This is a genomic window from Streptomyces sp. NPDC029138, from assembly GCF_055564375.1.
Genome location: NZ_JBVHWM010000031.1, coordinates 57548 through 101130 on the forward strand (window position 1 = coordinate 57548; position 43583 = coordinate 101130).

Consider the following 43583-nt stretch of genomic DNA (forward strand, 5'->3'; position numbering starts at 1 on the left):
GTAGAACGCGTCGATCGGGATGAGGCGGGTGCCCCGGGCCGCCGACGCCACCTCGACCTCGGCGCCTGCCGCGAGGAGGGCGGGGTGGGCGTCGCCGGCGGGCGAGGCCGTGCCGAGGTTGCCGCCGACGCCGCCGCGGTTGCGGATCTGCGGGGAGGCGACCGTGTGCGAGGCGAGCGCGAGGCCCGGCAGCTCGGCACGGAGATTCTCCATGATCGTGGTGTACGGGACGGAGGCACCCAGCCGTACGGTGTCCTCGCCGACCTCCCACTCGTAGAGGTCGCCGACGCGGCCCAGGTCGAGGAGGTACTCGGGCCGGCGGTGGTCGAAGTTGATCTCGACCATCACATCGGTGCCACCCGCAATCGGCACAGCGGTGGGGTGCTCGGCCTTCGCGGCGAGCGCCTCCTCCCAGCTGGCGGGGCGAAGGAAGTCCATGACCGGCTCTCTTCTTCGTCTCGTGGGTCGTACAGATTGAGCCAATCCGTGTGCGGCGGGCCCGGCTCGTTCATGTGCTGTTAACGCGGAGTGGACTCAGTACACCGCCCTGTGCTCCGACGGGGTCAGTCACCGAAACCATGAAGGAGTTCGCTGGCCAGGGCGAGCATCTTGTAGATTCGTATGAACGGAGGACATCGCTAACCTCTCCGTTTTCCTGGGGAAACGCGGGTAACGGCACGGCGACCCCGGGTCCCGGCCGGTGCGGCCCCTCACCGGACCACTTCCCGGCGCTCCTCCAAGATCCATCGTAGGTTTCGAGACAAAGAACGGCGGCGACGAGATGCGGCTGCGCGCACTGCTGGACACCGACGCGCTGGGCCTGCGGCTGCTCGGCGGCGAGGACGAGCTGGACCGCGCGGTGCGCGGGGTCATGACCACCGACCTGCGCGACCCGAGCCGCTACCTCTCCGGCGGCGAGCTGGTGCTCACCGGCCTGGCCTGGCGCCGGGACGCCGCCGACTCCGAGCCCTTCGTCCGCATCCTGGTGCAGGCCGGGGTGGCCGCCCTCGCGGCCGGTGAGGCCGAGCTGGGCGATGTGCCGGACGACCTGGTGCTGGCCTGCGCCAAGCACCGGCTGCCACTGTTCGCGGTGCACGAGTCGGTGGCGTTCGCCACGATCACCGAGCATGTGGTCCGGCAGGTCTCCGGCGAGCGCGCCGGGGACCTGGCGGCCGTCGTGGACCGGCACCGCCGGATGATGACCTCGGGCCCGGCGGGCGGCGGCCCGGACGTCGTCCTGGACCTGCTCGGCTCCGACCTCGACCTGCGCGCCTGGGTGCTCTCCCCCACCGGCCGGCTGATCGCCGGCTCCAAGGTGGCGGGCCCGGCGCTGCCCGCCGAGAGCTGCGCCCGGCTCGCCGCCGAGCACCTGGCGGCCACCCGCACCGGCCGCCGTGGCCCGCACCGCGTCCAGCTGCACGGCATCACGTACTCCCTCTTCCCGATCCGCTCCTCCGGCCGCTCCCCGCAGGCCTCCCGCGATGTCCGCGAGACGGTCCTGTCGGACTGGCTGCTGGCCGTGGAGGCGGACGCCGGCGACTGGCCCGGGGAGCGGCTGGACCTGCTCCAGGGCGTCACCCAGCTGATCGCCGTCGAGCGGGACCGCCGAGACGCGGCCCGCACGGTCCGCCGCCGGCTCGCCCAGGAGGTGCTGGAGCTGGTGCAGACGGGCGCCGCGCCCGCCGAGATCGCCGCCCGCCTGAGGGTGGCGGCCCCGGTGCTGCTGCCCGGGCTCGGGGCGGCCCCGCACTGGCAGGTCGTGGTGGCCCGGGTGGAATGGGAGGACGGCGAGGTCGAGGGCGGCCCGGTCGCCCAGACCCTGCTGGAGGAAGTGCTGGTCGACCCGCTGGCGACCGGCCCCGAGCCCTCGGACCGCATCGCCGTCGCGCACACCGGCGACGAGGCGATCGCCCTGGTCCCGCTGCCCGCCGTCGCCGCCGAGCACGACGGCTCGGAGACCGGCCTGCTCGCCGACGCCCTGCTGCGGTCGGTACGCGAGCCGCTGTCTGCGGGCCTGGACGACGACGGCCGGCTCACCCTCGGGGTCAGCGCGGCCGTGCACTCGGCGGAGGGCCTGCGCGGCGCCCTGGAGGAGGCCCGGCACGCCCGCCGGGTCGCCGCCGCCCGCTCCGGCCGGGTCTGCGCGGCCGGCCACCAGGAACTGGCCAGCCACGTCCTGCTGCTCCCGTTCGTCCCCGACGACGTCCGCCGCGCCTTCACCGCCCGGCTGCTGGACCCGCTGAAGGACTACGACCGCCGGCACCGGGCCGAGCTGATCCCGACCCTGGAGGCGTTCCTCGACTCCGACGGCTCCTGGACCCGCTGCGCCACCCGCCTCCACCTGCACGTCAACACGCTGCGCTACCGGGTCGGCCGGATCGAGCAGTTGACGGGACGGGACCTGTCCCGCCTGGAGGACAAGCTGGACTTCTTCCTGGCCCTGCGCATGAGCTGAGGTCATCGGGGGCGTGCGGCGGCCAAACCCGGTCACGCCCACGCCCCACTACTTTGTGAAATCTTTCACCCACCCTCTTGGCCGGGCCCCGCGATTGGTGCTGGAATGCCGCCACCACTCAACAGCTCGATGGCGTGCTCGGGGAGGGCAACGTGGCGCATACCGCCATGTCTGGTAACGGAACCACCGGTGACGATCCGCTCCAGACCGCGGTATGGCGGTTGCGCAGCCGGGCCTGCTGGGCCGACGCGGCGGCCCTGCTGCCCGCCGACCGTCCCGACCCGGCGTTGCAGCGGGCCGCCCTGCTGGCCGAACGGTGCCTGTACACCGAGCGGGGCTGGGAGGAGGCGGAGGACGCGCTGCGGACGGCGGAGGCGGTGGCGCACAGCGACGAGGAGCGGGGGGCCGCCGCGTGCGAGCGGGGCTACCTGGCGTACGCCGCCACGCTGCTCGGCGTGCGCGACCGGGCCGACGAGGCGCGGGCCGCGCTGGGCCGGGCGGCGGCGCTGATCCCGCCGGGTGCCCCGGGGCGGGCCCTGCTGGACTTCCGGCGCGGGCTGGTGGCCCAGAACCTGGCCGGCGCCCCGCAGGCGGCCCGCGCCGCGTTCCGCCGCGCGCACGCTGCCGCCACGGCCAACGCCGACCCGTTGTTGCTGTCCTTCACCTGGCGCCACCTGGCGGGACTCGCGCTGCGGGACGGCGAGTTGGCGGAAGCGCGGCACGGCTTCGCCGAATCCCTCCGCATCCGGGAGGAGTTGGGCTATCTGGTGGGCACGGCGCCCGCGCTGGTCTCCCTGGCGGACACGGAGGAGGAACCGGAGGCCTCCCGACTGCGCGAGGAGGCCCGCCGCCTGTTCCGCCTGCTCGGTGGCGTGCCGACGTGGCTGGCGCAACAGCTGGCACCGCCTGCGCCGGGGGCGGCGACGGCGTAGGGACCGACGGTCAGTTGTCGACTGCGGGCCGGTGGGGCTTGCTCGCGCAGTTCCCCGCGCCCCTTTCGGGGCACGTCAGCCGCACCCCCCAAGGGGCGCTGCGACCAACCACGAGGAAACCCGCGCCCGGCGCACGACCCGTACCCCGACGGCGCCGACCCGTCAGTGCTCAGCTCGCGCCGGAGAAGTGCCCCCCGACCAGCCCCCGCACTCCGTCCACGTCCCCCACGGCCAACGCGTCCAGCAGAGCCACATGCTCCGCCGCGTCGGCGACCAGCTCGGCCCGCCCCCGCCGCACCGGGGGCCACTGCGACCGCCGGTGCAGGTCCTCGGAGATCCGGACCAGCTGCTCGTTGCCCGACAGGGCGAGCAGCGCCCGGTGGAAGGCCCGGTCGGACTCCGCGTACGTCGCCGGACAGCCGGCTGCGGCCACCCGTACCGTCTCCTCCGCGAGCGGCCGCAGCTCGGCCCACCGCTCGGCGGGCACCGTACGCGCGAGCCGCAGCATCACCGGCACCTCGATGAGCGCGCGCACCTCCGCCAGCTCGGCCAGCTCCCGCGCGCCCCGCTCGACCACCCGGAAGCCACGGTTGGGCACGACCTCGACGGCGCCCTCCAGCGCGAGCTGCTGCATGGCCTCCCGCACGGGCGTGGCCGAGACGCCGAAGCGTTCCCCGAGCACCGGCGCCGAGTAGACCTCGCCCGGCTTCAGGTCGCCGGTGACCAGCGCCGTGCGCAGCGCGTCCAGGATCTGCCCGCGCACCGAGGAGCGCTGCACCGCGGCCCGTGGCTCCGGGACCGGCCGCTCGGCGTGGGTGTGCTCGCCGCGCGCCGCGCCCGGCACCGCGGCGTCCCGCTCCCGGCCCGGGTAGGCGCCGGCGGCCGGCCGCTGCCGCTGCTGAGCGGGCACCCGGGCGGCGGCCGGCGTGTCCGGGGAGCCCTGCACGCCCTGCTTCACGGCTCCTCCTGGCGGCTTGTCGGCACTTGGGGTCATTAACGATGGGTTGTCGCTTGTCCGTCAAGCACCTTAGGCGCACCGGGCGACAGTTCAAACTCCGACAACTCCGGGTAAGGTAAGGCTTACCTGCGCAGCCCAGTCCGCCAACACGGACGCGTCCAAGGATCGGTGGTCCCGCCATGCCCGCTGCGGCCTCGCCGCTCACCGCCGCGTACGACCGCCTCGCCGCGGCCTTCCCGGGCCTGACCGTGACCGAGCTGGGCCCGGACGACCCGGCGCCGACGGGCGCGGGCTGGATCGGCGCCGCCGGGCTCGCGGCGGGCGGCGCGGAGCTGGACGCCTTCCTCGCCTGGGACGCGGACCAGGTGGTGCGGGACTACGGCCGCCGAGCCCGCCCGGACGTCGTCGCGAGCTTCGGCCTGCACCGCTACGCCTGGCCCGCCTGCCTGCTGGTCACCGTCCCGTGGTTCCTGCACCGCCGGGTGCCCCGGCTGCCCGTGACCCACGTCTGGTACGACCGCACGGCCGGCCGGATGGCCGTGCGCCACCCCGTCCCCGTCGCCTGTCTGCCGGGCGACCCCGCCGCCGCGCTGCCCGGCACGGTCGTCGTAGCGGACGAGGAGGCGCTGCGGACCGAGGTGCGGGCGGCCGTGGCCGAGCACCTGGAGCCGGTGCTCGGCTCCTTCGGGCCCCGGATGCGGCGGCGCGGGCGCGCGCTGTGGGGCATGGCGACCGACGAGGTCGTGGAAGGGCTGTGGTACGTCGCCCAGCTGTTCGGCGAGCGGGAGGCGGCGCGGGCCGTGCGGGAGCTGGAGCTGCTGCTGCCGGGGGCGACCGTGCCGTACGCCGGTGCCGCCGGGTTCCGGACGCTGACCGGGCCGGACGGCGCGCCGCTGCGCACCCGGGACCGGGCGAGCTGCTGCATGTTCTACACCGTTCGCCCGGAGGACACCTGCGCGACCTGTCCGCGCACCTGCGACAGCGAGCGGATCGCCAAACTCACTGCGCCCGCAGCGGCTTGAGGGTCGGTCAGGGCGGGAGCACGCCCCTGTGTCCACTAGGATCACCGGCACAGGACCGCCCGACCACGGACCGGTTCACGGACAGGTGATTCACAACTTCCTCACCTGTCGCGGGAACTTTCCGAGGAACCACCCGTACGGGTAGTCTTATTCGAACTCAACTCCCGCCCCTCAAGCGGCAGTTCGAGCAGAACGCCGCCCCGGGCATCCCCTTGCACCTTATTGGCGGCCTCTTGCCCCGAAACCCCCTGAGGGCCGCCGGGAGTGGGCCACTATGGCGGGCGTTACGCCCTATCCCCATGCAAGGGACCCTCTGATGAGACTGACCGACATATCGCTGAACTGGTTGCTTCCGGGCGCCGTACTGCTCCTGGGCATGCTGGCGGCGGTGGCGGTGCTCGCGCGCGGCAAGCGCTCCTCCGGGGAGAACGCGAGCGCGGACGACTCGTGGGAGCGCAGCGAGGAGCGCCGCAGGCGCAAGGAGGCCATCTACGGCACGGCCTCCTACGTGCTCCTGTTCTGCTGTGCGGCGGTGGCGGCGGCCCTGTCCTTCCACGGCCTCGTCGGCTTCGGCGAACAGAACCTCGGGCTGACCGACGGCTGGCAGTACCTGGTGCCGTTCGGCCTGGACGGCGCGGCGATGTTCTGCTCCGTCCTCGCGGTCCGCGAGGCCAGCCACGGTGACGCGGCCCTCGGCTCCCGGATACTCGTCTGGCTGTTCGCCGCGGCCGCGGCCTGGTTCAACTGGGTGCACGCACCGCGCGGCGTGGGTCACGCCGGTGCTCCGCAGTTCTTCTCCGGCATGTCGCTGTCGGCGGCGGTGCTGTTCGACCGGGCGCTGAAGCAGACCCGCCGGGCCGCGCTGCGCGAGCAGGGCCTGGTGCCGCGTCCGCTGCCGCAGATCCGGATCGTCCGCTGGGTGCGGGCGCCCCGCGAGACCTACAGGGCGTGGTCGCTGATGCTCCTGGAGGGCGTGCGCAGCCTCGACGAGGCCGTCGAGGAGGTCCGCGAGGACAAGCGGCAGAAGGACGAGACCCGGCAGCGGCGGCGCGACCAGCAGCGTGTGGAGCGCGCCCAGCTGAAGGCGATCAGCCGGGGCCACCGCGGCTTCGTCGGCCGGGGCGCCGGCCGGCAGGTCGAGGTGCAGGCCGTGGAGCGCGGCCCGGCCCCCGCGACAGCGGAGCCTGCCATATCGACCGCGGAACAACTGCCCGTCCGCGCTCGGCCCTCCCTTCAGCGGGTCCCCAGCGGGAGTGAGCCGGTGACCGTCGACCTCACCGCCGAGGACGACACCATGGCCCTGCCGCGCCTGGACTCCCTGGAGCGCAAGCTCAAGGACCTGGAGCAGCAGTTCGGCTGACAGCCGCCCGCGGTCCGGTGTGACCGCGGAAAGGGGGGGGGGGGGGGGGGGGGGGGGGGGGGGAGGGGGGGGGGGGGGGGGGGGGTGGCGCCGGCCGCGCAGATGGGGGTCGGCCGGGCCAGCCTCTAATTGTGTGGGGCGACAGCGAAGGGGTGGGGGGTCCCCCCCCCCCCCCCCCCCCCCCCCGTCCCGTTGCGCCGTGCCTCACGCCGCCTCGGCGCCGAGTTCGAACCACACCGACTTGCCCACCCCGTGCGGGCGTACGCCCCAGGCGTCCGCGAGGGACTGCACCAGCACCAGGCCCCGCCCGTGGGTGTCGTCGTCCGTGTCCGGGGCGTGCGGCTCGGGTCTGCGGGCCACGAAGTCCCGTACCTCCACGCGCAGTCCGCCGGGGTCCACGACGGCCGTGAGGACGGCGTCGTCGTCGGTGTGGACGAGCGCGTTGGTGACGAGTTCGCTGGTGAGCAGTTCGGCTATCTCCGAGCGGCCCGGTTTTCCCCAGTGCCGCAGCAGTTCGCGCAGCTCCCGGCGGGCCTCCGGCACCGCCCTGAGGTCCGCCCGGCCCAGTCTGCGCCTCAGCCGCCGCGCGTGTTCCGTGATGGTGTCGGTCTCTTCCCCCGTTGTCGCCGAGAAGGCCCCTACCGTCACGGGACCGCCTCCTCGCGCCTGCCTCTTCATGACCCCCGCCCGCACGCCGCCGGTCCCTGCCCCTCCTGGTCGAACACGTTCACGGGGGATGCTTGCCCAGCGGGCTCCGGGGCAGTCCTGACGCGTGCCCGATGACCGGTGGTTCGGCCATGTCCGTACCCCGCGAGGTCCGGCCACCGGACTCCGCCGCGGCCGGGCCTCGCGGTCACCGGATGCTTCCGGCCGCCACGGACGCCCCGGGACACCGGTCCGGCCGCCTCCGGCACCGGCTGCCGTCATATCGTCACGCCACGTGAAACTGGCCGAAATCATGTCCTCAAGGCCGCGGTACGTTGCGCAGGTTGGACCGGGCCATCTGGAGCATCCGGCCGACCCCGCCGTCCAGCACGATCTTGGAGGCGGACAGCGCGAACCCGGTGACCATCTCGGCGCTGATCTTCGGCGGGATGGACAGGGCGTTGGGGTCGGTGACGATGTCCACCAGGGCCGGACCCTTGTGCTTGAAGGCGTCCTTGAGCGCCCCGGCGAGCTGCTTGGGCTTCTCCACCCGCACCCCGTGCGCGCCGCAGGCCCGGGCGACGGCGGCGAAGTCGGGGTTGGTGTTGGTGGTGCCGTACGAGGGCAGTCCGGCGACCAGCATCTCCAGCTCGACCATGCCGAGCGAGGAGTTGTTGAACAACACCACCTTGACCGGCAGGTCGTACTGCACGAGCGTCAGGAAGTCGCCCATCAGCATGGAGAATCCGCCGTCCCCGGCCATGGCGACCACCTGCCGGCGCCGGTCGGTGAACTGGGCGCCGATCGCCATCGGCAGCGCGTTCGCCATCGACCCGTGCGAGAAGGAACCGATGATCCGGCGGCGGCCGTTGGGCGAGACGTACCGGGCGGCCCAGACGTTGCACATCCCGGTGTCGACCGTGAACACGGCGTCCTCGTCGGCGACTTCGTCGAGTACGGCGGCCACGTACTCGGGGTGGATCGGGATGTGCTTGTCGACCTTCCGGGTGTACGCCTTGACCACGCCCTCCAGCGCGTCGGCGTGCTTCTTCAGCATCCGGTCGAGGAAGCGCCGGTCCGTCTTCTCCTTCACGCGCGGGATCAGGCAGCGCAGCGTCTCGCGGACGTCGCCCCACACGGCGAGGTCGAGCCGGGAGCGGCGGCCGAGCACCTCGGGCCGTACGTCGACCTGCGCGATCCGCACGTCGTCCGGCAGGAACGCGTGGTACGGGAAGTCGGTGCCGAGCAGGATCAGCAGATCGCACTCGTGAGTGGCCTCGTAGGCGGCGCCGTAGCCGAGCAGTCCGCTCATGCCGACGTCGTACGGGTTGTCGTACTGGATGAACTCCTTGCCGCGCAGCGCGTGCCCGACCGGCGACTTGATCTTCCCGGCGAACTCCATCACGTCGGCGTGGGCGCCGGCCGTGCCGCTGCCGCAGAACAGGGTGACCCTGCCGGCCGCGTCGATCATCTCCGCGAGCGCGTCGATCTCGGCGTCACCGGGCCGCACGGTGGGCCGGGAGGTGACGAGCGCGCTCTGCGCGGCCTTCTCCGGGGCCGGTTCGGCGGCGATGTCACCGGGCAGGGCCACCACGCTCACCCCGCTCCGGCCGACCGCGTGCTGGATGGCGGTCTGCAACAGCCGGGGCATCTGCTTCCGGCTGGAGATCAGCTCGCAGTAGTGGCTGCACTCCTGGAACAGCCGTTCCGGGTGGGTCTCCTGGAAGTAGCCGAGGCCGATCTCGCTCGACGGGATGTGCGAGGCGAGGGCGAGGACCGGGGCCATCGAGCGGTGGGCGTCGTACAGGCCGTTGATCAGGTGCAGGTTGCCCGGGCCGCAGGAGCCGGCGCAGGCGGCCAGCTTCCCGGTGATCTGGGCCTCGGCGCCGGCCGCGAAGGCGGCGGACTCCTCGTGGCGTACGTGGATCCAGTCGATGGCGGCGTTGCGGCGGACGGCGTCCACGACCGGGTTGAGGCTGTCGCCGACGACGCCGTACAGGCGCCGCACTCCGGCGCGGACGAGGATGTCGACGAACTGCTCGGCGACGTTCTGTTTGGCCATGGCGCGCGTCAGCCCCTTCGCTGTCCCGGGATACGGCCCTCCCGTTCCATCAATCCACAGGGGCGGTGGTTACGCCTCCCACACGGCCGCCGCCGTACGGTCGTCGGCGTAGCCCTTCACCCGCACCTGGGCGTCGGCGAGGAAGGCGGCGAGACCCGGCGGGGTGCGGCCGGACCAGCGGCGGGCCAGGTAGGCGCAGAGGGCGGGCTCGTCGCGCAGCGGGTCGGCGAGGCCCGCCGTGCACATCACGAGCGCGTCACCCGGGCGGGCTACCGAGGCCCGGAACCGGAACGGCTCGCGGGGCGGCTCCGGGGCGGGCTCCGCGGGCTCGAACGGGCTCGGCGGGGCCGGGAGGCCGAGGTCCATCGTCAGCCGGTCGCCCTCGGGCGTCCGCTCCGGCGGCGAGCCGACGCCGACGACGGGGGCACCGGTGCCGCCCTCGGGCGCCACCTGCGGCTCGATGTCCTGCCAGACGCCGTCCCGCAGCCGGAACAGCCCGCCGTCACCGACGCCGAAGAACACGCGGGTACGGCAGTCCGGGTCGGCGGGCAGCAGCAGACAGCGCAGGCTCGCCGTGTACTCCTCGGGGTCCAGGCCCTGTTCGGCGGCGCTCGCGCGGAGCCTGCCGAGACTGCGGTCGGTCAGCCGGTGCAGACCCGACTTCAGGTCGCCGCGCCGGGCCGCGCGGATGTCCTCCACCAGCCGCTGGTGGCTGCGGCCCACGGCCCGCCCGATCCACCGGCACACCTCGGCCGCCGCCAGGTGGGCGCCCGGCGCGGAACGGGCACCGGTGGCCATCGCCACCAGGACCAGCGCCTGCTCGCCCGTGCCGAACCGCGCGGTGAGCAGCGAGTCCCGGCGCGGCTCGCCCCGGTACCGGGCCGAGTCCCCGCGCAGCGACACGGCCCGCAGCGTGCAGGCGCCGTACCGGGCGCCGTCCAGCACGGTGTCCGCGACCAGTTCCCCGAGCCCGTCCGGCTCGGCGAGCGGCAGCGCGGTGGGCTCGGGGTCGTAGGTGGGGGGACCGGAGCCGACGTAGTCGATGGAGTCGATGGAGTCGATGGAGGGGGGCGGGGCGGGCGGAGTGCTCTCGGGTGGTGGAGTGCTCTCGGTGGGCGGAGCGAACTCGGCGGGGAGGGCCAGGTCGGTGGGGAGGACGGGGTCTGCCGGTGGCGGCGGTGCGGTCCGCTGGGTCGGCACCGGCGCTTTCGCGGGTGGCGGTTCCGGGGGTGCCGGATCACCCGGTCCCGGATCAGCCGATCTCTCATCAGCCGGTGCCGGATCAGCCGGTGCCGGATCCATCGATGCCGCATCAACCGATGGGGCCTCAACCGGTCCGGCATCACCCGGCGCGGCCCGATCCGCCGGTCCGGGCTCCACCGTGTCCGTCGGCCGTCCCCCCACCGCGTTCCGCGCCGAGGCGAAGCGGTCGTCCAGGGAATCGGGCGCTGCCGTGGGACCCGTGTCCTCGGTGGAGTCGTCGTACAGCTGCCCCCACCAGTCGTCGTCGTGACGGGCGGGGCTTCCCCCCTGCTGGCTCATGCCCCTGATTGTCCACCGCACGGGCGGTGGGAAAACGGGGCATCGGGAAAATCCGCCGCATCGCCCCCGTCGACGGGCGTGTCGAGTGAGCGGGTGAACTGCCGTACGAGAAAAGGTTGGTGGCCACCGGGCGGCCCCACCCCCCACGGGAGGACCGCCCGGCGACGTCCGACCCCACCTTGGCAGAGTCACCACCGGTACGGCGATGATGTCTGATGGCGGGTTTGCGCCGTGGCCGGTTTCCGCCACGCCGCTCCGCTTCCGTTGGTGTGTGCGCAGGGGAGGGACGCGGGGCGATGCTGGCAGCGATAGGGCTGGACGAGACGCACGAGGCGGCGTACCGGGCGCTGGTGTCCGTGGGCGCGGCCGACGTGACCGATCTGGCGCGGCGCCTGACGCTGGCCGAGCACGACACCGAGCGGACGCTGCGCCGGCTGGAGCGGCAGGGTCTCGCGGCCCAGTCCTCGGCGCGGCCGGGCCGCTGGGTGGCGGCTCCGCCCGGGGTGGCGCTGGGCGCGCTGCTCACCCAGCAGCGGCACGAGCTGGAGAGGGCGGAGCTGGCGGCGGCGCTGCTCGCTGAGGAGTACCGGGCGGCGGCGGCCGAACCGGCGGTGCACGACCTGGTGGAGGTGGTGACCGGCGCTTCGGCGGTCGCCCAGCGGTTCCTCCAGCTCCAGCTGGGGGCGGCCGAGGAGGTGTGCGCGCTGGTGACCGGCAACCCGGTGGTCGTGTCCGGCATGGAGAACGACGCGGAGGAGCAGGCGGCCGGGCGCGGGGTGCGGTACCGGGTGGTGGTGGAGCGGGCGGTGCTGGACCTGCCGCACGGGCTGACCGAGCTGACGGCGGCGCTGGGCCGCGACGAGCGGGTCCGGGTGGTGGACCGGGTGCCGACGAAGCTGGTCGTGGCCGACCGGTCGCTGGCGATGGTGCCGCTGACGTCGAGGACGGCGGAGCCCGCCGCGCTGGTGGTGCACGCCAGCGGGCTGCTGGAGCTGCTCGCCGGGCTGTTCGAGTCGGTGTGGCGGGAGGCGCTGCCACTGCGGCTCGGCGCCGCCGGGGTGACCGAGGACCGGCCGGACGGCCCGGACGCCACCGACCTGGAGGTGCTGTCGCTGCTGCTGGCGGGGCTGACCGACGCGAGCGTGGCCAAACAGCTGGACCTTGGCCTGCGGACCGTGCAGCGCCGGGTACGACGCCTGATGGAACTGGCCGGGGTGACGACCCGACTCCAACTGGGCTGGCACGCCCGGGAACGCGGCTGGGTGACCCGGGAAAACCCCAGCTGACCACCCGCCGCCGGCCGAATCCCACCGGTGCCGCCGCAGACGCCCTGATCGGCCCGCGGTTTCTCCCCCGGCCCGGCAGGCCGGCCGGACGGGAGTGCGGGAGCTTTGCCGGCCGGCCGTTCACCTGGCTGGTGATCGCGGGCGCGTGGCTGGGCGCGGTGGTGTGCGGGTGACCGGGACGGTGGCGTGCGCCCGGCCGGTCGGGGCGGACCCGAGCGGTCCCCGGGTCAGCACGCGGTGGACCGTGTCGGCCACGGCGGCCATGCCCGCGTCGTTGAAGTGCAGGTGGTCGCCGGGGTCGTAGGCGGGCAGGATGCGGCCGGGGTCGTCCGGGTCCCGGACGGTCGCGTCCGCGTCGGCGACCGCGTCGAAGGCGCCGCCGTCCCGGATGAAGGCGTTCACCCGCTGCCGTACCGCCTCCCGGGCGGCGGTCCAGGCGGGATGGCCGCCGTACGGGGTGAGGGTGACGCCGACGACCCGGACCCCGCGGGCGTGGGCGCGGGCCACCACGGTGCGGTACGCGTCCGCGAAGGCGGCGGCGTCGCTCGCCTCCGGGGACCCCTTGATGTCGTTGATGCCCTCGAAGACGACCAGGACCCGCACCCCGGCCCGGTCCAGCGCGTCCGCGTCCAGGCGGGCGAGGGCGCTCGGTCCGGTGCCGTCGCGCAGCAGGCGGTTGCCGGCGATGCCCGCGTTGAGGACGCCGAGCCGCTGGTCGCGCAGCCGCTGGGCGAGCCGGTCGGGCCAGCGGCGGTTGGTGTCGGGGGTGGAGCCGTTGCCGTCGGTGAGCGAGTCCCCGAACGCGACGACACTGCCGTCGGCGGGCCCGCGGACGTCGACGCCGGTGACGTAGTACCAGCGGCTGGTGGTCGCCGTGTACGCGGTGCCGTCCTCGTCGGCGGCCCGGCCGGCGCCGGCCGGGGACACGTAGCTGGTCTGGAGGGCGGTGCGGTGATAGGTGGCGGGCCCGGAGTTCTCCGGCGTGTACACGGTGACGAGCAGGTCGGCGCCGGCCGGTACGCGCAGCGGCACCGCATCGGTGACCGCGTCCGCGCCGGCCGGGACGGTCACCTCCGTGGCGCTGCGGAAGGTGGCGGTGCGCAGCGTGCCGGGTACGGCCTCGGGGCCGGCCGCCCGGCTCAGCGCGACGGTGACCGCGCCGAGCCGCAGGGGTGTGGTGCCGAGCCGGTTGCTGAGCCGGACGCGCACGGCGGTGCCGCCGACGCTGAGGTGGACGACGTTGCGGACGGCGGCGCCGGGCAGCGCGTCGGCGGTACCGGAGGGCGCGGTCTCCCAGCTGCCGGTCCAGGACAGCGGGGCGGGTTCGGCGACGGCCGGTGCCGTCAGGCCCGGCAGCAGCGCCGGGAGGAGGACCGCGAGGACCCGTACGACCCTGGCCATGTGTGCCCGCCCTTCCCCGGGGCCCGTCGGGGGCTTCCCCGGCCCGTCGGAGGCGACCGTGCCACACGGGCGGGCCGCGCCGCCGGAACATCGACGGCGGTCCACCCGCTCGGCGCAACGCGGGCACCGGGGCGAAGCGCGGCGCGGGGAAGAGGCGCGGCGGGCGGCGCGTCAGGGGAGCACGCCCTCCAGGGTGAGCAGCCGGACCTTGCGTTCAAGTCCTCCCGCGTATCCGGTCATCGCCCCGTTCGCGCCGATCACCCGGTGGCAAGGGCGCACGATCAGCAGGGGGTTCGCGCCGATCGCCCCGCCGACGGCGCGAACGGCGGCGCGGGGCGCGCCGATCCGGGCGGCGATCTCGCCGTAGGTGGCGGTGGCGCCGTACGGCAGCTCGTCCAGCGCGGCCCAGACCCGCTGCCGGAACTCGGTGCCGGCAGCGCGGAGCGGCAGCCGGAATTCCTTGAGTTCCCCGGCGAAGTAGGCGGCGAGCTGGTCGGCGGCGGCGCGGAACGGCCCGGGGTCGTGCCGCCAGCCGTCCTGGACGGTCCGCCCGCCCTTCTGTCCGGGCACGGACAGCGAGGTGAGCGCGCCGTCCGCGTCGGCGGTGAGCAGCAGCCGCCCGACAGGGGTGTCCAGGTGAGTGCAGTAGACGGTGGTCATCGGAGCGGGTTCCTCGGCTCGGGGGTCAGGGGACGGGCGGACATCGGTGTTCAGGCGGGCGGTCACCGGACCGGCTCCCCCGCCACCCGCAGATGCTGGACGGCGTACGACCGCCAGGGCCGCCAGGTGTCGGGGACGTCGGCGCCGGGCGGGGCGACGTCGGGGTCGCCGAGGGCGCGGACGCGGACGGTGGCGACGGTGGCCGGGTCCATGCCGGGCAGGGCGAGCAGGGCCTGATCGGCGTCGTGCCGGTCGGCGCCCGGGTCGAGCCGTACGGTGCCGTCGGCCAGGGCGGCGGCGAGCGCGCCGAGCGGGCCGCCGGGCTCGGCGTCGGCGAGGACGGCGGGCTCCGGGAAGAGGTGGGTCAGGCCGCCGTGGGGCGCGTCGAGCACCTTGCCGTACCGGCGCACCAGCTCCTGGGCACCGTCGATGCCGACCAGGGCGTGTACGGCGGGCTCCAGCGGGTCGACGGCGCCGGGCGAGCGCAGCCCGGGCCGGGCGGCGACCAGCGGGGCGAGCCGGGGGTCGGCGCCGAGCCGCTCGTCGACGGCGTACGGGTCGGCGTCCAGGTCGAACAGCCGGCGCAGCCGTTGTACGGCGGTGGTGAGGTCCCGGGGGTCGGTGAGGTGCAGCCGGGCGTCGAGCCAGCCGCCCGGACGGGTGCCGCTGCCGGTCCGCGGGGTGTGGGTGCGTTCCTGGACGGCGGCGAGGCCGGTGCCGTACGGCAGTCGCAGGGTGCGCCGGTAGGTGCGGGCGCCGGGGGCGCCGGTCACCTCTTCGACACCCGGTACGGCCTCCCGCGCGAGCTGGTCGAAGACGGCGGCGGACTGGTAGGGGCCGCGGTGGGCGAGCCGGAGCGGGATGCCGGCGCCGGGTGCGGCCCGGCGGGCGGCCCGGTTCCGGGGGGCGGCGGCCCGCACCTCGGTGGGGGTCGCGGCGTAGATCTCCCGGATGGTGTCGTTGAACTGCCGCACGCTGGCGAACCCGGACGCGAACGCGATCTCGGTGACCGGCAGGTCGGTGGTCCGGAGCAGCACGCGCGCGGTGTGGGCCCGCTGGGCCCGGGCGAGCGCGACGGGCCCGGCGCCCAGCTCGGCGGTGAGCTGCCGCTGGACCTGCCGGGCGCTGTAGCCGAGCCGCGCGGCGAGCCCGGCGACGCCTTCGCGGTCCACGACGCCGTCGGCGATCAGGCGCATGGCCCGGCCGACGACGTCCGCGCGGACGTTCCACTCCGCCGAGCCCGGCACGGCGTCCGGACGGCACCGCCGGCAGGCCCGGAAACCGGAGCCCTGCGCGGCGGCGGCCGTCGCGAAGAACCGCACGTTGCGCCGCTTCGGCGTGACGGCCGGGCAGCTGGGCCGGCAGTAGATGCCGGTGGTCTCGACGGCGAAGAAGAACACCCCGTCGAACCGCCCGTCCCGACTCCGCACCGCCTCGTACCTGCTGTCCTCGTCCTTCACGGGTTCCAGTGTGGAGCGGGGACGGGTGCCGGGCCAGCGGAAATCGGACGTGGAGCTGACGGGCTCGGCCGGAGGATTCCTACGCCCACCGCCCCCGCTTCGCCTCCATCGCCGCCCTTCCCTCGGCCCCCTTCCGCCTCCACTCCCGGCGAAGCTCCGCACGGACCCTGGCGTCCGTCTTGGCCACGATCCACTGGTTCTCCCGCAGCAGCTTCCGGTAGCTCTCCAGCCGCCGCTCCGGAAGCTCCCCGCTCTCCACGGCGGACCGCACCGCGCAGCCCGGCTCGCTCTCGTGGGCGCAGTCGTGGAACCGGCACCGTTCGGCCAGTTCCTCGATCTCGGTGAACACCTGCCCGACGCCGGTCTCGGCGTCGAAGAGGCCGACGCCCCGCAGCCCGGGCGTGTCGATGAGCACCCCGCCGGAGGGCAGGGCGAGCAGGTTGCGGGTGGTCGTGGTGTGCCGCCCCTTGCCGTCGACGTCCCGGGCCGCCCGCACGTCCATGACGTCCGCGCCGACGAGCGCGTTGGCGAGGGTGGACTTGCCCGCGCCGGACTGGCCGAGCAGTACGCTCGTGCCGGAGCCGACGAGCGCGACGAGGACGTCGAGGCCGTCGCCGTGCAGGGCGCTGACGGTGAGGACGGGCACGCCGGGCGCGCTGGTCTCCACGTCCTGCACGAGGTGGGCCAGGGTGACCGGGTCCGGCACGAGGTCGGCCTTGGTGAGGACGACGACGGGCTGGGCGCCGGACTCCCAGGCGAGGGCGAGGAAGCGTTCGACGCGGCCGAGGTCGAGCTCCACGGCGAGGGAGACGGCGACGACGGCGTGGTCGACGTTGGCGGCGAGGATCTGCCCCTCGGACCGCTTGGAGGAGGTGGAGCGGACGAAGGCGGTGCGGCGCGGCAGATACGCGCGCACGTACCGCGGATCGCCGTCGGGGTCGACGGCGACCCAGTCCCCCGTGCACACGACCTTCATGGGATCGCGGGGCACGACGAACTCGGTGTCGGCGCGGACGGTCCCGCCCGCGGTGACGACGTCGCACTGTCCGCGGTCGACCCGGACGACCCGGCCGGGCAGCAGCCCGTCGGCCTCGTACGGGGCGAACGCCTCGGCCCAGGACTCGTCCCAGCCGTAGGAAGCCAGTGCGGAGAAAGCAGCGGAGGTGGAAGTCAAGGGAGACCCTTCACAAGGGTGGCCCCGGGCAGGCGCGTTCGGTGCGCGGTCGGTTCAGCCGGCGGCCACGGAGGTGGACTTGATGAGTTCCTGGATGAGGGCAGCGCCCAGCACAGTGACAGCCATCGGTCGACACCTCCTCGTCCTCGCTCGCGCGTCCGCACACCACCTCGGCGTGCCAGGCAACTGTAGCCCGTGGCCCGGCCGGTACGTCAAAGCATTTTCCGCGCGACCGGAATCACTCTCCGCCCGCGATCAGCTCACCGTGCAGGGCGAGCCGTTGAGCGTGAAGCGGTACGGCGTCCGGTTGGCGTCCGTCCAGGAGCCGAGGAAGCCGAAGGACAGGGTGCCGTGCGCGGCGACCGTCCTGTTGTAGTCGGCGGCGGTGGCGGTGACGCGGGGGCCGTTCTGGTGGACGGTGGCGTCCCACATCTGGCCGACCTGCTGGCCGTCGCGGAAGGTCCAGGACACCTGCCAGCCGGTGAGGGCCTTGTCGGTGGTGACGCTGACCGTGGCCTGGAAGCCGTCGGGCCACTGGCTGTCCAGGTCGTAGGCGACCCGGCAGCCGGCCGACCGGGTGGTGGCGGAGGCGCTCGGGGGGCCGGCGCGGTGGGTGGCGGAGGAGGTGCCCTGGGGTTCGGGGTCGGGTTTCTTCCGGGTGGGCGCGCCCTCGGTGCGGGTCGCGGAGGGCGGGGCGGACCGGGAGGCCGGGGCGGACGGAGAGTCCGTGGCGGTGGGGCGCGCCGCGGTGCGGGAGACGCCCGGGTCGGCGACCGGCTGCCGGTCGTCCTGGGCGGCGGCGGTGTCGTCGCCGGAGCCGCCGAACGGCATCATCGACACACCGAGCGCCAGCGCCGACAGCAGCACCGCGGCGGCGAGCAGTCCGCCGCGCAGCACACGGCTGCGGCCGGTGCCCTCCTCGGGGTCGTCGGGTTCGGCGCCGCCCGGGCGGCCCGCGCCGAGGCGGACCTCGGTGGCGCGGCGGCGCCGCTCCAGGTAGGCGAGGCCGCCCCAGCCGATCACTCCGCCGGCCAGCGCGCCGGGCAGTCCGCCACCGTGCAGGCGCAGGCAGGCGGCGGCCTCGGCGCAGCGCACACAGGTGGCGAGATGCCGGGAGAGGTCGCCGGGGGTCTCGGCGGTGGGCGAACGGGTGACCGCGTCGAGCAGGCGGGCGTAGCTGCGGCACTGCGGGTCCAGCGGGGAGTCGAGGTGGGCGCGGTGGCAGCGGTCCCGGAAGAGCGTGCGGACCTGGTCGAGTTCGTCGGCGACGGTGACCGGGTCCAGGCCGAGCCGGCGGGCCACGGTGGGCAGCGGGAGCGCCTCCACCTCGGCCAGCCAGAGCAGCGCGGCGTCCGCCTCCTGCATGTCCCGCAGCCCCCGCAGCGCGACCGGGCGCCCGAGCGGCGGACCGGAGAACCGGGCGGCGCTCTCAAAGTTGAGCCACAGCCGCAGGTCGGGGTCGAGCTTGTGCCCCTGCCCGTCGGCCTCCCAGGCGGCGGCGGTGGTGCGTACGGCGGTGAGCAGCGCCGGGATCGTCGGCAGCCGTGCGGTGCGGCTGCCGGCGCCGCGCACATGGGTGCTCGCGGCGGCGCGGACCTCGCGCATGCCGAGCGCGAACGCCTCGGTGGCCAGCTGGTGGGCCGTCAGGGACCCGGAGGTGCACAGGTCCGCGTAGGAGAGCACCGCGTCCCAGGACTCCGAGAACAGCGCGGCCTCGGTGTCGTCCTGGGGGGTCGGCAGGTCGGGCATGGGACTCCTGCATCCACGAGCGAGGGCAACTCACCAAAAGGGGAAGGGAAGTTGCGGGGAACCCCGCGGCAGGGCACAGAGCCTTTCACGCCCTCGCCACAACTGACAAGCGGCCTGTTCACATACGGCTACCGACAGTGGCGGCGAAGGCGCGTGCCGGGGTCAGCCCGCAACTCCGGCCTCTGGTACGGACGCGGACGCGGTTCGACTCACCGGGTCATATCCAGACCTCACCGGGCCACATCCAGACCCCACCGGGTCGCCCCCGGGCCTCTCCGGGTCGCCCCCGGACGTCACCGGTTCACACCCGGGCCGGCGCCTCCCCCGCCTCCGTCCCCTCCGTCCCGTCCGCCGACGTGTCGTCCGCGGGCAGGCTGTCCATGAAGGAGCTGACGGAGAACACCGCGCGGCCGGGGCCGGGCGGGCCGTAGCCGGGCGGGGAGGACAGGCCGAAGTCGTCCATGGTCTGCCGGTAGGCCTGGAGCAGCCGGATGTGGTACTCCAGCGGCGCGCCCTGCGGGTTGGCCTTGCCGAGCGGGGTGGTGGGCTCCGGGCACCAGGTGGTGAAGCGGGGCGTGATGCCGTGCGACATGAAGAAGCGCAGGCCCTCGGTGGTGGAGGCGATGGCCTCGTCGACGGTGGTGAAGCCGAACGGCTCGGCCATCTCCACGCCCGCCACGAAGTTCGGGATCACGTTGCGCGCGCCGAACACCTCGGCGGAGTCCAGGATGCGGCGGTGCCACTCGTCCCGGCCGACGTAGCGCTCCTTGCCGGGGCAGTACAGCTCGAACAGCCGGCGGTCCCACACCTCGAAGTTGGGGTGGTAGATCCGCACGCCGTAGTCCTTGAACCGCTGCACGTCCGCCTTGGGCAGCGCCTGCGCGACGACCTTGCCGATCCAGCGGCCCGGGAAGCGCTCCTCGATGGCCTTGGCGTAGTGGCCGTAGAAGTCGGCCTCGTCCCGGCCCGCGACCTTCGACGTGATCGCGCCGCCGGTGAGGGTGTAGGCCGTCGACGCCTTCTGGGTGTCGTACCGGTCGATGATCTCCAGCGCCTCCAGGACCTCCTCGACGTCCTTGACGCCGGTGTAGGGCCGGCCGGCGGCCTTGTGCTGGCGCCAGTTGTGGTTGATGTCGCAGTACTGGCACTCCTCCTTGGCGCCGAAGTACTGGCAGACCCGGAAGACGGTCAGATAGATCAGGTAACCCCACTGGATGGTGGGCGCGACCTCCATCACCGACTTCCCGTTGGACAGGGTGTGCCGGTAGTACTCGGGCATCGGCGGCACCCCGACGTCGGCGATGCGCCTGCCGTCGAGATACAGCCCGAGCAGCCCGTCCTCGTCGGCGGCGACCCGGTACGGCGAGGCGGGGTTCACCCGTACGGAGACGACCGTACGCCTCAGGTCGTACGGGCCGCCCGTCAGGATGATCTCCTCAGGGGGCCGGCGCAGCGCGGCCTCGCCCAGCTCGGGCAGGGTGCCGTGGTCGAAGGAGAAGATGAAGTAGGACTTCGGTTTGACGTCCCCGTCCTCATTGTCGCTCAGGGCGGATTTGTCGAAGGCGACACCGCCCCGGAGCAGGTCCTCCTTGAAGACGGCCTCCCGTGGTACCTGCGGGAACCGCTCCATCAGATCCTCGACCAGCGCGGTACGACTGCCCATCCGTCTGTCTCCTCCCGGCTCAGGCGTACGTCTCTCACCGTATGCCCCCGCCACCGGCGCACCCCTGCCGGGGCCCCGAGCGGTCCTACCGATATGCCCCCTATGACCGCCTTGGCGGTGAAATCGGCGAGGTGTCGTCACGCCGGCTCGCCGGCACGCTCAGGCCGCCCGCCCCAGCTCCGCGAGGTCGACCGCGTACAGGAGACCGTCGCCCGCCGACAGTCGCTCGGCCTCCTCCACCACCACTCGCCCGAGCCGGGCCACCTCGTTGCCCTGTGAGCCGGCCAGGTGCGGGGTGACGAAGGCGTTCGGCAGGTCGTACAGCGGGGAGTCGGCGGGCAGCGGCTCGGGGTCGGTCACGTCCAGCACGGCGCTGAGGCGTCCGGCGCGCAGTTCCGCGATCAGCGCCTCGTGGTCGACCAGGGCGCCGCGCGCGGTGTTGACGAGCACCGACCCGGCGGGCATCAGGGCCAGTTCCCGGGCGCCGATCAGATGGCGGGTCTCGGCGGTCTGCGGCGCGTGCAGCGTGACGACGTCGGAGGTGCGCAGCAGCTCGTCCAGCGGCAGCAGCGGGACGCCGAGCCGGGCGGCCTCCGCCGCGTCCACGTACGGGTCGGCGAGCGTGACCGCGAGGTCGTGGGGGCGGAGCAGTTCGAGCAGGCGGCGGCCGACCCGGGAGGCGCCGACGATGCCGACGCGGCGGCCGTGGTTGCCGATGCCGGGCAGGATGTCGCCGTAGGGAAAGGCGCGCCGGTCGCGCAGCCGGTCGCGGAGGGCGAAGACGTCCTTGCCGGCGAGCAGGATCACGGCGAGGGTGTACTCGGCGACGGGCACGGCGTTGGCGGCGGCGGCCGAGGAGACGGCGATGCCCCGCTGCCACACCTCGGGGGTGGTGAACCCCTTGACCGAGCCGGCCGCGTGCAGCACGGCGCGCAGCTTCGGGGCGGCGTCCAGGACGGCGGCGTCCAGGCGGGGGCAGCCCCAGCCGGTGATGAGGATCTCGGTGCGGGCGAGGACGTCCCGCACCCGGGCCTCGGTGAAGTCGTGCGCCACCACAGTGGGATCGATCTCTACGTGTGCGCGCAGCCGGGCCAGCAGTTCCGGCGGGAAGACGAGCGGCACGTTCTGGGCCGTCATGGCGAACAGTGCCTGGGGACGCTCGGGCAAGGAAGTGGCCTTCCGGCTCGGTGACGCACAGAGAGAAACCGGTCTCTACGGTAGGTGGCGCCGAATGAGAGGGTCAACGCAGACACAACGCTCCGGGAGGGGACGCAGGGATGGCTGAGACCGCGGGAACGACGGGGACCACAGGGACCGGGGGAACCGGCACTGGCGTGGTCACCAACTGGGCGCGCACCGTCACGTACGAGGCGCGCGAGTTCCACCGTCCGCGCACGGTGGAGGAGCTGGCGGCGCTGGTGGCGGGGAACACGCCGGTGCGGGTGCTGGGCAGCGGGCACTCCTTCAACCGGATCGCCGACCCGGGCCCGGACGGCGTCCTGGTGTCCACCGCCGATCTGCCGCAGGCGATCGACGTCGACCCGGCCGCGCGGACGGTCCGGGTGTCGGGCGGGGTCCGCTACGCCGAACTGGCCCGCGCGGTCCACGCGCACGGTCTCGCCCTGCCCAACATGGCGTCCCTGCCGCACATCTCGGTGGCCGGTTCCGTGGCGACGGGCACGCACGGCTCGGGTGTGGCCAACGGCCCGCTGGCGTCGGCGGTCCGGGAGGTGGAGATGATCGCGGCGGACGGTAAGGCCGGAACGATCGGCCGGGACGACGCGCGGTTCGACGGTGTAGTGACCTCCCTCGGCGCGCTGGGCGTCGTCACCGCGCTCACCCTCGACCTGGAGCCGGCGTACGAGGTGGAGCAGCGGGTATACACCGAACTCCCCCTGGACGGGCTGGACTTCGAGACGGTCGCGGCTGCGGGGTACAGCGTGAGCCTCTTCACGGACTGGCGGCGGCCGGGCTTCAGGCAGGTGTGGGTCAAGCGGCGCACGGACCGGCCGGCGATCGACTTCCCGTGGGCGGCGCCCGCGACACAGCCGCTGCACCCGGTGCCGGGCATGCCCGCGGGGAACTGCACCGGGCAGCTGGGGGTGCCGGGGCCGTGGCACGAGCGGTTGCCGCACTTCCGGGCCGAGTTCACGCCGAGCAGCGGTGAGGAGATCCAGTCGGAGTACCTGCTGCCCCGGTCGGCGGCCCTGGACGCGCTGCACGCGATCGACGGCATCCGGGACACGGTCGCCGGGGTGCTCCAGATCTGCGAGGTGCGTGCGGTCGCCGCGGACACGCAGTGGCTGAGCCCGGCCCACGGACGGGACTCGGTCGCGCTGCACTTCACCTGGGTGCGGGACGAGGCGGCGGTGCTGCCAGTGGTGCGCCGGCTGGAGGAGGTGCTGGACCCGTTCGACCCGCGCCCGCACTGGGGGAAGGTCTTCCAGATCCCCTCGGCGGTACTCCGCGAGCGGTATGCGCGGTTCTCCGACTTCCGGGCCCTGGTCCGCGTCCTCGATCCTTCGGGCACGTTCGCCAACGCCTTCGTCCGGGATCTCCTCGGCCACTGACGGCTCGCTCGCGGGGCACTTCCTCCAGCCCCTTTCCTAACCCCTTGTCGAAAGTCCGTCCCAGCCCATAGCCTGACGTCCGCGCCGGTGCCGATGCCGCCCCGGCCCGCACTGGTCCGCACGGGAGGGGAGGGGCAGCCGCGTGAAGCGCACATCACGTGACATCCGCACCGCGAACCGCTACGAGGTGCTGCGCCAGATCATCGCCGAGTCTCCCACCTCCCGTCAGGAGCTGGCCGCGGCCACCGGGCTGAGCCTCGCCACGGTGGCCACGCTCGTCGGTGAACTGCTGGACCTCCGCATGATCACCGAGGTCGGGTTCGAGGACTCGGCCGGGGGCCGCCCCCGGGGGCTGGTCGCGGTCAACGCGTCGGGGGGCGCGCTGATCGGCGTCGACATCGCGGAGACGTACGTCCACGTGGAGCTGTTCGACCTGGCGCTGAACGTGCTGGCCCGCGCCGACGAGGACATGCGGCCCGGTGAGAGCCGGCCCGAGCAGGTGGTCGGGCATGTCGCCGCCGCGGTCTGCTCGGTGGTCGCCCAGGCCGGCATCGAGGCGGCCCGGGTGCTCGGCGTCGGTGTGAGCGTGCCGGGGCAGGTCGACCGGGACACCGGGGTCGCCGAGTACGCGCCCAACTGGGACTGGCACGACGTGCCGTTGCTCGACCTGCTCGCCGAACACATCGCCTACCCGCTGTACCTGGACAACCCGCTGCGCGCCTGCGCGGTGGCCGAGCTGTGGTTCGGCGCGGCGCGGGGCCGGGGGGACGCCGTCGTGGTCAACCTCGGCACCGGGGTCGGCGCCGGTCTGGCCCTCGGCGGCGGTCTGCACCGGGGGGTGAGCAACAGCGCCGGCGAGTGGGGGCACACCACGCTCGTACTGGACGGCCGGCTGTGCCACTGCGGCAACCACGGCTGCGTGGAGACGTACGTCGGCGCGCCCGGCATCATGCAGAGCCTGCGCGAACTCGACCCGCGCTCCGCCCTGTTGCACCCCGAGGACCAGACGGCCACCATCGACGCGCTGGCCCGCGCGGTCGCCCAGGACGACCCGGTCGCGCTCAAGGTCGTCCGGGACACGGCCCGTTACCTCGGCGCCGGCATCTCCGACCTGATCAATCTCCTCAACCCCGAAGTGGTCGTCCTCAGCAGCTGGGTGGCCTCCCGGCTGGGGGAGCCGCTGCTCGGGGAGGTCCGCCGGGCGGTCGCCCGGCATGCCCTGGGCCGGCCACTGGCCGCCACCGAGATCGTCCTCTCCCCGATCCCCACCGACCCGGTGTCCCTCGGCGCGGCCACGTTCGCGCTGGAGGGGGCGTTGCAGTCCGTCGGGCAGCGGACCAGCACCAAGCGCACCACCACCCCCGCAAGGAGCCGTACCGCACCGCCTTCGTGACGACGGAAGGGATGCACGTGTCCGACCTCCGCACCTCTCGGCCCCGACCCTCCTGGTCCCTCACCTCCCGGCCGCCCCGCACCTCTCGGCCCCGAATCCCCGGGCTCCGCATCCCCGGGCCCCGCACCCGCAGACCGGTCCTGCTGACCGCCTCGGCCGCGCTGGCCGTCACCGGGGCCCTGCTCGCCTCCCCGCCCGCGAGCGCCGCCGGCCTCGCCGGCATCCCGGCCGCCGCCGAGGTCTCCCCCCACGCCGCCCAGACCATCGACAACATCGGCGCGTCCGGCGCCTGGTGGGTCAACGACCTCAAGAACTTCGACCCGGAGGTCCGGGCCCGGGTCGCCCGGCTGCTGTTCTCCGAGGACGGCCTGGACCTCAGTTCGTACCGCTACAACATCGGCGGTGGCGGCACCGGTGTGACGTACGCGCCGCGTGCCCCCGAGGACTTCCTGAGCCCGGACGGCGGCTACGACTGGAGCAAGGACGAGGCCGGCCGTTACTTCCTCCACGCCGCCGCCGAGTACGGCGTCGAAGATCTGACCCGGTCACTCCCCTGACCCGGCGGCCCTCATCTCGCCTGCCCTGCACGGGCGTTCGCCATCCCGAACGGCGCACAACAACTCGTACGGGCTTCGTCCAACCCCTTGCCGAAGCCTTAGCCGAAGGTTAGCGTCCCGCACCACGCCCCGATGCGAGGCCGCCTGGCCGCCGGGGTGAGAGCCGCAGTCGCACCCGACAGACAAGGACGCCACCATGTCGGCACAGAGCAGCACCTGGGACCGCCGATCGATATTCCGCGCCGCCGCGGGCCTGGCCGCGGCCGGCACGCTCGCCGCGTGCGGCGGCAACAACGGCCGGGGCGGTGGCTCCGGTTCGGGCAAGCAGCTCGTCCAGTACTTCCACGCGTACGGGGAGGCGGGGACCGAACAGGCGATCAAGCGGTACGCGAAGGCCTACTCCAAGACGAACGTGACCACGCACACATCCAGTGGGGCAACATCACCGAGCCGTTCGACGACCCCACGGTCGACTTCGGCCGGTCGATGGCGAACTCGCTCGTCGTCGGCGTCCTGCACACCGTCGGCACGCTGTTCGTCTGCTCCCTCGCCGGCTACGCCCTGGCCCGCATCCCGTACCGGCACGCCGACAAGGTCTTCTACGCCGTGCTGGTGACCCTGATGGTCCCCACGGCCGTCACCTTCGTGCCCAGCTTCGTCCTCGTGTCGTCGCTCGGCTGGGTCGACAGCTACCGCGGCCTCATCGTTCCGGGCCTCTTCAGCGGTTTCACCTGCTTCCTGTTCCGGCAGTACTTCCTCGGGTTCCCGAAGGAGCTGGAGGAGGCGGCGCGCGTGGACGGGCTCGGCTACTGGGGCGCGTACTGGCGGGTCGTCGTACCCAACTCGCTGAACTTCTTCGCGGCGATCGCCACCATCACCTTCATCAGCGGCTGGAACTCGTTCCTGTGGCCGCTGGTCATCGGCCAGGACCCGAGCGCCTGGACCGTCCAGGTCGCGCTGTCGTCGTACATGACCAACCAGACCGTCAACTACCACCTGATCTTCATGGCGACCGCCATCTCGATCCTGCCCCTGCTGTTCGTGTTCCTCTTCCTCCAGCGCTGGCTGGTGCAGGGGATCGCGCAGACCGGCATCAAGGGCTGAGCTAGGAGACCGATGTCTTTCCACACCCGCACGGACTACGTCGAGGACGTCTCACCGGGGTCCGGGGCGCTCCCGCCGCGAGCCTGGTACGCGTCCTCCGACGCCCCGTCCCTCTCACTCGCCGGCAGCTGGCGGTTCCGGCTGTCGGACACGGCCGACGCCCAGGACGACTCCTTCGCGGCGGAGGGGTACGACGCCGGTGACTGGGCGGAGGTCTCCGTCCCGGGCCACTGGGTGCTCCAGGGCCACGGCGCCCCCGCCTACACCAACCACCTCTACCCGTTCCCGGTCGACCCGCCCCGGGTGCCGACCGAGAACCCGACCGGCGACCATCTGCGTGTCTTCGACCTGCCCTCGCACTGGCCGGCCGACGGCGACGCCGTGCTGCGCTTCGACGGTGTGGAGTCCTGCGCCCGGATCTGGCTGAACGGCACCGAGCTGGGCGAGTTCAAGGGCTCCCGGCTGCCGCACGAGTTCGCGGTCGGCCCGCTGCTGAGGGCCACGGGCAATGTGCTGGCGGTGCGCGTCCACCAGTGGTCGGCGGGCTCGTACCTGGAGGACCAGGACCAGTGGTGGCTGCCGGGCATCTTCCGGGACGTCACCCTGCTGCACCGGCCGGCGGGCAGCGTACGGGACTTCTTCGTGCACGCCTCCTACGACCACGTGTCCGGCACGGGCACCCTGCGCGTCGACTCCGACGTGGCGGGCCGGGTGACCGTCCCGGACCTCGGTATCGACATCCCGACCGGCGAGCGGGTGACCGTCCCGGTCGAGCCGTGGACGGCGGAGACGCCGAGGCTGTACGACGGTGTGCTGGCCACCGAGGGCGAGCGGGTGCCGCTGCGCGTCGGCTTCCGTACGGTGGAGCTGTCGGACGGCCTGATCAAGGTGAACGGCCGCCCGGTGCTCTTCAAGGGCGTCAACCGGCACGAGTGGCACCCGGAACGGGGCCGGGCCCTCGACCTCGCGACCATGCGCGAGGACGTGCTGCTGATGAAGCGGCACAACATCAACGCCGTCCGCACCTCCCACTACCCGCCGCACCCGGCCTTCCTCGACCTGTGCGACGAGTACGGCCTGTGGGTGATCGACGAGTGCGACCTGGAGACGCACGGCTTCACCGAGCAGGGCTGGCGGGACAACCCCGTCGACGACGACCGCTGGACCCCGGCCCTGCTCGACCGGGCAGCCCGCATGGTCGAGCGGGACAAGAACCACCCGTCGGTCGTCATCTGGTCGCTCGGCAACGAGGCCGGCACCGGCCGGGGCCTGACCGCGATGGCCGAGTGGATCCACGCCCGCGACACCTCCCGGCTCGTGCACTACGAGGGCGACCACAACTGCCGTGACACGGACGTCTACTCACGGATGTACGCGGGCCACGCGGAGGTCGAGCGGATCGGCCGGCGTCTGGACGGCGGTCCGCTCAGGCGCCGTGGACTCCCCTTCATCCTCTGCGAGTACGCGCACGCCATGGGCAACGGCCCCGGCGGACTCGCCGACTACCAGCGGCTGTTCGAGGCCCACGACCGGCTCCAGGGCGGCTTCGTCTGGGAGTGGATCGACCACGGCATCGCCCACCCGGAACTGGGTTACGCCTACGGCGGCGACTTCGGCGAGGAGCTGCACGACGGCAACTTCGTCTGCGACGGCCTGCTGTTCCCGGACCGGCGGCCCTCCCCCGGCCTGGTCGAGTTCAAGAAGGTGATCGAGCCGGTCGCCGTCACGGGCGACGGCACCGCCGGCACGGTCCGCGTCACCAACAAGTACGACTTCGCGGACCTGTCGGCGCTGGCCTTCTCCTGGTCGTACGAGGTCGAGGGCGAGCCGGTGGACTCGGGCACCCTGTCGGTGCCCGCCCTCGCGCCCGGCGAGTCCGCCGAGGTCAAGCTGCCCGCCGTACCGGCCGGTGCCCCGGCGGGCGAGGCGTACTGGACCGTCCGGGCGGTGCTCGCCTCCGGCACCTCCTGGGCGCCGCGGGACCATGTCGTCGCCTGGGGCCAGCTCCCGGTGTCGGCGCGCCGGACGCCGTACGTCGCCGCGACCGCCCGCCCGGCACCCGGCGACGGCGTGATCACCCTCGGCCCGGCCACCTTCGACGCCCGCACCGGGGCGCTGCGGACGATCGGCGCCGTACCGGTCACGGGTCTGCGCCTGGACGTGTGGCGGGCCACCACCGACAACGACGACGGTGCCGCCTGGCAGAGCGACCTGCGCTACGGCCTGCTGTGGCGCAAGCTCGGCCTGCACCGGATGCGGCACCGCCTGGACGCGGTCGAGGTCGGCGAGGACGCGCTCACGGTCCGCACCCGGGTGGCGCCGGCCGCCCGGGAGCTGGGACTGTCGGCGGTGTACCGCTGGACGTCGGACGGCGACCGGGTGCGGCTGACCGTGTCCACCGTCCCGGACGGCGACTGGACCGTCCCGCTGCCCCGCCTCGGCATCCGCTTCGGACTGCCCGCGGCCGACCGTGTGCGGTGGTACGGCGGCGGGCCCGGCGAGGCGTACCCGGACACGCGGACGGCGTCCCGGATCGCTCGCTGGCAGTCGACCGTGGACGAGTTGCAGACGCCGTACGTCCGCCCCCAGGAGAACGGCGCCCGGATCGACGTCCGCTGGGCGGAACTGGGCGGCCTGCGCGTCGAGGGCGACCCGGCGTACTGGTTCACCGCCCGCCGCTGGACCACCGAGCAGCTGGACGCGGCGGCCCACCGCACCGATCTGGTGCCCGGTACCGCGTCCGACAACGGCTCCGCCCCGGGCGTGTGGGTCAATCTCGACCACGGCCAGCACGGCATCGGCTCCCAGTCCTGCGGTCCGGCCCCGCTGCCCCAGTACCACCTGCGGGCCGAGCCCGCGGAGTTCTCGTTCGTCTTCTCCCCGTCCGTCACCGCGGAGACCAGGTGACCGACACGGTCCTGACGCCCACCGCGGCCGGCCGGCTCTTCTCCCGGCCGGCCGCGGTCGCGTCCTGCGCGGGTTTCGTCCTCATCGGCATGCTCCAGGCGCTCCACGGCCCGGCGGTCCCGGGCCTGCGCGCCGAGTACGGCCTGTCCCCGTCCGGCGCGGGCCTCGGCCTGAGCCTGCACTTCACCGGCGGTGTGGCGGGTGTCCTCGCCTTCAACGCCGTGCACGCCCGGATCAGCAACCGGACGCTGATCACCGCGAGTTACGCCCTGATGGCGGCGGGGGCGGCCGGTTTCGCGTGGGCGCCCGGCTGGCCGCTCGCGCTGGCCGCCGCGTTCCTCGGCGGGCTGGGCTTCGGCGGCATCGACTACGGCCTGAACCAGCTCTTCGCCGTCGGCTTCGGGGACCGCTCCACCGCCCTGCTGAACGTCCTGAACGCCCACTTCGGCATCGGCGCGGTCCTCGGCCCGGCGGTGGTGGCGTGGGCGGGACCCGAGCGGTACGCCTGGGCGTTCGCGGGCTGCGCGGGGCTGGCGGCGCTGCTGGCGGTGTGCGGCACGAGGGGCGTACGCACCCGTGCGGACGGGCCGACGCCGGCCGGCACTCCCCCGGCGGCTCTCGGCCTGCCCCGCGTCCTCCTCGGCTTCCTCGCCCTGTACATCCTCAACGTGGCCGTCGAGGCCGGGGTCGGCGGCTGGGAGCCGACGCATCTGGAGACCGTCGGCTACAGCGCGACGGTGGCCGCGTCGGCGACCTCCGTGTACTGGCTGATGATGACCGCGGGCCGTTTCCTCGTCGTACCGCTCACCCTGCGGCACTCACCGGAGCGGATTCTCACCGTGTGCGCGGCGGGGATGACCGGGTGCCTGCTGCTGTCCCTCGCCGAGCCGGTCGCGCCGGTGGCGTACGCGGGGGTCGGGCTGTTCATCGCGCCGGTCTTCCCGACCGGGCTGCCCTGGCTCAACCGGGCGCTGCCGGGCGCCCGGCGGGCCGGTGCATGGGTGATCGCCGCCTCGATGGCCGGCGGGGTGGCGGCGCCGCCGCTGCTGGGCGTCGGCATCGAGGCGTCCGGCATCCACGCCGTGCCCTGGCTGCTGACCGTGCTGTCGGCCGCGTCGCTGCCGGCGACGGTGGCACTGATCCGGCTGACCGGGAGGGACGTCCCGTGAGACGACTGTTCACGCGACCGTTTTCCCAACCCCCTTTAAAACTGCGGTTGTTGGCGTGAACATGACCCGCATGCGACCGAACAGAAGACTTCTCGGCATCCTCGCGGCGGGCGCACTCGCCCTCGCCGGACTCACCGCCTCGACCGGTACCGCCCAGGCCGCCGATCCAGGGACCTTCAGCGTCCTGACGTACAACGTGGCCGGACTGCCGGAGGGCCTCAGCTCCAGCCATCCGGCCACCAACACCCCGCTGATCTCACCGAGACTGGCGGGCTACGACATCGTCAACGTCCAGGAGGACTTCAACTACCACGCGGCGCTCTACGCCGGGGACGACCACCCCTACCGCACGGCGACCAGCGGCGGCGCGGGCATCGGCGACGGCCTGAACACCCTGTCCCGCTACCCGTTCGAGGACTTCGAGCGGGTGAAGTGGAACGACTGCACCGGCACCAACTGCCTCACTCCCAAGGGCTTCACCCTGGCCCGGGTCAGGCTCTCCGAGGGCGTCTACGTCGACCTGTACAACGCGCATCCCAACGCCGACGACAGCGACGACGCCCTGGCCGCCCGGCGTGCCAACATCGCGCAACTGTCGGCCTTCATTCGGGCCAACTCGGCGGGCAACGCGGTGATCGTGATGGGCGACACCAACACCCGGTACACCCGCGCCGGCGACAACATCCGCACGCTGGTCGCCGACAACGGCCTGACCGACGCCTGGGTGCGCCTGGTCAAGGGCGGTACGGCCCCAGCGCAGGGCTCCGATCCGCTGCTGTGCCCGGCGTCCGCGCCGCCCGACGACTGCGAGGTGGTCGACAAGGTCCTCTACCGGGGCAGCGACCTGGTCTCCCTGACCGCGACCCGCTACCACGACGAGTGGACGAACTTCCTCGACACGGCCGGCGGCAACCTCTCCGACCACTTCCCGCACACCGTCGGCTTCTCCTACACCCTCAACCCGAAGCTCCGGGCGAGCGACTTCTTCGGCGGCCCGCACGGCACGGCCTTCAACGACGCCGACGACCTGCCGGCCGTGCCCGCCCCGCGCACCCTCGCCCTGCGCGGCGGCGCCCGCCTGGACGCCGTGTCCCTCACCCACGACGGCGGTACCGTCCTCGGCCACGGCGGCACGGGCGGTACGGCCGCCTCCCTCACCCTCGCCGCCGGGGAACACCTCACCTCGGTCAGGCTCAGCGAGGGACAGAAGGACGGCCGCACCCGGATCTTCTCGGCCGCCTTCACCACCGACCGGGGCCGCACCCTGTCGGCGGGCACGGCGACGGCCGACACCACCACCTTCACGGCCCCCACCGGCCGGCAGATCGTCGGCTTCACCGGCCGCGCGGGCGACGAGATCGACAAGCTGGGGGTGCTGTACGCGCCGATCGGCTGAGTACAGTACGCGGGTGGCAGCCCAGCCCTACAACCGCCGCGTCCGCCTGGTCGTGGAGGTACGCGACGAACCGGACGAACGCGAGCTGGCGACCGAGGTGTTCACCGCCCAGGAGGGCTGGCGGGTGCGCCCGGCCCGGGACACCAACGCGATCGGCACGGACGACGGTTACACCGCGCTGGTCGTCGACGTCCCGCTCCGGGGCTCCCGCCTCACCGCCAGGTCCACGGCGGTCGAACAGCTGACCTCGCTCGCGTCCCGGCGCCGGCTCGACGTGTGGGTGCGCGAGGCCAAGCTGATCCGCCCCGGTGCCGCCGAGCCGGTGACGACGTACCACGTCCATCACAAGGTGCCGGACGGGGCCGGGCCGGTCCTGCGGTGGCTCGCCGAGCACTGGATCGCCGTCGGCGGCTGGGACGTCGGGCACACCCTGCACCTGCGCGGCGCGCACACGGACGAGCAGCGGGAGCAGGCGCAGGCCGAGCTGGAGAGCCGCACCCTGGGAGGCGCGCCGTTCGATCCCGAGGCGCACGGCCTCCGCAGGTCGATCGGCCCGGCCCCGCGCGACGGCTGGGCCGATCCACGGCGCAAGTCGCTCACGATCGCGCTGGGTTGCCTGGTCGCGTGCGCGAGCGTCCTCAGCGGCATCGTCCTCGGCGCCTGCGCGACGCCATGGCGGTTCCCGGCCCTGCTGATACCGGTGGGCCTGTGCCGGCCGGTGGGCCGGTGGGTGACCTCCAACGAACCCCGGCCGTGGCTCGTGGCGCTGGGCTGCGGGGTCGTCCTCACCGGCGGTCCCGCCTTCCTGGGCTACATGTGGGCGGACTCCGGCGACGTCGGTACCGGTCGCCAGCTCGCCGCGTTCGCCCTGTGCGCGCTCATCGCCTTCACGGTGTTCGGCCTGTGGTACGCGCTGAGCGAGTCCTGGTTCAGCCGCAACATGCAGTGGTTCCTGCCCGTGCTCGCCGCGCCCGTGCCGTTCGTGATGCCGTGGGTCGGGTCGTTCCTGCACGCCATGTACCTGGAGGACTTCTTCGGCATCCCCGTGGACTCGGTGCACGTGGCGTTCTACTGGCAGTACGCGGTGGCGTTCCGGCCGCTGGCCACGGCGGTGGGCTGCGGTCTGGTGCTGCTGGCACTGGGCGGCTGGGCCCGGCACTTCCACGTGCAGACCGGTGCGGCCGGACTCGTGCCGTGGGTGCTGCCGTTGATGATGCTGGTCGCGGTGCTCACCGTGGTGGTCGGCGCGCTCAACGGCGTCGGCAAGGCCGCCGACCGGACGATGGACGCGGTACGGGCGGGCCGGCGTCCGCCCGCCTACTTCGGCCTGCGCGGCGAACTGGTCTGCGTCAAGCCGCTCGACGCCGAGGTGCCCGTCATCAACGGCCCGGTACCCGTCCGGCACCCGGTGCTGTCCTTCCAGGCGAGCGGCGACACCGTCTGGCTGTGGGACCCCGACCCCGCGCGCGGCGAGGACACCGCCCGGCACGCCCTGCGGCTGCGCGCGGAGGACGTGGCCCTGGTCAGGGCGCGGGGCACGCACTGTTGACACCCCTCGCCTCCTAGAGGGTCTAGGATGCAGCCTAGGAAGCCAAGGAGGTGGGCGGATGGCCCGGGTGGGAGTCACCGTCGAACGGCTGGTGGCGGCAGCCGCGGAACTGGCGGACGAGGTCGGCTTCGACCGCGTCAGCATCTCGGCGCTGGCCCGCCGCTTCGGCGTCAAGGACGCGAGCCTGTACTCGCACGTCCGCAATCTCCAGGACCTGCGCACCCGGCTCGCCCTGCACGCGGGCGGCGAGCTGATCGACCGGATCGCGGCGGCGGTGGCCGGGCGGGCGGGCAAGGAGGCGCTGCGGGCCTTCGCCGACGCCTACCGCGACTACGCCCTGGAGCACCCGGGCCGGTACGCGGCCACCCAGATCCGCATCGACCAGGCCCTCATCGCCGACTCCCCCGCACTTCGCCGCACCGCGCAGATCACCTACGGCATGCTGCGCGCGTACGGCCTGGAGGAACCGGACCTGACGGACGCGGTGCGCCTGCTGCGCAGCACCTTCCACGGCTACTGCCTCCTGGAGGGCGCGGGCGGCTTCGGCGCCGACCGGGACGTGCGGGCCTCCTGGGACAAGGCCGTCGACGCCCTGCACGTCACCCTCGCACACTGGCCCCGGGAGCAGCGGAACGATGACTGACACACCGCACCACGACGTCACGGGCCGTGGTCCCGTGCTGCTGCTCGTGCCGGGCGGGGCCGGGCATCCGATGGGCCTCGGGCCGCTGACCGAGCGGCTGGCCACGCGCTTCACCGTGGTGACGTACGACCCGCTGGGCCTCGCGCACGGCCGGCTCGGCCGTCCGGTCGCCGAGCAGCAGGTCGCGGACTGGAGCGAGGGCGCGCGGCGGGTGCTGGAGGAGGTGCTGCCGGCGGGCGAGACGGCGTCCGTGTTCGGCACCAGCTCCGGTGGCATCGCGGTGCTGGACCTGCTGGCGCGCCACCCCGGGCGGCTGGCGCACGTGGTCGCGCACGAACCGCCGTGCGTGACGGTCCTGCCGGACGGGGCGGCGCGGCGGGCCGAGCTGATCGAACAGCTTGACGGACCGGGACGGCCGCCCGCCGAGGGCGAGTCGGCGACCCCGATGGGCGTCTTCCTGGCCCGCGTCCTGCGCCCGTTCACCGCGCACACGCCCGCCCTCGCCCCGCCCCCGGGCCGGCTCACCATCGCCGCCGGCGCGGCCTCACGCGGTCAACTCCCGCACCGCACGGCCGAGTTCCTCGCCATGCGCACGGGCTGCGCCTTCACGGAATTCCCCGGCGGGCATCTCGGCACGCTGGATCACCCCGTGGAGTTCGCCGACGCGCTCGCCGAGACGCTGCGTTCCAGCGCGCGGACGTCGCCGTAGGAGGGGGTCGTACCGGCCGGGGCGCGCCCGGCCGCGATGTCGCTCATCGCGTCCAGGGCCGCGCCCAGCGCCCGCCGGTACAGCAGCGAGCCGAGGCTGACGCGGCGCACGCCGAGTGCGGCGAGGTGGTCGAGCGTGGGTCCGGTGGGCGAGTAGAGGACGTTGAGGGGGACGGCGGTGTGCCGGACGAGAGCCGCGATGCGCTCCGGGTCGGTGACGCCCGGGACGAACACCCCGTCGGCGCCCGCTTCCTGGTAGGCGTCGAGCCGGCGCAGGGTGTCCTTCTCGTCGCCGTCGCCCGACCAGTAGGTGTCGGTACGGGCGTTGACGAACAGGCCCGGTACGGCCGCCTTGACGGCGGCGATCTTCGCCGCGTGCCGGGCCGCCGGTCCCAGGCCGTCCTCCAGGTTGATGCCGACGGCCCCGACGGCCCACACCTCGCGGGCCAGCTCCGCGACTTCGTCCGGGTCGTCGCTGAAACCGTCCTCGGCGTCGACCGAGAGGAGGTACGGCCCGGAGCCGAGGACCAGGGCGAGACGGACGGTGTGCCCGCGGGTCGCGCCCTCCCCGTCGGGCAGCCCCACGGCCGCCGCGACCGCCAGGCTCGTCGTGCCGATCGCGGGGAACCCCCGGGCGGCGAGGGCGGCGGCCGAGGCGTGGTCCCAGGCGTTGGGCAGCAGCAGCGGCTCGCCCGGACGGTGGTGGAGGCCGGCGAAGGAGGGGGCCGGGTCGGGCTCTGCGGTCATACGGCCACGCTAGACCCCGGTCGTTTCGGCACCCACCGAAACGACCGGCACCCCTCCCCGCCGCCTCACCAGGGCGTCACCGACCAGGACGGGCGGGCGGACACCTCCTGCGACGCCGTGAACCGGAAGGCGGCGGCCGGCCCCTCGGACCAGCTCACCCGCACCTCGTAGCCGCGCTCGTCCCCGTCGCTCTCCCGCACCGCCACGGACACCAGCTCCCGCAGCGGCAGCGGGTCCGGCTCCTCGGTGAGCCGGGCGAGTGCCACGAACAGCGCGGCCTCACCGTCCCCGGTCGTCCCGGTCAGCTCCGCCGACAGGCCGGTGACCGGGGCGAGTTCGGCGCGTACGCCCTCCCCGTCCGGCCAGCCCGACACCCGCACCGGCGTCCCGGGGGCCGCGCCCGCCACCAGATGGGCCCGCACCTCCACGGCGCCCCGGACCACCACCAGAGTGGTGACGGTGGTCCCGGCGCGCACGGTGTGCCGGGAGGCGATCCATCCCTCACCCGTGCCGAGCGGCTCGATCTCCGTACGGCTCGGGTCGCCGCCGACGATCACGCTGTTGTCGTACGACGGCGCGGGTGCGGTGGCGGTCGAGTAGGCGAGCCGGGTGTAGCAGGGGTCGTAGCGGACGTCCTCGCTGCCGTGGTTGTGCAGCCGGACCAGGCCGTCCGAACGGGTGGTCTGGAGCAGCCAGTTGGGCGCGGGTACGGGGTGGGCCTCGTCGGCGCGGTCGGCCGGGCCCGGCTCCTCCCGTGCCGTCCACACCTCGTGCCCGGGCGGCAGCAGCAGGCCGAGGAAGCCCTTGCTCGCCCAGTACGGCGAGGCGGGGCCGGAGTAGGTCTGCACGAGGGACTCGTCGGGGGCGAGCCAGCCGAGCGGCAGCAGGCCCCGCTCGTCGACCGCGCCTCCGTCGAGGAAGTACCGCAGCGCGCCGGAGGCCAGGCGCCGTGTCCCGCCCGGGGGCAGCGGGGTGTGTCCGGTCAGGGCGCCGAGCCAGAGCGGGGCCGTGGTCGCGAAGCGGTAGGTGAGGGAGCGGCCCTGGCGCAGGGGGGCGCCGTCGGCGCCGAACAGGCGGGCATGGTCGGCGAGGTGGCGTGACAACCGCCGGCCGTAGCGGGCGAGCAGGTCGCTGTCGTCCGCCAGCCAGGCGTGGAGGACCGTGTACAGGTGCATGGCCCAGCCGTTGTAGTAGTCGAACTTCCGGCCGTCCCCGTCCGTGTACCAGCCGTCGCCGACGTACCAGCGCTCGACCCGCTCCAGTCCCCGGTCGATCGCCTTGCGCGCCGCGTCCTCCTGGTGGCCGATCTCCGCCAGGAAGCCGCCGACGGTGACCGGGAACAACTCCCAGTTGCACGGCCAGGGTTCGGCGGTGAGCGCGTCCGTCAGCCAGGCGGCGGTCCGCTCGCGGACGGCGTCGCCCAGGCGGTCCCACAGCAGCGGCCGGGTGAGCCGGAGGGCGAGCGCGATCGAGGCGGCCTCGACCAGCGGCTGACTGCGGTCCGTGATCCGCGGCCAGACCCCGCCGGGACCGGCCGCGAGGCCTTCGGCGTACCGGCCGAGCGCGGTCTCGTCGCGGCGGAACGCGGCCAGCAGCAGCGTGCGCGCGTACCCTTCGAGGCCGTCGGAGAGGTGGCCGGCGTGGCTCACATGGTCACCGGGCAGGTGGTAGAGGGCCTGGTCGGGAGTGGCGTACGCCTCGACGGCGGTGAGCAGGGCGTCGGCGGCGGCCTCCCAGTGGGCGCGGGTGTAGCCGGTGTACGGGCTCGACACACGGTCGTCGGCGGGCAGTTCGATCACGGCGGTGGCCGTCCTTCCTGGCGGGACCCGGGGCGCCCCGGTTCCGGTCGGGGCGCCCCGGGGGTTCATCACACCCTTACCGCGCCCGGGGTACGAGACACACCGTCACGTACCACGCGTCCACTGCTGGTTGGCCGCTCCGTTGCAGGCGTAGGTGATGAGCGCGGCGGAGTCGGCGGTGGACGCGCCCGACACGTCCAGGCACTCACCGGTCGTCCGGGCCTTGACGGTGACGTACGAGCCGGACGTCGTGACCGACCACTGCTGGCCGGTGGCGCCGGTGCAGTTCTCCTGCGTGACGTCGCTCGCGTTCTCCTGGAGACACAGGGAGCTGCCCCGGCCCACCAGCGCCTGGTAGCCGTTGCCGAGGTCCTTGAACCACCACTTCTGGTTGGCGCCGCCGTTGCAGGTGTACTGGCTGACGGCGACGCCCTGCCACAGGGACTGGCTCGGTACGTCGGCGCACTTGGAGCTGTGCCGGGCGATCAGCGTGCGGTAGGTGGCACTGGTGCCGCTGACCGTTCCGGTGGTGGTGTCGACGGTGACCTCCGGGTACCAGGACATGCTCATCGAGGTGGAGGTCGGAAAGGTCAGCGGCAGCCAGACGTACCGGGAGTCGTTCACGGTGCCGCCGAAGGAGTTGCCCCAGCGGTCGCCCAGGTACAGGTACGAGGTCCCCGAACTGCCCCGCACGGGAAGGACGTAGGCGGTCTGGGACCCGTAGGCGGTGGAGTCGCCGACGTCTCTCCAGGAGGTCCAGGGGCCGGCGAGGGAGGTGGCGGTGGCGTACTGCTGCTGGTTGGGGTTCCAGCCGGTGGCACCGGACGTGAGCATGAAGTACACGCCGCCCCGCTTGAACAGGGCGGGCGCTTCGCGGTGCCCGCCGGGCCACGGGTTGGCGACCAGGCCGGCGATGCCGGTGTAGTCGGCGGTGAGCCGGTAGAGGTGCAGGTCGTAGTTCTCGTTGGCGGCCGACACCATGTAGGCGGTGCCGTCGGTGTCGACGTACGTGGTCAGGTCGCGGGACATGTACTGGCCGAGCGGGCGGAAGCTGCCCCGGTAGGTGTAGGTCCCGTCGACGGTGTCGGAGACGGCGACGGCGGCGCGCGCCTCGCTGTAGTCGGTGCCGTTCTCCTTGTGCATCCACATGACGAACTTGCCGGTGGCCGCGTTGTAGATGACCTTGGGGCGTTCTATGTATGCGGTGGCCAGTTCGGTGGCCGAGGACTGGGTGAGGACGCGGGCGCGGAACTCCCAGTTCCGCAGATCGGTGGAGCGGTACGCGTCCACGGACCGGAAGGTGTTGTCGCTGTTGCGGTCCTCGCCGAACCAGTAGTAATAGGCGCCGACTTTGATGATTCCGCCGCCGTGGGCGTGCACGGGATTGCCGGAGGTGTCCGTGAACCGCGTGCCGTTGGCGATCGTCCGCGGGGCCGCCTGGGCGGGGCCGGCCGTCGCCAGGGCGCCGGCGAGGGCGCAGCACAGGGCGAGCAGGATCGCGTACGCGCGTCTCATCTCACGCGCCCTCCGTCACGGTGTCGGCGACGGGAATGCCGAACTCCGGGGTGCCGTCCGGCTTCCAGCCGAGCTTCTGGACCCGGGTGTGCCGGTTGGGGTCGTGCAGCGGGTCGCCGGTCATCTCCTTGTACTGGCGGGCGTGGTAGACGAGGACGTCGGTACGGCCGTCCTCGGCGACGGTGAAGCAGCTGTGCCCGGGGCCGTACTGCTTCGTGGTGTCGTTGCTGGTGAAGACCGGGACGGGCGACTTGGCCCAACTCCGCGCGTCCAGCAGGTCGCTGTGCGCGTCGGCGGTCAGCAGACCCATGCAGTAGTGCCAGTCGGTGGCGCTGGCCGAGTAGGTGAGGAAGACACGGCCGTTGCGTCGCAGTACGTACGGCCCCTCGTTGACCTTGTAGCCGACGCACTCCCAGTCGTACTCGGGGGTGGACAGCCGGACCTGGGGCCCGGTCAGGGTCCACGGGTCGGCCATCTTCGAGATCCACAGCGCGGTGTTGTTGTCCATGCCGGGTTCGTGCTGGGCCCAGACGAGATAGCGGGTGCCACGGTGCTCGAAGGTGGTGGCGTCCAGGGAGAAGGTCTCCCACGCGGTCTTGATCTGGCCCCGCTCCACCCACGTGCCCTGGAAGGGGTCGGCGTCGGCGTTCTCCAGCACCCAGATGCGGATGGCCCACACGTCCTCGGCCGGGGCCGAGGCGAAGTAGACGTACCACTTGCCGCCGATCCGGTGCAGCTCGGGCGCCCAGATGTGGGCGCCCATCGGACCGGTCGCGTGCGCCCGCCAGATCACCGACTCGGCGGCCGTGGACAGGCCGTTCAGGGTGCGGGAGCGGCGCAGGACGATGCGGTCGTACTCGGGGACTGTGGCCGTGAAGTAGTACAGGCCGTCGGTGTGGCGGGTGATGTGCGGGTCGGCGCGCTGGAGGACGAGGGGGTTCGCGTAGGGCCTCGTCGGCGGTGCCTTCGGGGCCGTCTCCGGGGTCGTGGGGGCCGCCTGGGCGAGGGCGGGAGTCGCGGAGGTGGCCGCCAGCGCGCCGACGGCCGCGGCGCCCTTCAGCAGCAGGCGGCGGGCTGGGGACGGGGGAAGGTGGGGGTCTCGGCTCATGCGGACTGCCTCTCGGTGAAGAAGCATGGGTTCGCCATTTCGAACGCCATCTGCCATTCCGAACGCCGAAAAGGTAAGGGTGGGCCACGAGGGGGTCAATGGGTCCGGCAGAGAAAGCGCGACGGGAGGGAAAGCCCTTTCTGCATACCGTTCGACTAACGTCGTGACCATGACCAGCCGCACCTCCCCCAGCCTCGCCGACGCCCTCGCCGCCGGGACGGTCGTGCTCGACGGCGGCATGTCCAACCAGTTGGAGTCGGCCGGGCACGACCTGAGCGACGAGCTGTGGTCGGCACGGCTGCTCGCCGAGCGGCCCGAAGCGGTCACCGAGGCCCACCTCGCCTACTTCCGCGCGGGTGCGAGCGTGGCCATCACGGCCAGCTACCAGGCCACCTTCGAGGGCTTCGCCAAGCGCGGCATCGACCGCGACGAAGCCGCGCGGCTGCTCGCCCTCAGCGTGGAACTGGCCCGGGAGGCGGCCCGGCGGGCGGCGGACACGGGCATCGCACGGCCGCTGTGGGTGGCGGCTTCCGTCGGCCCCTACGGGGCGATGCTCGCGGACGGCTCCGAGTACCGCGGCCGGTACGGGCTGAGCGTGGCCGAGCTGGAGCGGTTCCACCGGCCCCGGTTGGAGGTGCTGGCCGCCGCCGCGCCGGACGTCCTGGCGCTGGAGACCGTCCCGGACGCCGACGAGGCCGCCGCGCTGCTGCGGGCGGTGCGGGGGCTGGGGGTGCCGGCCTGGCTGTCGTACACCGTCGACGGACCGCGGACGCGGGCCGGCCAGCCCCTGGAGGAGGCCTTCGGTCCCGCCGCCGACGCGGACGAGGTGATCGCGGTCGGCGTCAACTGCTGTGCGCCGGAGGATGTGCGGGGCGCGGTGGAGATCGCGGCGCGTGTCACCGGCAAGCCGGTCGTGGTGTACCCCAACAGCGGGGAGGGCTGGGACGCGCGGGCACGGGCCTGGTGCGGGCGCACCACGTTCGGCGCCGAGCAGGTCACCGCGTGGCGGGAGGCGGGAGCACGGCTGATCGGGGGGTGCTGCCGGGTGGGACCGGAGGGGGTGGCGTCCATCGCCGCGACACTGGGGGCCGGCGCCTGACCCCGGCCCGTCACGCGACCGCCCGCGCCCCGGGCACCGACCGACCCGCCTGAGCGCCGCCCCGGACGCGGCCGGCCCTGACTCCGGGCACCGCTGAAGCGCCCGAACCCGGTCCGGGACACGTGGCTCGCCCCGACTCGGGGTACCGGCCGATGCACCCCCTCCGGAGGTGGCTGTCCCCGGCTCGCGATACCTGCCGATACGCCCAGGCCCCACCCAAAGACGCGGCTCCACCCGATCCCGGGTACCAACCAATACGCCTGAGCGCCGCCCCGGACGCGGCCGGCCCTGACTCCGGGCACCGGCTGGTGCGCCCGAACCCCGTCCGGGACACGTGGCTCGCCCCGACTCGGGACACCGGCCGATATGCCTGAGCGCCGCCCCGGACGCGGCTGGCCCTGGCTCTGTGCACCGGCTGAAGCGCCGAACCATCCGCGACAGGTGGCTCCACCCGACTCGGGGTACCGGCCGATGCACCCCCTCCGGAGGTAGCTGTCCCCGGCTCGCGGTACCGGCCGATACGCCCAGGCCCCACCCAAAGACGCGGCTGCCCCGACTCCGGGTACCAACCGATACGCCTGCCCCCACCCAAAGAGGCGGCTACCCCCGGCTCGGCGTACCGGCCGATGCGGCGGGCGCTGGGCGCGGCCTGCTGGGCCCCGTGAGGGGGGTCAGCGGCGCAGGGTGGCCACCGAGCGGCGCAGGCGGCGCAGGGTGGCGGCGAGTTCGGCGCCGGGGGCACGGGGGACGGACTGGTGGGGAGGGGGTTCCGGGATGCCGGAGACGGGCGCCCAGAGACCGACTTCCGCGTCCCGTGGTCCGTACACGGTGTGCGGCACACCGTCGCCGAAGACGCGCACCGGATGGGTCGCGTCCCAGGCCGCCCAGCCCGGGTCCCCGGTGCTCACGAACCGTACCCAGGCGGCGTGCATCGCGTCGGCCAGCTCCTGCGGGGCGCCCTCACCGGCCAGCTTCTGCGACTCGGGCACGCCCCCGCTGTCGAAGACGAACCCCAGCTCGAGGGCATGGCAGGCGCCGAGGCCGGGCAGGCGGGACGGCCACGCGAACTCGTACAGGTGGGCCCCGCCGGGGCGGGCGTCGGCGATCCGGTGCAGCGGCACCCGCAGCAGGTGGTCGGTGACCATCTGGCCGACGATCTCGGCGGTCCCGGCGTCGGGGCGCAGCGCACGGTAGCCGCGCGGCACCTCGTGCCCGGCGTGGCAGCGGGCCATCGCCCCGGCCAGGGCGACCGCGCCGAGCCGGTCCACGCGCTCCAGCAGTCCGCCGGGCACCAGCCACAGCCGGTACTCGTCCCGGGTCCACCCCATGAGCAGCTCGACGTCCCGGGCGGCGGTGCCTTCGATCAGCGCCTTCAGCGGGTCGCGGGGCACGAGGTCGCCGTCCACGACGACGCCGAACGCCGGTCCGCCCAGCACCGGGCTGCTGAGCCGGCCGACCTCGGCCTGGGTGCGCAGCAGCAGTTCGCGGTCGACCGCGGCGAACGCCTCGGCGGTGGCGGGGACCTTCAGCCGGGTGGCCATCCGGCGCACCATCCGCCGTACCTTGTCGCGGTCGCAGGCCTCGGGCGCGCCGCTCTGGAGGACCGCCCGCCGGATCAGACCCTGCGCCTGGGGCGCGGCGAGGAGGACGCCGGCGCTGATGGCACCGGCCGACTGGCCGCACAGGGTGATCCGGCCGGGGTCGCCGCCGAAGGCCTCGATCGTCTCGTGCACCCAGCGCAGCGCGGCGAGCTGGTCGCGCAGGCCGGGGTTCGGGGGCGCGTCCGGGAACAGGCCGTAGCCCTCCACGCCCAGCCGGTAGTTGGCCGAGACGCATACGACTCCGTCGCGGGCGAAGGCGCTGCCGTCGTACACGGGTACGGCCGAGGAGCCCCTGGTCAGCGCGCCGCCGTGCAGCCAGACGAGGACGGGGAGCCGGGCGCCGGGTCCTGGCTCGGGGGTCCAGACATTGAGGTTGAGGCAGTCGTCGCCCGGGATCACCGGGTCGGACAGGTACTGGGCGAACGCCTCGGAGTACGGCGGCTTCGGCGCGGTCGGTCCGAAGGCACCGGCGTCCCGGACGCCGTCCCAGGGCTCGGGCGGACGAGGTGGGCGGAACCGGAGGGGGCCGAAGGGCGGGGCGGCGTACGGGATGCCCCGGAAGACCGCGATCCCCCGCTCGTATCGGCCGCGCACGGCCCCGTAGGGCGTTCTGACCACGGGGCCCGTCCGGTCTGCCGTCATCGCCCACCAGCCCTTCGCCACACACGCGCGTGCAGTGTTCATCCAGAGCACCACATCGCGCGGACCTATTCCGGTGCACAGGTCTCGATGTGGGCTGTTCGGCGTACGCGGGAGTTTCGAAAGTCTCTGTCGGCGCCATCCCGTGAATTCCCCCGTCTTCCCGCCGTCTTGACGCGCACCTATCGTAGGAAGCGCTTTCTGCCCGGCCGGTACGGCGGTCGCGGAAGCAGCGTTGGTCGCAACTTTCGATGGCCCAGGGGCGGGCCGGAGAGGTGGTTCCCTATGGTCCGTGCGGGGAGTGCGAGCGTGGCGGCCGGGCCGACGCTGGCGGTGGTGGCCCGGGAGGCGGGCGTGTCGGTGCCCACCGCGTCGAAGGTGGTCAACGGCCGGGAGGACGTGGCCCCGGAGACCCGCCGCCGGGTGACCGAGGCGCTCGACCGGCTCGGCTATGTGCGCCGCCCCCGCTTCGACGCGGGGAAGGCGCCGGGCCTGGTGGACCTGGTGCTGCACTCGCTGGAGAGTTCCTGGTCGGGCGCGGTGCTGCACGGGGTGGAGGCGGCGGCGTACGAGGCGGGCCTGGAGGTGGTGGTCTCGGGGGGGGGGGGGGGGGGCCGGGGGGGGGGCCACCCCAGAAGCGCAGGGGCGGGCGAAACGACCACACACGGCTACCCCGGAGTGGCTGGTGAAACCGCACGAACGTCTGCGTC

Annotated in this window: 32 protein-coding genes and 3 pseudogenes (1 of these 35 cut by a window edge); 18 read left to right on the forward strand and 17 right to left on the reverse strand. The window is 73.7% G+C overall.

Annotated features, from left to right (window positions below):
- On the reverse strand, positions 1-438 hold the 5' portion of the coding sequence (locus ACZ4WH_RS23645) for an FAD binding domain-containing protein (protein WP_468183467.1). 456 nt of this gene lie to the left of the window's left edge; 438 of the gene's 894 nt are visible here — the first part of the coding sequence; its start codon is at positions 436-438; its stop codon lies off the left edge, out of view.
- A 343-nt stretch (positions 439-781) separates the two neighbouring features.
- On the opposite strand from ACZ4WH_RS23645, the gene ACZ4WH_RS23650 reads away from it, so the two are divergent.
- Complete coding sequence (locus tag ACZ4WH_RS23650) at positions 782-2455, forward strand: PucR family transcriptional regulator (protein WP_468183469.1); 1674 nt, start codon at positions 782-784, stop codon at positions 2453-2455.
- Positions 2456-2622: 167 nt separating this feature from the next.
- Positions 2623-3387 carry a hypothetical protein gene (locus ACZ4WH_RS23655; protein ID WP_468183471.1) on the forward strand — a complete coding sequence of 255 codons (765 nt, stop codon included), beginning with the start codon at positions 2623-2625 and terminating at the stop codon, positions 3385-3387.
- 169 nt (positions 3388-3556) lie between these two features.
- Here the strand turns inward: ACZ4WH_RS23655 and ACZ4WH_RS23660 are convergent, their stop codons facing one another.
- Complete coding sequence (locus ACZ4WH_RS23660) at positions 3557-4345, reverse strand: GntR family transcriptional regulator (protein ID WP_468183474.1); 789 nt, start codon at positions 4343-4345, stop codon at positions 3557-3559.
- A 179-nt stretch (positions 4346-4524) separates the two neighbouring features.
- On the opposite strand from ACZ4WH_RS23660, the gene ACZ4WH_RS23665 reads away from it, so the two are divergent.
- Together ACZ4WH_RS23665 and ACZ4WH_RS23670 are read left to right on the forward strand one after the other, a co-directional pair.
- Positions 4525-5367, forward strand: coding sequence for a (2Fe-2S)-binding protein (locus ACZ4WH_RS23665; protein ID WP_468183477.1), 843 nt, complete (start codon positions 4525-4527; stop codon positions 5365-5367).
- A 316-nt stretch (positions 5368-5683) separates the two neighbouring features.
- Positions 5684-6727: a DUF2637 domain-containing protein gene (locus ACZ4WH_RS23670; protein ID WP_468183480.1), complete on the forward strand. Its 1044-nt coding sequence runs from the start codon at positions 5684-5686 to the stop codon at positions 6725-6727.
- Between the two features lie 204 nt (positions 6728-6931).
- On the opposite strand, the gene ACZ4WH_RS23675 is transcribed toward ACZ4WH_RS23670, so the two are convergent.
- From ACZ4WH_RS23675 to ACZ4WH_RS23685, 3 genes are all read right to left on the reverse strand, one after another.
- Entirely contained in the window at positions 6932-7375 is a 444-nt protein-coding gene (locus ACZ4WH_RS23675; protein WP_468183483.1) for an ATP-binding protein, read from the reverse strand.
- A gap of 316 nt (positions 7376-7691) precedes the next feature.
- Entirely contained in the window at positions 7692-9434 is a 1743-nt protein-coding gene (locus ACZ4WH_RS23680) for a pyruvate dehydrogenase (protein WP_468183486.1), read from the reverse strand.
- A gap of 69 nt (positions 9435-9503) precedes the next feature.
- The gene (locus ACZ4WH_RS23685; protein ID WP_468183489.1) at positions 9504-10976 is read right to left on the reverse strand and encodes a protein phosphatase 2C domain-containing protein; all 1473 of its coding nucleotides are present in this window, start codon (positions 10974-10976) and stop codon (positions 9504-9506) included.
- 296 nt (positions 10977-11272) lie between these two features.
- On the opposite strand from ACZ4WH_RS23685, the gene ACZ4WH_RS23690 reads away from it, so the two are divergent.
- The gene (locus tag ACZ4WH_RS23690; protein WP_468183492.1) at positions 11273-12262 is read left to right on the forward strand and encodes a helix-turn-helix domain-containing protein; all 990 of its coding nucleotides are present in this window, start codon (positions 11273-11275) and stop codon (positions 12260-12262) included.
- Positions 12263-12382: 120 nt separating this feature from the next.
- Here ACZ4WH_RS23690 and ACZ4WH_RS23695 read toward each other — a convergent pair whose 3' ends face one another.
- The 7 genes from ACZ4WH_RS23695 to ACZ4WH_RS23725 all read right to left on the reverse strand — a co-directional run bounded on the left by ACZ4WH_RS23695 (position 12383) and on the right by ACZ4WH_RS23725 (position 21536).
- Positions 12383-13663: an SGNH/GDSL hydrolase family protein gene (locus ACZ4WH_RS23695; RefSeq protein WP_468183495.1), complete on the reverse strand. Its 1281-nt coding sequence runs from the start codon at positions 13661-13663 to the stop codon at positions 12383-12385.
- Between the two features lie 171 nt (positions 13664-13834).
- Positions 13835-14323, reverse strand: a complete 489-nt coding sequence (locus tag ACZ4WH_RS23700; RefSeq protein ID WP_468183499.1) for a methylated-DNA--[protein]-cysteine S-methyltransferase — start codon at positions 14321-14323, stop codon at positions 13835-13837.
- 62 nt (positions 14324-14385) lie between these two features.
- Positions 14386-15783, reverse strand: coding sequence for a DNA-3-methyladenine glycosylase 2 family protein (locus ACZ4WH_RS23705; RefSeq protein WP_468183502.1), 1398 nt, complete (start codon positions 15781-15783; stop codon positions 14386-14388).
- A gap of 79 nt (positions 15784-15862) precedes the next feature.
- Positions 15863-16957 carry a ribosome small subunit-dependent GTPase A gene (rsgA, locus tag ACZ4WH_RS23710; RefSeq protein ID WP_468183505.1) on the reverse strand — a complete coding sequence of 365 codons (1095 nt, stop codon included), beginning with the start codon at positions 16955-16957 and terminating at the stop codon, positions 15863-15865.
- 255 nt (positions 16958-17212) lie between these two features.
- The gene (locus tag ACZ4WH_RS23715) at positions 17213-18706 is read right to left on the reverse strand and encodes a cellulose binding domain-containing protein (RefSeq protein ID WP_468183507.1); all 1494 of its coding nucleotides are present in this window, start codon (positions 18704-18706) and stop codon (positions 17213-17215) included.
- A 301-nt stretch (positions 18707-19007) separates the two neighbouring features.
- A complete protein-coding gene (locus tag ACZ4WH_RS23720; protein ID WP_468183510.1) occupies positions 19008-20369 on the reverse strand; it encodes a radical SAM protein in 1362 nt (453 codons plus the stop codon).
- A gap of 159 nt (positions 20370-20528) precedes the next feature.
- On the reverse strand, positions 20529-21536 hold the full coding sequence (locus tag ACZ4WH_RS23725) for a hydroxyacid dehydrogenase (protein WP_468183513.1): 1008 nt from the start codon (positions 21534-21536) through the stop codon (positions 20529-20531).
- Positions 21537-21646: 110 nt separating this feature from the next.
- Here ACZ4WH_RS23725 and ACZ4WH_RS23730 point away from each other — a divergent pair, with 110 nt between their 5' ends.
- From ACZ4WH_RS23730 to ACZ4WH_RS23780, 11 genes and pseudogenes are all read left to right on the forward strand, one after another.
- Positions 21647-22939 (forward strand): FAD-binding protein, encoded by a 1293-nt coding sequence (locus ACZ4WH_RS23730; protein ID WP_468183516.1) that lies wholly within the window; start codon positions 21647-21649, stop codon positions 22937-22939.
- Between the two features lie 142 nt (positions 22940-23081).
- Positions 23082-24332 (forward strand): ROK family transcriptional regulator, encoded by a 1251-nt coding sequence (locus ACZ4WH_RS23735; protein WP_468183519.1) that lies wholly within the window; start codon positions 23082-23084, stop codon positions 24330-24332.
- A gap of 95 nt (positions 24333-24427) precedes the next feature.
- Positions 24428-24871, forward strand: a pseudogene (locus ACZ4WH_RS23740) (glycoside hydrolase); the annotation flags it as partial.
- Between the two features lie 214 nt (positions 24872-25085).
- Positions 25086-25343 (forward strand): annotated as a pseudogene (locus ACZ4WH_RS23745) (sugar ABC transporter substrate-binding protein); the annotation flags it as partial.
- Positions 25316-25993, forward strand: a pseudogene (locus ACZ4WH_RS23750) (carbohydrate ABC transporter permease); the annotation flags it as partial. The pseudogenes ACZ4WH_RS23745 and ACZ4WH_RS23750, both read left to right, overlap by 28 nt.
- 12 nt (positions 25994-26005) lie before the next feature.
- On the forward strand, positions 26006-28900 hold the full coding sequence (locus tag ACZ4WH_RS23755) for a glycoside hydrolase family 2 TIM barrel-domain containing protein (protein WP_468183522.1): 2895 nt from the start codon (positions 26006-26008) through the stop codon (positions 28898-28900).
- A complete protein-coding gene (locus ACZ4WH_RS23760; protein ID WP_468183524.1) occupies positions 28897-30069 on the forward strand; it encodes an MFS transporter in 1173 nt (390 codons plus the stop codon). The genes ACZ4WH_RS23755 and ACZ4WH_RS23760 overlap by 4 nt, the downstream gene beginning before the upstream one ends.
- Positions 30070-30139: 70 nt before the next feature.
- Positions 30140-31465 (forward strand): jacalin-like lectin, encoded by a 1326-nt coding sequence (locus tag ACZ4WH_RS23765; protein ID WP_468183527.1) that lies wholly within the window; start codon positions 30140-30142, stop codon positions 31463-31465.
- A 13-nt stretch (positions 31466-31478) separates the two neighbouring features.
- Positions 31479-33014 (forward strand): hypothetical protein, encoded by a 1536-nt coding sequence (locus ACZ4WH_RS23770; RefSeq protein ID WP_468183530.1) that lies wholly within the window; start codon positions 31479-31481, stop codon positions 33012-33014.
- Between the two features lie 58 nt (positions 33015-33072).
- A complete protein-coding gene (locus ACZ4WH_RS23775) occupies positions 33073-33657 on the forward strand; it encodes a TetR/AcrR family transcriptional regulator (RefSeq protein ID WP_468183533.1) in 585 nt (194 codons plus the stop codon).
- Positions 33650-34366, forward strand: a complete 717-nt coding sequence (locus ACZ4WH_RS23780) for an alpha/beta fold hydrolase (protein WP_468183536.1) — start codon at positions 33650-33652, stop codon at positions 34364-34366. The genes ACZ4WH_RS23775 and ACZ4WH_RS23780 overlap by 8 nt, the downstream gene beginning before the upstream one ends.
- Here the strand turns inward: ACZ4WH_RS23780 and ACZ4WH_RS23785 are convergent.
- From ACZ4WH_RS23785 to ACZ4WH_RS23800, 4 genes are all read right to left on the reverse strand, one after another.
- Positions 34300-35112, reverse strand: a complete 813-nt coding sequence (locus tag ACZ4WH_RS23785; RefSeq protein WP_468183539.1) for an isocitrate lyase/PEP mutase family protein — start codon at positions 35110-35112, stop codon at positions 34300-34302. The two genes, ACZ4WH_RS23780 and ACZ4WH_RS23785, sit on opposite strands and share 67 nt — an antisense overlap.
- A 65-nt stretch (positions 35113-35177) precedes the next feature.
- Entirely contained in the window at positions 35178-36908 is a 1731-nt protein-coding gene (locus ACZ4WH_RS23790) for a DUF2264 domain-containing protein (protein WP_468183563.1), read from the reverse strand.
- Between the two features lie 108 nt (positions 36909-37016).
- Complete coding sequence (locus ACZ4WH_RS23795; protein ID WP_468183542.1) at positions 37017-38426, reverse strand: RICIN domain-containing protein; 1410 nt, start codon at positions 38424-38426, stop codon at positions 37017-37019.
- 1 nt (position 38427) lies between these two features.
- The gene (locus ACZ4WH_RS23800) at positions 38428-39534 is read right to left on the reverse strand and encodes a glycoside hydrolase family 43 protein (protein ID WP_468183545.1); all 1107 of its coding nucleotides are present in this window, start codon (positions 39532-39534) and stop codon (positions 38428-38430) included.
- A gap of 169 nt (positions 39535-39703) precedes the next feature.
- On the opposite strand from ACZ4WH_RS23800, the gene mmuM reads away from it, so the two are divergent.
- Positions 39704-40633 carry a homocysteine S-methyltransferase gene (mmuM, locus tag ACZ4WH_RS23805; RefSeq protein WP_468183548.1) on the forward strand — a complete coding sequence of 310 codons (930 nt, stop codon included), beginning with the start codon at positions 39704-39706 and terminating at the stop codon, positions 40631-40633.
- Positions 40634-41304: 671 nt separating this feature from the next.
- On the opposite strand, the gene ACZ4WH_RS23810 is transcribed toward mmuM, so the two are convergent.
- The gene (locus ACZ4WH_RS23810; protein ID WP_468183566.1) at positions 41305-42876 is read right to left on the reverse strand and encodes a carboxylesterase/lipase family protein; all 1572 of its coding nucleotides are present in this window, start codon (positions 42874-42876) and stop codon (positions 41305-41307) included.
- A 282-nt stretch (positions 42877-43158) separates the two neighbouring features.
- Here ACZ4WH_RS23810 and ACZ4WH_RS23815 point away from each other — a divergent pair.
- Positions 43159-43583: LacI family DNA-binding transcriptional regulator (locus tag ACZ4WH_RS23815; protein WP_468183551.1), on the forward strand; the 425-nt coding region annotated here is incomplete at its 3' end.

Excerpts from the sequence above, each read along its gene's own strand:
- ACZ4WH_RS23655 (WP_468183471.1), top strand. The coding sequence starts at position 2,623 with ATGTCTGGTAACGGAACCACCGGTGACGATCCGCTCCAGACCGCGGTA.
- ACZ4WH_RS23755 (WP_468183522.1), top strand. The coding sequence starts at position 26,006 with ATGTCTTTCCACACCCGCACGGACTACGTCGAGGACGTCTCACCGGGG.
- ACZ4WH_RS23810 (WP_468183566.1), bottom strand. The coding sequence starts at position 42,876 with ATGACGGCAGACCGGACGGGCCCCGTGGTCAGAACGCCCTACGGGGCC.
- ACZ4WH_RS23720 (WP_468183510.1), bottom strand. The coding sequence starts at position 20,369 with ATGGGCAGTCGTACCGCGCTGGTCGAGGATCTGATGGAGCGGTTCCCG.
- ACZ4WH_RS23680 (WP_468183486.1), bottom strand. The coding sequence starts at position 9,434 with ATGGCCAAACAGAACGTCGCCGAGCAGTTCGTCGACATCCTCGTCCGC.
- ACZ4WH_RS23780 (WP_468183536.1), top strand. The coding sequence starts at position 33,650 with ATGACTGACACACCGCACCACGACGTCACGGGCCGTGGTCCCGTGCTG.
- ACZ4WH_RS23690 (WP_468183492.1), top strand. The coding sequence starts at position 11,273 with ATGCTGGCAGCGATAGGGCTGGACGAGACGCACGAGGCGGCGTACCGG.
- ACZ4WH_RS23695 (WP_468183495.1), bottom strand. The coding sequence starts at position 13,663 with ATGGCCAGGGTCGTACGGGTCCTCGCGGTCCTCCTCCCGGCGCTGCTG.
- ACZ4WH_RS23730 (WP_468183516.1), top strand. The coding sequence starts at position 21,647 with ATGGCTGAGACCGCGGGAACGACGGGGACCACAGGGACCGGGGGAACC.
- ACZ4WH_RS23785 (WP_468183539.1), bottom strand. The coding sequence starts at position 35,112 with ATGACCGCAGAGCCCGACCCGGCCCCCTCCTTCGCCGGCCTCCACCAC.
- ACZ4WH_RS23685 (WP_468183489.1), bottom strand. The coding sequence starts at position 10,976 with ATGAGCCAGCAGGGGGGAAGCCCCGCCCGTCACGACGACGACTGGTGG.
- ACZ4WH_RS23795 (WP_468183542.1), bottom strand. The coding sequence starts at position 38,426 with ATGAGACGCGCGTACGCGATCCTGCTCGCCCTGTGCTGCGCCCTCGCC.
- ACZ4WH_RS23800 (WP_468183545.1), bottom strand. The coding sequence starts at position 39,534 with ATGAGCCGAGACCCCCACCTTCCCCCGTCCCCAGCCCGCCGCCTGCTG.
- ACZ4WH_RS23670 (WP_468183480.1), top strand. The coding sequence starts at position 5,684 with ATGAGACTGACCGACATATCGCTGAACTGGTTGCTTCCGGGCGCCGTA.
- ACZ4WH_RS23650 (WP_468183469.1), top strand. The coding sequence starts at position 782 with ATGCGGCTGCGCGCACTGCTGGACACCGACGCGCTGGGCCTGCGGCTG.
- ACZ4WH_RS23765 (WP_468183527.1), top strand. The coding sequence starts at position 30,140 with ATGCGACCGAACAGAAGACTTCTCGGCATCCTCGCGGCGGGCGCACTC.
- mmuM (WP_468183548.1), top strand. The coding sequence starts at position 39,704 with ATGACCAGCCGCACCTCCCCCAGCCTCGCCGACGCCCTCGCCGCCGGG.
- ACZ4WH_RS23665 (WP_468183477.1), top strand. The coding sequence starts at position 4,525 with ATGCCCGCTGCGGCCTCGCCGCTCACCGCCGCGTACGACCGCCTCGCC.
- ACZ4WH_RS23775 (WP_468183533.1), top strand. The coding sequence starts at position 33,073 with ATGGCCCGGGTGGGAGTCACCGTCGAACGGCTGGTGGCGGCAGCCGCG.
- ACZ4WH_RS23715 (WP_468183507.1), bottom strand. The coding sequence starts at position 18,706 with ATGCCCGACCTGCCGACCCCCCAGGACGACACCGAGGCCGCGCTGTTC.
- ACZ4WH_RS23700 (WP_468183499.1), bottom strand. The coding sequence starts at position 14,323 with ATGACCACCGTCTACTGCACTCACCTGGACACCCCTGTCGGGCGGCTG.